This window comes from Streptomyces sp. NPDC047117 (assembly GCF_040643545.1).
Taxonomy (GTDB): domain Bacteria; phylum Actinomycetota; class Actinomycetes; order Streptomycetales; family Streptomycetaceae; genus Streptomyces.
The window spans coordinates 115343-173013 of sequence record NZ_JBEYUN010000018.1 but is presented as its reverse complement, the minus strand read 5'-3'; the positions used below and the strand labels follow the sequence as shown (position 1 = coordinate 173013).

Annotated in this window: 51 protein-coding genes and 1 pseudogene (2 of these 52 running past the window's edge); 28 read left to right on the top strand and 24 right to left on the bottom strand. The window is 71.4% G+C overall.

The window, feature by feature from the left end; all coding sequences use genetic code 11:
- Nucleotides 1-320: the 3' portion of an MFS transporter gene (locus ABZ840_RS29785; protein WP_361564457.1), read on the top strand. The gene continues 1048 nt to the left of window position 1, outside the view; the window shows 320 of its 1368 coding nt (coding positions 1049-1368); the start codon falls outside the window, past its left edge; the stop codon is at nt 318-320.
- A 65-nt stretch (nt 321-385) separates the two neighbouring features.
- On the opposite strand, the gene ABZ840_RS29780 is transcribed toward ABZ840_RS29785, so the two are convergent.
- Nucleotides 386-523, bottom strand: a complete 138-nt coding sequence (locus ABZ840_RS29780; RefSeq protein ID WP_361564455.1) for a hypothetical protein — start codon at nt 521-523, stop codon at nt 386-388.
- Between the two features lie 257 nt (nt 524-780).
- On the opposite strand from ABZ840_RS29780, the gene ABZ840_RS29775 reads away from it, so the two are divergent.
- Both ABZ840_RS29775 and ABZ840_RS29770 read left to right on the top strand, forming a co-directional pair.
- On the top strand, nt 781-1260 hold the full coding sequence (locus tag ABZ840_RS29775) for an Lrp/AsnC family transcriptional regulator (RefSeq protein ID WP_361564452.1): 480 nt from the start codon (nt 781-783) through the stop codon (nt 1258-1260).
- Between the two features lie 24 nt (nt 1261-1284).
- Nucleotides 1285-1983: an HAD family phosphatase gene (locus ABZ840_RS29770; protein ID WP_361564449.1), complete on the top strand. Its 699-nt coding sequence runs from the start codon at nt 1285-1287 to the stop codon at nt 1981-1983.
- Here ABZ840_RS29770 and ABZ840_RS29765 read toward each other — a convergent pair.
- Both ABZ840_RS29765 and ABZ840_RS29760 read right to left on the bottom strand, forming a co-directional pair.
- Complete coding sequence (locus ABZ840_RS29765; RefSeq protein WP_361564447.1) at nt 1931-3619, bottom strand: AMP-binding protein; 1689 nt, start codon at nt 3617-3619, stop codon at nt 1931-1933. The genes ABZ840_RS29770 and ABZ840_RS29765 overlap by 53 nt on opposite strands.
- A gap of 2 nt (nt 3620-3621) precedes the next feature.
- Nucleotides 3622-4437 (bottom strand): helix-turn-helix domain-containing protein, encoded by an 816-nt coding sequence (locus ABZ840_RS29760; RefSeq protein WP_361564444.1) that lies wholly within the window; start codon nt 4435-4437, stop codon nt 3622-3624.
- Nucleotides 4438-4513: 76 nt separating this feature from the next.
- Between ABZ840_RS29760 and ABZ840_RS29755 the strand changes: the two genes are divergently transcribed.
- Nucleotides 4514-7717: a carboxyl transferase domain-containing protein gene (locus tag ABZ840_RS29755; protein ID WP_361564442.1), complete on the top strand. Its 3204-nt coding sequence runs from the start codon at nt 4514-4516 to the stop codon at nt 7715-7717.
- Nucleotides 7718-7801: 84 nt separating this feature from the next.
- Here the strand turns inward: ABZ840_RS29755 and ABZ840_RS29750 are convergent, their stop codons facing one another.
- The 4 genes from ABZ840_RS29750 to ABZ840_RS29735 all read right to left on the bottom strand — a co-directional run bounded on the left by ABZ840_RS29750 (nt 7802) and on the right by ABZ840_RS29735 (nt 12746).
- Nucleotides 7802-8950, bottom strand: a complete 1149-nt coding sequence (locus ABZ840_RS29750) for an XdhC/CoxI family protein (protein WP_361564441.1) — start codon at nt 8948-8950, stop codon at nt 7802-7804.
- Nucleotides 8951-9058: 108 nt separating this feature from the next.
- Nucleotides 9059-11194, bottom strand: coding sequence for a xanthine dehydrogenase family protein molybdopterin-binding subunit (locus ABZ840_RS29745; RefSeq protein WP_361564439.1), 2136 nt, complete (start codon nt 11192-11194; stop codon nt 9059-9061).
- On the bottom strand, nt 11191-12183 hold the full coding sequence (locus ABZ840_RS29740; protein ID WP_361564437.1) for a xanthine dehydrogenase family protein subunit M: 993 nt from the start codon (nt 12181-12183) through the stop codon (nt 11191-11193). The genes ABZ840_RS29745 and ABZ840_RS29740 overlap by 4 nt, the downstream gene beginning before the upstream one ends.
- Entirely contained in the window at nt 12180-12746 is a 567-nt protein-coding gene (locus ABZ840_RS29735; protein WP_361564435.1) for a 2Fe-2S iron-sulfur cluster-binding protein, read from the bottom strand. Before ABZ840_RS29735 ends, ABZ840_RS29740 begins: the two co-directional genes overlap by 4 nt.
- Before the next feature lie 521 nt (nt 12747-13267).
- On the opposite strand from ABZ840_RS29735, the gene ABZ840_RS29730 reads away from it, so the two are divergent.
- Complete coding sequence (locus ABZ840_RS29730; RefSeq protein ID WP_361564510.1) at nt 13268-13831, top strand: TetR/AcrR family transcriptional regulator; 564 nt, start codon at nt 13268-13270, stop codon at nt 13829-13831.
- Between the two features lie 80 nt (nt 13832-13911).
- Here the strand turns inward: ABZ840_RS29730 and ABZ840_RS29725 are convergent, their stop codons facing one another.
- Both ABZ840_RS29725 and ABZ840_RS29720 read right to left on the bottom strand, forming a co-directional pair.
- Nucleotides 13912-14349: a hypothetical protein gene (locus ABZ840_RS29725; RefSeq protein ID WP_361564432.1), complete on the bottom strand. Its 438-nt coding sequence runs from the start codon at nt 14347-14349 to the stop codon at nt 13912-13914.
- A 118-nt stretch (nt 14350-14467) separates the two neighbouring features.
- Nucleotides 14468-15250, bottom strand: coding sequence for a LysR family substrate-binding domain-containing protein (locus ABZ840_RS29720; protein ID WP_361564507.1), 783 nt, complete (start codon nt 15248-15250; stop codon nt 14468-14470).
- A gap of 145 nt (nt 15251-15395) precedes the next feature.
- Between ABZ840_RS29720 and ABZ840_RS29715 the strand changes: the two genes are divergently transcribed.
- The 3 genes from ABZ840_RS29715 to ABZ840_RS29705 all read left to right on the top strand — a co-directional run bounded on the left by ABZ840_RS29715 (nt 15396) and on the right by ABZ840_RS29705 (nt 17584).
- The gene (locus ABZ840_RS29715) at nt 15396-15791 is read left to right on the top strand and encodes a DUF5997 family protein (protein WP_361564429.1); all 396 of its coding nucleotides are present in this window, start codon (nt 15396-15398) and stop codon (nt 15789-15791) included.
- A gap of 286 nt (nt 15792-16077) precedes the next feature.
- Complete coding sequence (locus ABZ840_RS29710) at nt 16078-16392, top strand: hypothetical protein (RefSeq protein ID WP_361564426.1); 315 nt, start codon at nt 16078-16080, stop codon at nt 16390-16392.
- A gap of 271 nt (nt 16393-16663) precedes the next feature.
- Entirely contained in the window at nt 16664-17584 is a 921-nt protein-coding gene (locus ABZ840_RS29705; protein ID WP_361564423.1) for an ornithine cyclodeaminase family protein, read from the top strand.
- A gap of 77 nt (nt 17585-17661) precedes the next feature.
- Here the strand turns inward: ABZ840_RS29705 and ABZ840_RS29700 are convergent, their stop codons facing one another.
- The 3 genes from ABZ840_RS29700 to ABZ840_RS29690 all read right to left on the bottom strand — a co-directional run bounded on the left by ABZ840_RS29700 (nt 17662) and on the right by ABZ840_RS29690 (nt 22836).
- Nucleotides 17662-20049 carry an excinuclease ABC subunit UvrA gene (locus ABZ840_RS29700; RefSeq protein WP_361564420.1) on the bottom strand — a complete coding sequence of 796 codons (2388 nt, stop codon included), beginning with the start codon at nt 20047-20049 and terminating at the stop codon, nt 17662-17664.
- Between the two features lie 192 nt (nt 20050-20241).
- Entirely contained in the window at nt 20242-21672 is a 1431-nt protein-coding gene (locus ABZ840_RS29695) for an MFS transporter (RefSeq protein ID WP_361564418.1), read from the bottom strand.
- Between the two features lie 261 nt (nt 21673-21933).
- Nucleotides 21934-22836 (bottom strand): LysR family transcriptional regulator, encoded by a 903-nt coding sequence (locus ABZ840_RS29690; RefSeq protein ID WP_361564415.1) that lies wholly within the window; start codon nt 22834-22836, stop codon nt 21934-21936.
- Between the two features lie 302 nt (nt 22837-23138).
- Here ABZ840_RS29690 and ABZ840_RS29685 point away from each other — a divergent pair, with 302 nt between their 5' ends.
- Complete coding sequence (locus ABZ840_RS29685) at nt 23139-25502, top strand: arylsulfatase (protein WP_361564412.1); 2364 nt, start codon at nt 23139-23141, stop codon at nt 25500-25502.
- Entirely contained in the window at nt 25499-26389 is an 891-nt protein-coding gene (locus ABZ840_RS29680; protein WP_361564409.1) for a formylglycine-generating enzyme family protein, read from the top strand. The genes ABZ840_RS29685 and ABZ840_RS29680 overlap by 4 nt, the downstream gene beginning before the upstream one ends.
- A 23-nt stretch (nt 26390-26412) precedes the next feature.
- Here the strand turns inward: ABZ840_RS29680 and ABZ840_RS29675 are convergent, their stop codons facing one another.
- Nucleotides 26413-26898: a VTT domain-containing protein gene (locus ABZ840_RS29675; RefSeq protein ID WP_361564406.1), complete on the bottom strand. Its 486-nt coding sequence runs from the start codon at nt 26896-26898 to the stop codon at nt 26413-26415.
- 306 nt (nt 26899-27204) lie between these two features.
- Here ABZ840_RS29675 and ABZ840_RS29670 point away from each other — a divergent pair, with 306 nt between their 5' ends.
- The 4 genes from ABZ840_RS29670 to ABZ840_RS29655 are packed head-to-tail and all read left to right on the top strand — an operon-like array spanning nt 27205 to nt 31548.
- Nucleotides 27205-28500 carry a sugar ABC transporter substrate-binding protein gene (locus ABZ840_RS29670; protein ID WP_361564403.1) on the top strand — a complete coding sequence of 432 codons (1296 nt, stop codon included), beginning with the start codon at nt 27205-27207 and terminating at the stop codon, nt 28498-28500.
- The gene (locus ABZ840_RS29665; protein WP_361564400.1) at nt 28500-29489 is read left to right on the top strand and encodes a sugar ABC transporter permease; all 990 of its coding nucleotides are present in this window, start codon (nt 28500-28502) and stop codon (nt 29487-29489) included. The genes ABZ840_RS29670 and ABZ840_RS29665 overlap by 1 nt, the downstream gene beginning before the upstream one ends.
- Complete coding sequence (locus ABZ840_RS29660; RefSeq protein ID WP_361564397.1) at nt 29482-30315, top strand: carbohydrate ABC transporter permease; 834 nt, start codon at nt 29482-29484, stop codon at nt 30313-30315. The genes ABZ840_RS29665 and ABZ840_RS29660 overlap by 8 nt, the downstream gene beginning before the upstream one ends.
- 6 nt (nt 30316-30321) lie before the next feature.
- On the top strand, nt 30322-31548 hold the full coding sequence (locus tag ABZ840_RS29655; RefSeq protein ID WP_361564394.1) for a Gfo/Idh/MocA family oxidoreductase: 1227 nt from the start codon (nt 30322-30324) through the stop codon (nt 31546-31548).
- A gap of 15 nt (nt 31549-31563) precedes the next feature.
- On the opposite strand, the pseudogene rutA reads toward ABZ840_RS29655, so the two are convergent.
- The 3 genes and pseudogenes from rutA to ABZ840_RS29640 all read right to left on the bottom strand — a co-directional run bounded on the left by rutA (nt 31564) and on the right by ABZ840_RS29640 (nt 35242).
- Nucleotides 31564-32657: pseudogene (rutA, locus tag ABZ840_RS29650) on the bottom strand (pyrimidine utilization protein A).
- 129 nt (nt 32658-32786) lie between these two features.
- Nucleotides 32787-33812: a YncE family protein gene (locus tag ABZ840_RS29645; RefSeq protein ID WP_361564391.1), complete on the bottom strand. Its 1026-nt coding sequence runs from the start codon at nt 33810-33812 to the stop codon at nt 32787-32789.
- A 116-nt stretch (nt 33813-33928) separates the two neighbouring features.
- The gene (locus ABZ840_RS29640; RefSeq protein WP_361564388.1) at nt 33929-35242 is read right to left on the bottom strand and encodes a PAS domain-containing protein; all 1314 of its coding nucleotides are present in this window, start codon (nt 35240-35242) and stop codon (nt 33929-33931) included.
- 320 nt (nt 35243-35562) lie between these two features.
- Between ABZ840_RS29640 and ABZ840_RS29635 the strand changes: the two genes are divergently transcribed.
- Genes ABZ840_RS29635 through ABZ840_RS29625 form a run of 3 tightly spaced genes read left to right on the top strand, consistent with a single transcriptional unit; the run spans nt 35563 to nt 40372 of the window.
- A complete protein-coding gene (locus ABZ840_RS29635) occupies nt 35563-37020 on the top strand; it encodes an ATP-grasp domain-containing protein (protein ID WP_361564385.1) in 1458 nt (485 codons plus the stop codon).
- Entirely contained in the window at nt 37017-39029 is a 2013-nt protein-coding gene (locus ABZ840_RS29630) for a PEP/pyruvate-binding domain-containing protein (RefSeq protein ID WP_361564382.1), read from the top strand. Before ABZ840_RS29635 ends, ABZ840_RS29630 begins: the two co-directional genes overlap by 4 nt.
- Nucleotides 39026-40372, top strand: a complete 1347-nt coding sequence (locus ABZ840_RS29625; protein ID WP_361564378.1) for an MFS transporter — start codon at nt 39026-39028, stop codon at nt 40370-40372. The genes ABZ840_RS29630 and ABZ840_RS29625 overlap by 4 nt, the downstream gene beginning before the upstream one ends.
- Here ABZ840_RS29625 and ABZ840_RS29620 read toward each other — a convergent pair.
- Nucleotides 40324-40860, bottom strand: a complete 537-nt coding sequence (locus tag ABZ840_RS29620) for a hypothetical protein (RefSeq protein ID WP_361564375.1) — start codon at nt 40858-40860, stop codon at nt 40324-40326. The two genes, ABZ840_RS29625 and ABZ840_RS29620, sit on opposite strands and share 49 nt — an antisense overlap.
- A 175-nt stretch (nt 40861-41035) precedes the next feature.
- Nucleotides 41036-41809, bottom strand: a complete 774-nt coding sequence (locus tag ABZ840_RS29615) for an IclR family transcriptional regulator (protein ID WP_361564372.1) — start codon at nt 41807-41809, stop codon at nt 41036-41038.
- A gap of 80 nt (nt 41810-41889) precedes the next feature.
- Between ABZ840_RS29615 and asnB the strand changes: the two genes are divergently transcribed.
- From asnB to ABZ840_RS29565, 10 genes are all read left to right on the top strand, one after another.
- On the top strand, nt 41890-43437 hold the full coding sequence (gene asnB / locus ABZ840_RS29610; RefSeq protein WP_361564369.1) for an asparagine synthase (glutamine-hydrolyzing): 1548 nt from the start codon (nt 41890-41892) through the stop codon (nt 43435-43437).
- A 180-nt stretch (nt 43438-43617) separates the two neighbouring features.
- Complete coding sequence (locus ABZ840_RS29605; protein ID WP_361564366.1) at nt 43618-45000, top strand: MFS transporter; 1383 nt, start codon at nt 43618-43620, stop codon at nt 44998-45000.
- Between the two features lie 5 nt (nt 45001-45005).
- On the top strand, nt 45006-45986 hold the full coding sequence (locus ABZ840_RS29600) for a sugar kinase (protein ID WP_361564363.1): 981 nt from the start codon (nt 45006-45008) through the stop codon (nt 45984-45986).
- Nucleotides 45983-46726 carry an IclR family transcriptional regulator gene (locus tag ABZ840_RS29595; RefSeq protein WP_361564360.1) on the top strand — a complete coding sequence of 248 codons (744 nt, stop codon included), beginning with the start codon at nt 45983-45985 and terminating at the stop codon, nt 46724-46726. The genes ABZ840_RS29600 and ABZ840_RS29595 overlap by 4 nt, the downstream gene beginning before the upstream one ends.
- Nucleotides 46723-47457, top strand: a complete 735-nt coding sequence (locus ABZ840_RS29590) for a bifunctional 4-hydroxy-2-oxoglutarate aldolase/2-dehydro-3-deoxy-phosphogluconate aldolase (protein WP_361564357.1) — start codon at nt 46723-46725, stop codon at nt 47455-47457. Before ABZ840_RS29595 ends, ABZ840_RS29590 begins: the two co-directional genes overlap by 4 nt.
- Nucleotides 47454-48605, top strand: coding sequence for a galactonate dehydratase (gene dgoD, locus ABZ840_RS29585; protein WP_361564354.1), 1152 nt, complete (start codon nt 47454-47456; stop codon nt 48603-48605). Before ABZ840_RS29590 ends, dgoD begins: the two co-directional genes overlap by 4 nt.
- A gap of 172 nt (nt 48606-48777) precedes the next feature.
- Nucleotides 48778-50001 (top strand): D-mannonate dehydratase ManD, encoded by a 1224-nt coding sequence (gene manD, locus ABZ840_RS29580; protein ID WP_361564351.1) that lies wholly within the window; start codon nt 48778-48780, stop codon nt 49999-50001.
- Nucleotides 50002-50030: 29 nt separating this feature from the next.
- On the top strand, nt 50031-51542 hold the full coding sequence (locus ABZ840_RS29575) for a mannitol dehydrogenase family protein (RefSeq protein ID WP_361564348.1): 1512 nt from the start codon (nt 50031-50033) through the stop codon (nt 51540-51542).
- 105 nt (nt 51543-51647) lie between these two features.
- Complete coding sequence (locus tag ABZ840_RS29570) at nt 51648-52586, top strand: squalene/phytoene synthase family protein (RefSeq protein WP_361564345.1); 939 nt, start codon at nt 51648-51650, stop codon at nt 52584-52586.
- 208 nt (nt 52587-52794) lie between these two features.
- Nucleotides 52795-53793, top strand: coding sequence for a serine hydrolase (locus ABZ840_RS29565; RefSeq protein ID WP_361564342.1), 999 nt, complete (start codon nt 52795-52797; stop codon nt 53791-53793).
- 45 nt (nt 53794-53838) lie between these two features.
- On the opposite strand, the gene ABZ840_RS29560 is transcribed toward ABZ840_RS29565, so the two are convergent.
- The 5 genes from ABZ840_RS29560 to ABZ840_RS29540 are packed head-to-tail and all read right to left on the bottom strand — an operon-like array spanning nt 53839 to nt 55750.
- The gene (locus ABZ840_RS29560) at nt 53839-54150 is read right to left on the bottom strand and encodes a gas vesicle protein K (RefSeq protein ID WP_361564505.1); all 312 of its coding nucleotides are present in this window, start codon (nt 54148-54150) and stop codon (nt 53839-53841) included.
- Between the two features lie 41 nt (nt 54151-54191).
- Entirely contained in the window at nt 54192-54422 is a 231-nt protein-coding gene (locus tag ABZ840_RS29555; protein ID WP_361564339.1) for a gas vesicle protein, read from the bottom strand.
- Between the two features lies 1 nt (nt 54423).
- Nucleotides 54424-55245, bottom strand: a complete 822-nt coding sequence (locus ABZ840_RS29550) for a GvpL/GvpF family gas vesicle protein (protein WP_361564336.1) — start codon at nt 55243-55245, stop codon at nt 54424-54426.
- Entirely contained in the window at nt 55242-55574 is a 333-nt protein-coding gene (locus ABZ840_RS29545) for a gas vesicle protein (protein WP_361564502.1), read from the bottom strand. The genes ABZ840_RS29550 and ABZ840_RS29545 overlap by 4 nt, the downstream gene beginning before the upstream one ends.
- A gap of 8 nt (nt 55575-55582) precedes the next feature.
- Complete coding sequence (locus tag ABZ840_RS29540; protein ID WP_361564333.1) at nt 55583-55750, bottom strand: hypothetical protein; 168 nt, start codon at nt 55748-55750, stop codon at nt 55583-55585.
- Nucleotides 55751-55864: 114 nt separating this feature from the next.
- Here ABZ840_RS29540 and ABZ840_RS29535 point away from each other — a divergent pair, with 114 nt between their 5' ends.
- Nucleotides 55865-56635: a phosphatase PAP2 family protein gene (locus ABZ840_RS29535; protein ID WP_361564330.1), complete on the top strand. Its 771-nt coding sequence runs from the start codon at nt 55865-55867 to the stop codon at nt 56633-56635.
- An 81-nt stretch (nt 56636-56716) separates the two neighbouring features.
- On the opposite strand, the gene ABZ840_RS29530 is transcribed toward ABZ840_RS29535, so the two are convergent.
- Nucleotides 56717-57671 carry the 3' portion of a glutamate-1-semialdehyde 2,1-aminomutase gene (locus ABZ840_RS29530; RefSeq protein WP_361564327.1) on the bottom strand. The gene runs 371 nt beyond the window's last position, so 955 of the gene's 1326 nt are visible here — the last part of the coding sequence; its start codon lies off the right edge, out of view; the stop codon is at nt 56717-56719.

The following is a 57671-nucleotide window of genomic DNA, read 5'->3' as shown; positions in this document are numbered from 1 at the left end:
GGGCCTTCGCGGTGGCGCTCCTGGTCACCCTCGGCCTCGTGCACGCCTCGTTCTACGGGGCCCAGGGCACGCTGTTCGCGGCCCTGTTCGCCACTCCGGTGCGGTACACGGGCATGTCCTTCGTCTACCAGATGTCCGGCATCTTCGCGTCCGGCATCACCCCCCTGATCATGACGGCGCTGCTGGCCCTGGGCTCGGGCACCCCCTGGCTCGCCTGCGGCTATCTGGCGCTGACGGGGCTGGTGAGCATGTGGGCGACCAGCCGGCTGCGGGAGCCGGAGCTGCACATCCCGACGGGGCGGGCGCTCGCCGCCGGTTAGCCGCCGGCGGTACCGGGACGGCCGGCACGCACAGGTCGGGGACGCGACCTGCGCTGCCGGTCGTCTCAGGCTGCCGCCATTGCCGCGTCCATGCGGTACTTCCGTACGTAGGCGGTGCAGAGTTCCATGACGACCTTGGTGATGATCACCTCGGCGATGGCGAGGCCGGCCTTCGCCAGCACCGCGCAGAGCAACTCTCCCACCGAGATCACACTCCTGTTCGATTCTGTCCGCGCGGCTCCCCGGACGGGGCCGCGTCGGCCACTCCCTCTTCCTTGCCCTGTCGAGGTGACGGAAGGGTGACTTTCGGCGAACACACAGTGACGCTCGGGTGAACTGATGTTCGGACGATCAGCGGTCCCGCGGCCCCCGCCGTCGCATGCCGGCGCGGCACACCGCACACTGGAGGCCGGCGGCCGACCGGCCCGCACCCGCACCGCCCGTAAGGAGCCCGTCCCCCATGGCCGTGGACGCACTCGACGCCCGGATCCTCCGGCTGCTGCTCGAACAGCCGCGGACGAGCGTGCGCGAGTACGCACGCATCCTCGGCGTCGCCCGCGGCACGGTGCAGGCGCGCCTGGACCGGCTGGAGCGGGACGAGGTGATCACCGCGTACGGACCGCGGCTCTCCCCCGCGGCGCTCGGCCACCCCGTCACCGCCTTCGCGCACATCGAGGTCACCCAGGGCCACCTGGAAGAGGTCGCGGCGCTGCTGGCCGAGGTGCCGCAGATCATCGAGGCGTTCTCGACGACGGGCGGCGGCGACCTGCTGGCCAAGGTGGTGGCGCGCGACGCGGCCCACCTGGAGGACGTGATCCAGCGACTGATCAACATGCCGGGAGTGGTACGGACCCGCACGGAGGTGGCACTCCGCGAGCGCGTGCCGCACCGGCTGCTGCCGCTCGTGGAGGACGTGGGCGGGGCTGCGGCGGCGCGCTGACCGCGCGCTTGGCATGCTGGGGGCATGAGCACCGACCCCTCCCGCACCCCCGTCGTCTTCGACCTCGACGGCACCCTCGTCGACAGTGAACCCAACTACTACGAAGCCGGACGGCGGCTGCTGGCCCGGTACGGGGTCACCGACTTCACCTGGGAACACCACACCCGGTTCATCGGCATCGGGACGCGCGAGACGCTGGAGATCCTCAAGAAGGAGTACGGGATCGAGGCGCCGGTGTCGGAGCTGCTGGCCGGGAAGAACGAGATCTACCTGGAGCTGGCCGGGGCGAACACCGAGGTCTTCCCGGAGATGCGCGCTTTCGTGGAACAGCTGCACGCGGCCGGACACCCGCTCGCGGTGGCGTCCGGATCGTCGCGGGCCGCGATCGACGCCGTGCTGAAGGGCACGGACCTGGACACTTGGCTCTCCACGCGGGTGTCGGCCGAGGAGGTGGAGCGCGGCAAGCCCGCGCCCGACGTCTTCCTGGAGGCGGCCCGGCGGCTGGCGGTGGCGCCGGAGAGCTGCGTGGTGCTGGAGGACGCCCCGCCCGGCGCCGAGGCCGCGCGCCGCGCCGGCATGGGCTGCATCGCGATCCCCTACGTGGCGGAGACCGCGGAAGACCCGGCGTTCGAGGGCGCCGGGCTCCTCTTCAGCGGCGGTCAGCGGGAGTTCACGGCGCAGGCCGCGTACGCCTGGCTCGCGCGGCGAGCTCCGTCTTCCTGATCTTGCCGGTGGCGGTGAGCGGCAGATCGTCCGTCAGCTCGATGGCGGGCAGCTTGTAAGCGGCCATCGACGCGCCCGCCCACTCCCCCAGCACCTCGGCGGTCAACGTGCTGCCGGGAACGGTACGCACGTACGCGTACGGGCGCTGGCCGCGCCGCTCGTCCGGTACCGCCACGACGGCCACGGCCAGCACGTCCGGATGGCGCCCGAGCAGGGTCTCCACCTCCGTCGGAAAGACACTCATCCCGTTGACCTTGATCATGTCCTTGTCGCGCCCGAGGTAGACCAGACAGCCCTCCTCGTCAATGCTGCCGATGTCACCGGTGTGCAGCCAGCCTCCCCCAGTCTCAACTTCGTTCGACCGGGGGGACCCCCACCGCAGCGCCGCCGCGGTGGCCTCGGGCGCGCGCCAGTAGCGGGTCAGCACGGACGGGCCGCGGACCACGATCTCCCCGCGCTCGCCGAGCGGCAGCGGCTCGCCGGTCGCGAAGTCCACGACCATGATGTCCGTGCCGGGCACCGGCAGCCCGCAGAAGGTGGGCTCGCCGAGCAGGTCGCGGTCGCCGTCCTGGAAGCCGAGGGTGGAGGTGTCGCTGGTGTGCGTCTCGGTCATGCCGTACGAGGCCTCGCGCAGCACGCTGTGGCCGCCCACAGCGCGGCGCCAGCGGTCGCGCACCTCCGGGGTGAGCTTGCGGATGAAGGAGACGGTGAGCGGTGCGGTGAAGGCGGAGAGGTCGCGCGAGGCGAGGTCCGGGCGGTCGAGGAGTTCGAGGTAGTTCTCGACTGTGCCGGCCATCGTGGCGACCCGGTACCGTTCCAGCCCGTCCAGGACGGCGGCCGGGTCCCAGCGCGCGAGCAGCACACTCGTACCGCCGGAGACCAGCGGCGCGAGGATGCCCAGGTTCTCCCCCGCGATCCAGAAGATCGGCAGGTAGCAGAGGGAGACGATGCCCTCGGGGGCCGGTTCGAGAGCGCGCCCCGAATCGATGGCGGTGGCCGTGTAGACCATGTGCCGCTGGGTGTGTTCGCAGCCCTTGGGCATGCCGGTGGTGCCGCCGGTGTAGTTGAGGGCGGCGAGCGCGTCCGGATCGTCGGCGATGCTGCCGTGCGGGGCGTGCGCGAGGGCGTCGTGCCAGTCGTCGGTGTCGGCGAGCAGCACCTCGCGCACCGGAGTGTCGGCACGTATCTCCTCGACGGCCGCGGCCAGTTCGGTACGGGAGACGACCAGACAGGCGCCGGAGTCGGCCAGTTCGTGGCGGAGTTCGGCGGCCTTGAACATGGGGTTGACCGGTACGTGGACAGCGCCCAGGCGGAGCACGGCGAGCATCGCGATCAGGAACTGCGGGCAGTTGGGGAGATGCACGCCGACGCGGTCGCCGTTCCCCACCCCGCGCGCGGCCAGCCACCCCGCCAGCCGGTCGGCGGCCTCGTCCAGCTCCCGGTAGGTCGTCTCCCGGCCCTCGAAGACGAGGGCCGTGCGGTCGGGGGCAACGGTCGCCCAGTGGTGCACATGGCCGGGTACGGTCCGCTCGCCGGTCCGCGGCCGGATGCCACCGGCCTGTCGGCCGCTGCGGGCCCGGTCCTGCCGGGTACGGAGATCGGTCAGGTAGTGCTCGATACGCGTCGCGCGGCTCACTGCTACTCCTCCGGTATCGCCTGGTGTCCCTCGTCGTGCGGCGGTGCGCTGCGCTGCCGCGGCGCCGGTCCCCGGACGCCCAGCAGATGCAGGTACATGGCGGTGACCTCACGTACGGCGGACTCGTACGCGGCCGGGTCCTCGGCGACCAGCCGGGCGAACTGCACGCTCATCCCGCCCACCGCGCGGGCCACCGCCGACGGGCCGGTCACGGGCGTCAGCTCACCCGCCTCGGTCAGACGGCGGATGTAGCGGGCGGTGCGACGCGTGGGCCGCTCGCTGATCTCCCGCCACAACTCGTCCAGTTCCGCGTCGCCCTGCGCCTGCTGCTCGATCAGCCGCAGCAGCGGGAGGTGCCCTGCGTACGCCTCGATGAAGGCGGCGGTGGAGTCGTACGCGACCGCGCGCACGTCGTCCGGATCGGTGTCCGGCACCTCCTGGGCGGCGAGGAAGGCATCCCGCACCCGCACGGCGAGCACCCGGAAGATCTCTTCCTTGGACGCGAAGTAGACATAGAAACCGGCCCGGGACAGTTCGGCCTCGGCGGCGATGTCGGCGATGGTGGCGGGGCCGTAACCGCGGCGCGCGAAGACCGCCTCCGCGGCGTCCAGCAGCCGGTGCCGCACGGGCGTATCACTCCGGTCGCGGGCCGTACGGGTCGCCCAGGGCTGGTGCCCACGCGCGGACTGCCGACCGGACTCCCCCGGCCGGTCGGCTTCCCTCGACCGTCCGGACTCCTTCGGCCGGTCGGACTCCCTCGGCCGGTCGCGCTCCGAAGCCTGCCGGGGTGCGGATGCGGACTGCTCTCTGCCTGCCACGCCTCGACCATATTGACGTTGACGCCAATGTCAATGAGCATGACAGCCGCCGTCTCAGCGTGGAGGTGCTCGCTCAATGGGGTCAGCCGTGCTCATCGCCAATCGCGGGGAGATCGCCGTCCGGGTGGCGCGCGCCGCCGCGGCCGGACTGCGCAGCGTCGCGGTGTACGCCGAGGACGACGCGGCATCCCCGCACGTCCGCCTGGCCGACGAGGCGCACCCGCTACCCGGCTCCGGCCCCGCCGCGTACCTCGACGCAACGGCCCTGCTCGCAGTAGCGCAGGCAGCCAACTGTGCATACGTACACCCCGGTTACGGCTTCCTCAGCGAGGACGCCGACTTCGCCCGATCCTGCGCCGAGGCGGGCACGGTCTTCGTCGGCCCCTCGCCCGACGTGCTCGGCCTCTTCGGCGACAAGGCGCGCGCCCGGGACCTCGCACGCTCCCTCGACGTACCGGTACTGCCGGGCACCAGCGGCCCGACCACCCTCGACGAAGCCCGCGCGTTCCTGACCGACGGCCCGGGCGCGGGCGGCCCGGTGATGGTCAAGGCACTGGGCGGGGGCGGCGGCCGGGGCATGCGCATAGTGCGGGACGCCACCGAACTGGCCGAGGCCTGGGAACGCTGCCGCTCGGAGGCCGAACAGGGCTTCGGCCGCGGCGACCTGTACGTCGAGCGCCTGCTCACGGGCGCCCGCCACATCGAAGTACAGGTCATCGGCGACACCACAGGCGCGGTCACCCACGTCTGGGAACGGGACTGCTCGGCGCAGCGCCGCCACCAGAAGCTCATCGAAATAGCCCCCGCGCCCGCGCTGCCGGCATCCATCCGCGACCAACTCCTGCAGTGCGCAACCCGCATGGCCCGCGAGGTGGGCTATGCGGGCGTAGGCACCTTCGAATTCCTCGTCCGGGACGACGAGTTCCACTTCATGGAGGCCAACCCCCGCCTCCAGGTCGAGCACACCGTCACCGAAGAAGTGACGGGCATCGACCTGGTCGACGCGCAGCTGCGGCTGGCGGCCGGCGCCACGCTGGCGGATCTGGGCCTGGCCGACGGCCCGCCCCCGCCCCTCGGCTTCGCCGTACAGGCACGAGTGAACGCCGAGGTCACGACGCGGGACGGAACGGTACGCGGCTCCGCAGGCACCCTCACCCGCTTCGAGGTCCCCACCGGCCCCGGCGTCCGCGTCGACACGGGGGCCTGCGGCGGCCTGACCGTCGGCGCGCGCTACGACCCACTGCTGGCGAAGGTCATCACCCGCGTCCCCACACCGGACTTCACCGCGGCCTGCGAACGAACCCGCCAGGCCCTGGCCGAATTCACCGTGGAGGGCGTACGCACCGGAATCCCCCTGCTCAGGGCGGTGCTGGCCCACCCGGAGTTCGCGGCGGGCAGCACACACACCTCTTGGGTGACCGACCACCTGCCCCACCTGGTCACCGAGGACGACGCCCCGCCGGCCGCGGAGGGCAACGACGACGGAGCGGTCACCGCGCCCATGGCGGGCACCGTCGTCACTCTCGACGCGGCACCGGGCGACACCGTACGGGCAGGACAACAACTGCTCGTCCTCGAAGCGATGAAGATGGAACACGTACTGACAGCGCCGACCGCCGGCACGGTACGCACCGTACGAGTCGCGGTCGGCGACACGGCCTCCGAAGGACAGCCGCTGCTGATCCTGGAACCGTCCGCGTTCGGCACCGCCGACGAGACCACGACCACCAAGGCCGACCCGGACGCCATACGCGCCGACCTGGCCGAGACCCTGGCACGCCACGCAGTCGGCCTGGACGCCCAGCGCCCCGAAGCAGTCGCCAAACGACACGCACTCGGCCGCCGCACCGCACGCGAGAACATCGCCGACCTCTGCGACAAGGGCAGCTTCACGGAGTTCGGCGCACTGGCGATAGCGGCACAACGCCGACGCCGCTCCCTCGACGACCTGATCGCCTCGACCCCGGCCGACGGCATGGTCACCGGCACCGGAACGGTCGACGGCGCGCCGTGCGTGGCGATGTCGTACGACTACACCGTGCTGGCCGGCACGCAGGGCCACAACAACCACCGCAAGACCGACCGCCTGCTGAGCGTGGCCGAACAACGCCGCCTGCCCGTAGTCCTGTTCGCGGAGGGCGGCGGCGGCCGCCCCGGCGACACCGACACCTCCTCCATCGCAGGCCTGGACATCATGACCTTCCACCAGATGGGTCGGCTCAGCGGCTTGGTCCCCCTCATCGGCATCGCCTCCGGCCGCTGCTTCGCGGGCAACGCGGCGCTGCTGGGCTGCTGCGACGTGGTGATCGCGACCCCCGAGGCGTCGATCGGCATGGGCGGCCCGGCGATGATCGAGGGCGGCGGCCTCGGCTCGTACGCCCCCGAGGAGGTCGGCCCCCTCTCCGTTCAGGTGCCCAACGGCGTCGTGGACATCCCCGTCGCGGACGAGGCCGAAGCGGTCCGCACCGCCAAGCGCTACCTCTCCTACTTCCGCGGCCCCACGGACGACTGGCAGGCCCCGGACCCCCGCCTCCTGCGCCACACCATCCCCGAGAACCGCCGCCGCGCGTACCCCGTCCGCCAGGTCATCGACGCCCTGGCCGACACCGACTCGGTCCTCGAACTACGCCCCGGCTTCGGCACGGGCATGGTGACGGCACTCGTCAGGGTGGCGGGCCGCCCTCTCGGCCTCGTCGCCAACAACCCCCAACACCTCGGCGGCGCCATCGACCGCGACGCCGCGGACAAGGCCGCCCGCTTCCTCCAGCTCTGCGACGCCTTCGGCCTGCCGGTCCTCGCCCTCTGCGACACCCCCGGCTTCATGGTCGGCCCCGACGCCGAACGCGACGCGACCGTACGCCACTTCGCCCGTCTCTTCGTCACCGGCGCCAACCTCCGCGTCCCCGTCGTCTCCCTCATCCTCCGCAAGGCGTACGGCCTCGGCGCGATGGCCATGATGGGCGGCTCCACCCGCGCCCCCCTCGCCACCGCCGCCTGGCCGACCGGCGAACTCGGCGGCATGGGCCTGGAAGGCGCAGTCCGCCTCGGCTACCGCAAGGAACTGGAAGCCATCCCCGACCCGGCCGACCGCCAACGCGCCTTCGAATCCCGCGTGGCGGAACTCTACGACCACGGCAAAGCAGTGAACGCGGCCGCCGCCCTGGAACTCGACGCAGTCATCGACCCGGCAACCTCCCGCGACTGGATCACCTCGGCGTTGGCGGGATACCGCGCCGAAGACCTGCCGGAGCGGGGACGGGGGTTTGTGGATACGTGGTGAGGTGACGGCAGGGCCACGGGGGGGGCGGGGCTGCCCTCGGGCGAGCCATCAAGCCACCCCCGATACCGTTCGGGGCGAAGCGGGTCACGCCACCGCCGCCCCCGTCCCGCCCTCCCCCGACGGCGACCGGTGGATCGGCATTCCCGCGCCTGTAAGGGGCACCCCCGTCCCCCCGTGGCGCGTGGCGATTATTTCGGCGGCTATGGAGAGGGCGGTTTCCTCGGGGGTGCGGGCGCCGAGGTCGAGGCCTATGGGGGAATGGAGGCGGGCCAGTTGGGGGGCGGTGACGCCGGCTTCGCGGAGGCGGTGGTTGCGGTCCTCGTGGGTGCGGCGGGAGCCCATGGCGCCGATGAAGGCGGCGGGCATGGTGAGGGCCTCCGCGAGGAGGGGGACGTCGAACTTGGCGTCGTGGGTGAGGACGCAGAGGACCGTACGGTCGTCGGTTCCGGTGCGGCGGAGGTAGCGGTGCGGCCAGTCGATGACGATGTCGTCGGCCTCCGGGAAGCGGGCGCGGGTGGCGAAGACGGGGCGGGCGTCGCAGACGGTCACGTGGTAGCCGAGGAACTTGCCCGCGCGGACGAGGGCCGCGGCGAAGTCGATGGCGCCGAAGACGATCATGCGGGCCGGGGGCACGCTGGACTCGGCGAAGAGGGTCAGGTCGGACTCGCAGTGGGTGCCGCCAGCGGATGCGGTGAAGGCGGCTGTTCGGCCGGTGGCGAGCATGGCTCGGGTCTCCGCCGCCGCTACTTGGTCCAGTTGCGAAGGGCCGCCGAGGCTGCCTTCGTACGAGCCGTCGGGGTGGACCAGGAGTGCAGTGCCGAGGAGGTGGGGTGGGCCCTCGGCCACTCGGACCACGGCGGCTGTCTCGCCGCGGGCTGCGGCCGACAGGGCGGCTGCGAGGGCCGACCTGGACGGGGCGTTCGTGCGTACCGGGGTGACCAGTACTTCGATGACTCCCCCGCAGGTCAGGCCGACGGCGAAGGCGTCCTCGTCGCTGTAGCCGAAGCGTTCGCGCACCGTCGTGCCGTCCTGCAGGGCCTGGGTGCACAGGTCGTACACGGCGCCCTCCACGCAGCCACCGGAGACCGATCCGATGACCGTGCCCTCGCTGTCGACGGCGAGGGCGGCACCGGGGCTGCGCGGTGCGCTGCCGCCGACGGCCACGACGGTGGCGACGGCGAAGTCCCGGCCCTGCTCGACCCACCGGTGCAGTTCGTCGGCGATGTCCAGCATGTCGGTGTCCTCTCTCCTGCTGCTGACTGTGTGGGGTGTGCGGGGGGGGACGGGGACGGGCGATGGGGGGCGGGCCGGGCTCGGTCCCGCCCCCCACGGCAGCGCGGGTCAGACCGCCACGCCCGCCGCCTCTGCCCCCGTGCCCGCCACGATCACCCGGTCCGGGCGGATCGGGAGGTGCCGGTGGCGTACGCCGGTCGCGTGCCAGACCGCGTTGGCGATGGCCGCCGCGGCGCCCACGATGCCGATCTCGCCGACGCCCTTGATGCCGACCGGGTCGTCCGGGTCCGCGTCCTCGACCCAGTCCGCCTCGATGACCGGTACGTCGGCGTTGGCGGCGAAGTGGTAGCCCGCGAGGTCGGGGCTGACGTGGCCGCCCGTGGCCGCGTCGCGCACCGCTTCCTCGTGCAGCGCCATGGACAGGCCCCAGATCATGCCGCCGACCAACTGGCTGCGGGCGGTCAGCGGGTTGATGATGCGGCCGGCGGCGAAGATGCCGAGCATCCGCCGTACGCGCACCTCGCCGGTGGTGACGTCCACCGCGACCTCGGCGAACTGCGCGCCGAAGGAGTGCCGCTCCTTCTTCGCCAGCGCACCGACGGCCTCGGTGGTGTCGGACCGTACCGTGATGCCCTCCGGCGGGACGGTGCCACCGAGGGACAGCCGTTCGCGCAGCTCACCGGCGGCGGCGATGACGGCCCAGCCCCAGGTGCGGGTGCCCATGGAGCCGCCGGCGATGCCCGCCGGGCCGAAGTCGCTGTCCGCGATCCGTACCCGGACCCGGTCCGGCTTCGTCTCCAGCGCGTCCGCGGCGATCTGGGTGATCGCGGTCCGCGCACCGGTGCCGATGTCCGCCGCGTTGATGCGTACGGTGAAGGTGCCGTCCGCCTCGGCCGTCACGGACGCCGTGGACGGCAGGGCGTTGGACGGGAACGCGGCCGCCGCCATGCCCGTACCGAGCAGCCAGCGACCGTCACGCCGCACGCCGGGGCGCGGGTCGCGGTCCGCCCAGCCGAACCTGCGGGCGCCCACCTCGAAGCAGGACAGCACGTTGCGGCTGCTGAACGGCAGACCGGAGAGGGGCCCGGCGTCCGGCTCGTTGCGTACCCGCAGTGCGATCGGGTCGATGCCCGCCCGCTCCGCGAGTTCGTCGAGCGCGCACTCCATCGCGAACGAGCCCGGCGCCTCGCCCGGCGCGCGCATGAACGTCGGCGTCGGCACGTCGAGCCGTACGACACGGTTGACGGTGTGGTGCGCGTCCGCGTCGTACATCACCCGCCCCACCGTGGCGCTCGGCTCGACGAACTCGTGCACGGTCGAGGTGAGGTTCTGGGATTCGTGCGCGAAGGCCCGCAGCCGTCCGTCGGTGTCCGCGCCGAGCCGGACCCGCTGTGCCGTGGGGCTGCGGTAGCCGGTGAGCGAGAACATCTGACGACGGGTCAGTACGACGCGTACGGGCCGGTGAATGGCGGTGGTGGCCATCACGGCGCACACCTGGTGGACCCGGACGCCCTTGGACCCGAAGCCGCCGCCGACGTGCTCGGAACGCACTCGTACGGAGGCCGGGTCGAGGGAGAAGAGGTTGGCGAGCTCGCCCGCCACCCACATGGTGCTCTGGTTGGAGTCGACGACCTCGAGCCGCCCGTCCTCCCACCGGGCCATCGCCGCGTGCGGCTCCAGCATGGTGTGGTGCTCTTCCGGCGTGGTGTACTCCGCGTCCACGACGAACTCGGACGCGGCCAGCTCGGCCTCGACGTCGCCCTTCTCCTCGGCGGAGCCGTCCGGCGTGTACGTACCGGGCCGCCCGGCGGCGAACACCACGTCGTGCGGTTCCTCGTCGTACCGGACCACCAGCGCCTCGGCAGCCTCCCTGGCCTGCTCGGACGTCTCGGCGATGACCAGTGCGACCGGCCATCCCATGTGCGGCACCCGGTCGTTCTGGAAGACCGCGATGGTGGGGTCGGGCTTGCCGAGCAGGCCCACGTAGTCGGTGTCGACGCGGGGTGCGTTGCCGTGGTGCAGGACCTTGAGCACGCCCGGCATGGCCAGTACGGGGTCCGTCTCGACGGCGGTGATGCGGCCGCGGGCGACGGTGGACAGGACCAGCCAGCCGTGCGCCATCTCGGCGAAGGGGATCTCGCCCGCGTAGCGGGCCGCTCCGGTGACCTTGGCCAGGCCCTCCACGCGGGTGTGCGCGGTGCCGACGGCCCCCGTCGCCGCGGGTGTTCCGGTCGCAGTGGTCATCGAGTGGCCTCCTCGGTGAGCTCGGTCAGGACGGACACGACGAGGTTGCGCATGAGCGTCACCTTGTACGCGTTGTCGGCCAGCGGCTCGGCGGCCGCCAGCTCGGCGTCCGCCGCGGCGCCGAACGCCTCGGCGGTCGCGGGGCCGCCGCAGAGCGCCGCCTCGGCCTCGCGCGCCCGCCAGGGGCGGGACGCCACCGCGCCGAAGGCGAGCCGCACTTCGTGCACGCGGCCCTCCCGCACGTCGAGCGCGGCGGCGAGGGAGCCGATCGCGAAGGCGTACGAGGCCCGCTCCCGCACCTTGCGGTACCGCGATTGGGCGGCGACCGGGGCCGGCGGGATCGTGACGCCGGTGATCAGCGCGCCGGACGGCAGTGCGGTCTCCAGGTGCGGTGTGTCCCCCACCGGGAGGTAGAACTCCGCGAGCGGCAACTCCCCCGGCCCGTCGGCGGTTTCGTACGAGACGACCGCGTCGAAGGCGCTGAGCGCCACCCCCATGTCGGAGGGGTGGGTGGCCACGCAGTGCTCGCTGGCGCCGAGGATCGCGTGGTTGTGGTGCTCGCCCGCGATGGCGGGGCAGCCACTGCCCGGGTTCCGCTTGTTGCAGGGCTTGGTCACGTCGGCGAAGTAACCGCAGCGGGTGCGCTGGAGGAGGTTCCCGCCGACGGTCGCCATGTTGCGCAGCTGACCGGAGGCCCCGGCGAGCACGGCCTGCGCGAGCGCCGGGTACCGACGCCGCACCTCGGGGTGGGCGGCGAGGTCGCTGTTGGTGACGGTGGCACCGATACGGAGCCCGCCGTCTTCCGTCAACTCGATCTCGTTCAGGGGCAGTTCACGTACGTCGACCAGCCCGGCCGGCCGCTCCACGCCGGTCTTCATCAGGTCGACGAGGTTGGTGCCGCCGCCGAGGTAACGCGCCTCGGGCTCGGCGCCGAGCAGCGCGACCGCGCCGGAGACGTCGAAGGCCCGCTGGTAACCGAACTCCCTCATACCGCAGCCTCCGTACCGGTCCGAGCGCCCTCGGCCTCGGCCTCGGCCGCCCGCGCGACCGCCTGGACAATGGACACGTACGCACCGCAGCGGCACAGGTTGCCGCTCATCCGCTCCCGGATCTCGTCGGCCGTGAGGGGCGGCGGTCCCGCTTCGGGCCGCACGTCGTCGGTCGCGGCGCTGGGCCAGCCCGCCGCGTGCTCCTTGATCACACCGAGCGCGGAACAGATCTGGCCCGGGGTGCAGTAGCCGCACTGGTAACCGTCGAGGTCGAGGAACGCCTGCTGCACCGGGTGCAGTTCGTCCCCGTCGGCCACGCCCTCGATGGTGGTGATCTCACGCCCCTCGGCGGCCACCGCGAGCTGCAGGCAGGAGACGGCTCGGCGGCCGTCGAGGAGGACCGTACAGGCGCCGCACTGGCCCTGGTCACAGCCCTTCTTGGTGCCTGTCAGGTCGAGCCGCTCACGCAGTGCGTCGAGCAGGGTGGTGCGGTGATCGACGGGCAGCGTGTGCTTCTCTCCGTTGATGTTCAAGGTGATGGCGCTGGACGTCGATGAGGGCATGGGCAGCCTTCTTTCGCATGTGGATACGTACGTACTGGCCCGGGAAGACGATGTCGAGGCGGCGATGTCGAGGGGACGATGTCGAGGTGGCTCGGGCGCGGTGGCTCGGGCTTCGCGGTGTGAGGTGGGGGTGATGGTGGGCGGTCCTCGGACGGTCCGGAATGGGGGTGGCAGTACAGGGAGCCGCATCAGGTGGTCCGCGGCCGGGGCCCACGCGACGGACGCGGGCCGGGGAGCGCCAGCCGCCGATCGCCCCCGCCGACCGCGTCTGCCGCTATGGTGAACCTAAGCGGACAACTGTCCGTAAGCGTTGAACTTAGCGGACAGCTGTCCGCTTAGCAAGGCCGTTCCGGGGTAATTCCCTACAACCGACGGCGATTCGGGAAGGAGGACGAGTGCAGCGGAGGAAGGACGCGCAGGACGCGCCGCCGGCCTGCGCGGATGCGACGGCGCTGCCGGAAGCGGACGCGGCGGCGGAGGCCTGCGGGGCCGCGGAGCCCGGGGCCCGGAAGGACGCGCCGCTGCGCTCCGACGCCCAGCGGAACCGCGAGCGCATCCTGGAAGTGGCCCTCGCGGAGCTGACGCACTCGGCGGACGCCCCGCTCAGCGCGATCGCCAAGAAGGCGGGCGTCGGCCAGGGCACCTTCTACCGCAACTTCCCCAACCGCGAGGCCCTCGTCCTGGAGGTCTACCGCTACGAGGTGCAGCAGGTCGCCGACACCGCGGCCCAGCTGCTCGCCACCCGCGCGCCCGACCGGGCCCTGCGCGAGTGGATGGACCGCCTCGCCCAGTACGCGATGGCCAAGGCCGGCCTCGCCGACGCGATGCGCAAGGCCACCTGCTCGCGCGGCAGCCTGGCGGGACTCGGCCACGCCCCGCTGACCTCGGCCATCACCCTCCTCCTGACGGCGAACGAGGAAGCCGGCACCATCCGCCCCGGCATCACCCCCGACGACTTCCTTCTCGCCATCGCCGGCCTCTGGCAGATCGACCCGCACAGCGACTGGCACACCCGCTCCGCCCGCCTCCTGGACCTCATCATGTCCGGCCTCCGCGCGGGGGCACCGGGGACGGGCGGCGAGTAGCGCCGGGCGACCGAGCCGGGGCGCGGGCCCGCGCCGACCAACCGGGCGACCGACCGGCCGCCCGCCGGTCGGAACGGCTGTTACGCAGGCCTGAGTTCGTCCTGGTCCTTTGTTGTGGTCACCTGTTCGCCGTTCACGGCGTATCGCACCACGCCGGACCAGCGGCGGTCGGGGCCCTGGCGCCACTGGGTCAGGAGGCCCGGGACCCAGGCGCCGTTCACCCGTACCAGGCAGCGCTTGGCGGTCGGCGTGGGGCGGTAGTCGGGGAAGCATAAGATGCAGGCCCCCTTGCCCTTCTCCAGGGCCACGGCGAGGGCGATGTTCTCGGGTGTGTGGTTCTCCAGGCCGAAGCGGCGGGCCTTGCGCTGGCCTTCCAGCAGCCCTTCGCATGCGGTGGAGCGGTGGAAGACCGATCCTCCGCCGGTGATGAAGACCCGGGCGCTGAGCCCCCGGGGCACCGGTGCGCAGTCCGTGCACTGCCCGACCACGAGTTCATGGACGCAACGTTCATCTGCCATGTACCCATGCTTCCGAGGCATGGGACTACTCACAATGCTCAAGATGTTACAGGGGAGACACGGAAAGGGCGAATGAGCCGAGGGCGCTTGAGCCTGGGGTGTGTTGGGCCCCGCTCCGCTATGACCGGCGGCGGGGCTTGCTTCCCTTGGCGCCCTGCCTGCTGCCCGGCTTTCCGCCGTGCTTGCCGGACTTGGGGGCGCCGCCCTTGGTGTTGCCGCCCTTGGTGTTGCCTGCGGCGCGGCGGGGGCCGCCCTTGCCGGCCGGCTTGGCCGCCGTGGACTTCTGCCGGGCGCCGCCCTTGTCGGCGCGCTTGCTCTGCTCCTCCGCGGCACGGCGGCCCCGCGTGCTGTTCACCGTGCGGCCGCGGACGATGCCGATGAAGTCGTCCACCATGTCGGTCGTCGCGTCCTCCCGCCAGGAGAGCGCGACCTGCGACTCCGGGACGCCCGTGACCGGCCGGTACGTGAGGTCCTTGCGGTGGTGCAGGCGGGCGATCGACTGCGGGACGACGAGCAGGCCGATCCCGGCCGCCACCAGGACGATGGCGTCGGCCGTGGTGGCGGGGCGCTCGAATGCGGGGCGCCCCGGCGGCTGCTCCCAGTCGAGCATGTCGTCGAGCGGGTGCAGCAGGATCTCGTCGGCGAGGTCCTCGGCGGACACCTCGTCGAACGCCGCCGCGAGGTGGTCCTTCGGGATCACGACCACGGTCTGCTCGGTGTACAGGGGGATCGCGCTGAGGTCCGTACGGTCGACCGGGAGCCGCAGGAAACCGGCGTCGGCGCCACCGCCGCGCAGCATGCCGGGCGCCTCGGCGGCGGACACCTGGAGGAGCTCCAGCGGTACGTCGGGCAGCCGCTCGTTCCACGTCTTCGCCCACTTGCCCGGCGTGACGCCCGGCACGTACGCGAGCCGGAACGAGGGGGACGCCGCGGGCGGCGCCGAAGGGGCCGAGGCGGGTACCGAGGGAAGATCTTCCGAGCCTGTCACTACGCCAGGCTACCGGTCGTGGTCAGAGGTGGCGCACACGCTCGATACCCTTGTCACCATGACGTCGCACCACCAGAGCACCCAGACCATGAAGCCCGCCACCGCGGCGAAGAAGCTGGGTGTGTACCTCGAGGCCACCCCCGCCGAATTCCAGGAGGGTGTCGTCTCGCGCACCGAGCTGAACGCACTCCAGGCCGAGCCGCCCGAGTGGCTGCGCGAGCTGCGGCGCAACGGCCCGCACCCCCGCCCCGTGGTCGCGTCGAAGCTGGGCGTCTCCATCTCGGGTCTGGCCCGTGGCGGCGTCACCGAGGCCCTCACCACGGAGCAGATCGACGCGCTGAAGGCGGAGAACCCGGAGTGGCTGCAGAAGGAGCGCGCCACCCAGGCCGAGGTCCGCAAGGAAGCCATCCGGATCAAGGAAAAGAACGCCCAGCGCAACGAGCAGGACAGCTGAGCCACCCCCGCCCCACCGCCGGGGCGGGAAGCACCTGAGCGGGCGGACCGGTACATCTGTCCGCCCGCCGGGTCGCGCGGACGTCCGCGTCCGCGCCGTACCGCCGCATCCTCCGGCCTACTGCACGGCGGCCCCTCGCGCCGATCGGAAGATGTCGCCCTCCGCCTCTTGACCGGCCGCCCCGCCGCCCGCCCCGTCGACCCGTCCGGGCGACGCGCACCAGATGCGGGGCCCTGTCCGTACGCGTTCCGTACGCATCGCCGGCCCACCCGAGGAATCCGGCCAGGTGAGCGCTTTGTCGCCAACCGTCGGCACGGGAGCCGACGCGCCGCCCGTCACGAGCTACACCTTCAAGCGAAGGACGCTCTTTCCTGACGGGAGGGCCTGCTGGATGCTGACGGTCAGTGTGGCGCTTGTGCTCGCCATCATCCTCGTCCTGCTGTTGTTCCGCCGTGTCCAGGCCAGAAGCCGGATCGATCAGACGGTGGTCATTCTGCTCGCGCTGGTGCTGGGCGTGCTGATCGCCCCGACGGGGCTGGGACAGGCCATCATGAACGGCATGGCCCAGATCTCGCAGGGAATCTCCCGCATCGGCCAGTGACCACGGGCCGCCCCACCCCGTACGAATGCCGCACGGACGCCGTACCCATCCGCGCGGACGCCGTACGGCTGGGTGGGGGCGGCCCTCGTGGCGTCCGCTCGCGCGAGGTGGCCGAGGTCGTCGAGGTGGTTTCGCCGCCGGGCCGGGGTAACTCCCCCGCGACCAGGTCATGCCTTACGCTCGCCACCTGCTCGCTCTCCGCCCGGCGGGGAGGACCGGCTTCCCCGCCGCCGGCCCGGTGGAGAGACCTCACGACGATGCGGAGCCCCCCATGCAGACCATCACCGTCGGCCCCTCCCGGATCCGCGAGGCCGTCACCATGCGCGAGGCCATCGACGCGGTGCGCGCCGGCTTCCTCGACCTGGCAGCGGGAGAGTTCGAGATGCCCACCCGCACCGCGTTGCGGGACGGGCAGTTCCTGGTGATGTCGGCGCATCACCGTGCCACCGCCTCGGCCATGATCAAGACACTGAGCCTCAACTTCGACCGCACCCCCGCCATCACCGGCACGGTGGTGTGGACGGAGACCGGCCGCGTCGACAGCCTGGTCGCCGATGCCGGAGCGGTGACCACCCTGCGCACCGGCGCCGCCGTGGGGGTCGCCACCGACCTCCTCGCCCCCGCCGACGCCGGCCGCCTGACCCTCATCGGGGCGGGCGCTCAGGCCCCCGACCAGGTCCGCGCCGTACACACCGTACGGCCGCTGCGCGAACTCACCGTGGTGGCCACCGATCCGCGCCGCGCGGAGAAGCTCGCCGAGTCGATGGCCCCGGAGCTGCCCGGTACGCACATCCGTACCTCGGCCGACGTGGCGGCCGCGGTGGGCGAGGCCGAGATCGTCTGCTGCGCCACCAACACGACCGACCCGCTCTTCGCCGCGTCGGCCCTGCCGGCCCGGGTCCACGTCAACGCCATCGGCTCGTTCCGCCCCACCATGCGCGAGCTGCCCGACGAGCTGCTCGCGCACAGCACCGTGGTCATCGACGAACTCGACGCCATCCTCGAAGAGTCCGGGGAGATCCGCCACGCGATCGAGGCAGGCAGCCTCACCCGGGACGGCCTCACCGAACTCGGCACGGCGCTGTCCGCGCCCGAAGCCCCGCGGGGCGAGCGGACCGTCTTCAAGTCCGTCGGCGTCGCCATGCAGGACTGGGCCATCGCCCGCCTGCTGGCCGACAAGTTCCTGGCCTGATCGCCTGACCACCTCACTGCCTGCCCCCACACACCGCCCGCCGCGCTCCGGCCGCCGGCCGGAGCGCGGCGGTCCGGTCAGGCGCCGACGTAGGACGCGAGGTGCCGGCCGGTGAGGGTGGCGCGGTCGGCGACCAGGTCGGCGGGGGTGCCCTCGAAGACGATCCGGCCGCCGTCGTGGCCGGCACCGGGGCCGAGGTCGATGATCCAGTCGGCGTGCGCCATGACCGCCTGGTGGTGCTCGACGACGATCACCGACTTGCCGGCGTCGACGAGCCCGTCGAGCAGGCCGAGCAGCTGCTCGACGTCGGCGAGGTGGAGGCCGGCGGTCGGCTCGTCGAGGACGTACACACCGCCCTTCTCCCCCATGTGCGTGGCCAGCTTCAGGCGCTGGCGCTCACCGCCGGACAGCGTGGTGAGCGGCTGGCCGAGAGTGAGATAGCCGAGCCCGACGTCGGCGAGCCGCTGGAGGACCTTGTGCGCGGCCGGGTTGCGCGCCTCGCCCTCGGCGAAGAACTCCAGGGCCCCCGCCACGGACATCGCGAGCACCTCGGAGATGTCGCGGCCGCCGAGGCGGTACTCCAGTACCGAGGCGTCGAACCGCTTGCCCTCGCAGTCCTCGCAGGTGCTGGCGACCCCGGCCATCATCCCGAGGTCGGTGTAGAGGACGCCGGCGCCGTTGCAGGTGGGGCAGGCGCCCTCGGAGTTGGCGCTGAACAGCGCCGGCTTGACGCCGTTGACCTTGGCGAACGCCTTGCGGATCGGGTCGAGCAGCCCGGTGTACGTCGCCGGATTGCTGCGTCGCGAACCGCGGATCGGGCTCTGGTCGACGGAGACGACCCCGAGGTCGGCGGGGACCGACCCGTGCACGAGCGAGCTCTTGCCGGAGCCGGCGACACCCGTGATCACGGTGAGGACGCCGAGCGGGATGTCCACGTCGACGTCCTGAAGGTTGTTCACCGCGGCGCCGCGGATCTCCAGGACGCCGGTGGGCTCGCGCACCGCGTCCTTGAGCGAGGAGCGGTCGTCGAGGTGGCGTCCCGTGACGGTGTCGCTGCCGCGCAGCCCGTCGACGGTGCCCTCGAAGCAGACGGTGCCGCCTCCGGTGCCGGCGCCGGGGCCGAGGTCGACGACATGGTCCGCGATCTCGATGACCTCCGGCTTGTGCTCGACGACGAGCACCGTGTTGCCCTTGTCCCGCAGCCTGCGCAGCAGGTCGTTCATCCGCTGGATGTCGTGCGGGTGCAGGCCGGCGGTCGGCTCGTCGAAGACGTACGTGACGTCGGTGAGCGAGGAGCCGAGGTGGCGGATCATCTTGACGCGCTGCGCCTCACCGCCGGAGAGCGTGCCCGCGGGCCGGTCGAGCGAGAGATAGCCGAGGCCGATCTCGACGAAAGAGTCGAGGGTCTGCTGCAACGCGGTGAGCAGCGGCGCCACCGGCCGCTCTTCGATGCCGCGCACCCACTCGGCCAGGTCTCTGATCTCCATGTGGCAGGCGTCGGCGATGGAGAGCTTCTTGATCTTCGAGGAGCGGGCGTGCGCGGCGAGCCGGGTGCCGTCGCAGTCGGGGCAGGTGGCAAAAGTGACCGCGCGCTCCACGAAGGCCCGGATGTGCGGCTGCATCGCCTCCTTGTCCTTGGAGAGCATCGACTTCTGGATCCGGGGGATCAGCCCCTCGTAGGTCATGTTGATGCCCGCGATCTTCATCCGGGTCGGCTCGCGGTGCAGGAGGTCGTGCAGCTGCCGCTTGGTGAAGGTACGGATCGGCTTGTCCGGGTCGAAGAAGCCCGACTCCGCGTAGAGCCGCGAGTTCCAGCCGCCGCCGGTGAAGCCGGGGATGGTGAACGCGCCCTCGTTGATCGACTTGCTGTCGTCGTACAGCTGGGCCAGATCGAGGTCGGAGACCGAGCCCCGGCCCTCGCAGCGCGGACACATGCCGCCGACCTTGTTGAAGGTGACCTTCTCCGCCTTCTTGGCGCCGCGCTCCACCTTGATCGCACCGGACGCCGAGACCGACGGCACGTTGAACGCGAACGCGCCGGGCGGGCCGACGTACGGCTTGCCGAGGCGGCTGAAGAGGATGCGCAGCATCGCGTTGGCGTCGGTGGCGGTACCGACCGTGGAGCGGGGGTCGGCGCCCATCCGCTGCTGGTCCACGATGATCGCGGTCGTCAGCCCGTCGAGCACGTCGACCTCGGGCCGTGCCAGCGTCGGCATGAAGCCCTGTACGAAAGCGCTGTACGTCTCGTTGATCAGCCGCTGCGACTCCGCGGCGACCGTGCCGAACACCAGCGAGCTCTTGCCCGACCCGGAGACGCCGGTGAACACCGTCAGCCGGCGCTTGGGGATCTCGACGCTGACGTCCTTGAGGTTGTTCACCCGTGCGCCGTGCACGCGGATCACGTCGTGGCTGTCGGCGGCGTGCGGCGCAGGCGGCTGCGTGTCCGTTCTCGGAGCCTTGCTCATCATTTCTCCATCTGTGGGGCGGGGCCGCCCGCGCGGCCTCCGTCGGCGTCGCCCGGCTCGGTCCGGCCGGCGTCGAGCAGGTCGCCCGATTCTCCTTCGCCGGCGTCACCGCCGTCCCCGGAACCACCCAACACCACCACGAAAATCCCTGAAAACTGATGAAAACACCGGACACCGCCGCCCGGCCGCCGGTCACCGCACGGGGTCGGCCGACGAATGGTCCTTGCCGGGGCCGGTGCCGGTATCGGTGCCGGGACCGGCGGAGTCGGAGGCGGTGGCGGTGCCGGAGGCGGCCCCGTCGAGGCTGGCGTCCTCCAAGGTGCGTCCGCGTGTCTCCTCGGCCCACGCGAGACACGCCACGAGCCCGATCACGGTGATGGCCGCGCCCGCGCACATCGTGCCCGACACCCCGAAGTGCTCCAGCGAGGTCGGCACCAGATAGGTCCCGACGGCGGCCCCGATCTTGCTGAGCGCCACCACCAGGCCGACCGCCGTGGCCCGGATGGACGTGGGGAACAGCTCGTTGGGATAGAGCCACTCCAGGATGCCCGGCGCCCCCGCGAAGAAGGCGTACGCCGAGAAGCACCCGAGCACCACGGCGACCGGCGCGTCCTGCCACAGCCCCAGCACCAGCAGCGGCACCGCCATCAGCGCGAACGACCAGATGATCATCGGGCGGCGGCCCACCGTCTCCAGCAGGCGCATCGCCGGCACACAGCCCGCCAGGAACAGCAGGCTCACCAGCGCCGAGCCGACCGTGCCCACCGTCACCTCGTCGAAGCCGAAAGCACCGAGCAGCTTCGGGCCGAAGATGTAGATGGCCCACATCGGGATCACCTGGCAGGTGTAGAACAGCGAGACGAACACCAGGCGCCGCAGGTAGATCCCGCGGAAGAGGGCGCGGACGCTGCCGTGCCGGATGCCGGTGGTACGGGCCGCCAGCAGCTGCTCCCGGCCGACGTCCTTGCCCAGTACGGACCGGATCAGCTCGCGCGCCTCGTCGATGCGGCCCCGCTCGATCAGCCACCGCGGCGACTCCGGCGTACCGTGCCGCAGGGCGAGGACGATGACGCTGAGCACCGCCGAGCTGGCGAGCATCCAGCGCCAGCCGCCCTCCGGGAAGGCGACCGCGATGAGGTAGCCGACCAGGTACGCGGCCAGCGCGCCGAGGTACCAGGCCATGATCACCCAGCCGAGCGCGCGTCCGCGCTGCCGTCGGGGAGACCACTCGGTGAGCAGCGCCGTCGCGATGGGGTAGTCCGCGCCGATGGCGAACCCGATCACGAAGCGGAGGGCGATGATCTGCCACGGTTCGGTGGTGACGACGGACGCCACCGACGCGACGAGCAGCACGGCCAGGTCGATCGTGTACATCGCCCGCCGGCCGACGACGTCGGTCAGCGGGCCGATCAGCAGCCCGCCGAAGAACATCCCGACGATGGCGGCGACGCCGATCAGTGCGGCGGTGGAACCGCTCAGCGCCAGGTCTCGGGTCATGTCGGTGAGCGCGACGCCGACGATGCTGAGCAGGTAGCCGTCGAGCAGCGGGCCGCCGCAGCAGGCGATGAGCAGTTTCCGGTGGAAGGCACCGGGCGGCGCCTCTTCGATCGCATCGATCTTCACGGTGTCTCCCGGGTCATGGCGTCGCTTCGACGCGGCCGGTGGCGCCGGGCCGAGTGCGTCCATGCACCACGCCGTGTGATCAGCCGGCTGTCATGGCCGGTAAAGGTCGCATCCGGGCATGGGCCCGTCAACGAGGTGCGGGCGAACCCCCGAGACCCAATGTGAATGTGCGCGGTAGACGTGCTCTATCCCGCCAGTTGGGCCCCTGCGGGCCCCTCGCGCCGACGCCGTGCCTCCGCTCCCTTACCGCCGGCCCGCTTCCTATTCCGCCAGTTCCACGAACGCGCGGGCGGCGGGCGACAGGGGGCCGGAGCGCCAGACCAGCCGGCCGCGCCGCAGCAGCCGCGGGCGGGTGGACAGCATGCGGGCTCCGTGCAGTGTGGCCTCCGCTGCCATCGAGGTGGGCAGCAGGCACGCGCCGGTGCCGGCGAGGACCAGCGGCACGATCATCGCGCGGTGCGTGGTCTCCACCACGATGCGGGGCGCGACGCCGACCCGGGCACACACCTCGTCGAGTGTGTCCCGGGTGGCGGTGCCGGGCGGTGTCACGATCAGTTCCCGCTCCGCCAGCTCCCGCAGGCCGATCGTGGTCGCGTGCGGGTGGGGGTCGTTCGGCGGCAGGACCACATGCATCTCCTGCTCCGGCAGCTCGATCCCGGACAGGTCCGACTCGTTCACCGCGCCGTCGACCGTACCGCTCCTCGTCGGCCTCGCCGACGCGTCCACCAGCCCCAGTTCGCACTGCCCGGTGCGCACCGACTGCACGATCTCCGAGCCGTGCTCCCCGTCGCTCACCCGCACCCCGACCTTGGGGTACATCGCGTGGAAGCGGCCCAACAGCCCGGCCAGCGGATCGACCGCCAGGGTCGTCTGCGAAACGATGTCCAGCCGCCCGCCGTTGAGGCCGAGGATCTCGCGGACCGACGACTTCGCCGTGGCGAAGTCCCGCAGCACCTGGCGCGCCGACCCCACCATGGCTTCGCCCGCCGAGGTGAGGGTGACCCCCTGCGGCAGACGGTGGAAGAGGCTGCCGCCCAGCTCGCGTTCGAGCGTCCGTATGGAGTGCGACAGCGAGGGCTGGGCGACGTGCAGCGCGTGCGCGGCAGCGGTGAATCCACCGTGGTCGACGACGGCGATGAAGTACTCCAGCTGACGTCGTTCCATCGTGCCTCCATCGTGGCGGACCGCTGATGCTCACTGAGCTGCTTGCCCCGGGCATGTTGCTACCCCGGAGCCTCCCGTCATGCAGCGGGTACGACGGTGAAGTGTGCGTGGGTCGTACCGGCCGGGGCACCGCCTCCGTACGTGAACGGCACCGGCCTGCGGCCATAGAAGCTGTCTACCGGCCACATGGATATTTGGTCTGCGCGCGCTATGGGACACCCGTTGACCAGGTACGCGACGCAGCCCGAGGCTGACTGCAGCCATCCGGACCGGCGGAGCGGTCGCCCATGGAGGAGGAGCACATGCCCGAGTTCGACGCCGGACGACATGTCCTGCCCCGCCCGGACGCGCGCCGTCCGGTGACCACCGTGCTGGACGTCCACGACCAGGAGACCCCCTTCACGCCCGTCGGTCCGGTACCGCCCCCGGAGGACGCACCGAACGTGGTGATCGTGCTGGTCGACGACCTCGGGTTCGGCACCTCCAGCTCGTTCGGCGGGCCGTGCGAGATGCCGGCCGCCGAACGGCTCGCCGAGAACGGCCTGCGCTACACCCGCTTCCACGTCACGGCGTTGTGTTCGCCGACCCGGCAGGCCCTGCTGACCGGCCGCAACCATCACTCGGTCGGGATGGGCGGCACCACCGAGATGGCCACCGCGGCGCCCGGGTACCACGGGTTCCGGCCCCGGAGCGCGGCGACGCTGGCCCAGATACTCCAGGGCAACGGCTACAGCACGGCGGCCTTCGGCAAGTGGCACCAGACGCCGCCGCGGGAGATCAGCGCGGTCGGGCCGTTCGACCGCTGGCCGACCGGCGAGGGCTTCGACACCTTCTACGGGTTCATGGGCGCCGAGATGAACCACTGGTATCCGCTGCTGTACCAGGGCACCACGCCGGTCGAGCCGGACCGCCGGCCCGAGGACGGCTACCACCTCTCCGAGGACCTCGTCGACCACGCCATCGACTGGGTACGTACGCAGCGCACCCTCACCCCGGACCGGCCGTTCTTCACCTACCTTGCGCTCGGTGCCGCGCACGCTCCGCTGCACGTCGGCCGCGAGTGGCAGGAGAAGTACCGCGGCCGGTTCGACCACGGCTGGGACCGGCAACGGGACATCACCCTGCGGCGGCAGAAGGAGCTGGGCGTCGTGCCCGAGGACACGGAACTCGCGCCCTGGGCCGACGGCGTCCCCCACTGGGACGAACTCACCGACAACCAGCGCCGCGTCACCGCCCGTTTCATGGAGACCTTCGCCGGGTTCACCGAGCACGCCGACACGCAGGTCGGCCGGTTCGTCACCGCCCTCGACGAGCTCGGCGAGCTGGACAACACCCTGTTCCTCTACATCCTCGGCGACAACGGCGCCTCCGGCGAGGGCGGCATCGAGGGGACCCTCGTCGAGCACCGGCTCGGGCACGGTGTGGTCGACGACCCGGACGAGATGGCCGAGCACCTCGACGAGATCGGCGGCCCCCGCAGCTATCCCATCGCCCCGGCCGGCTGGGCGCTGGCGCTGAACACGCCGTACCAGTGGACCAAGCAGGTCGCCTCGCACTTCGGCGGCACCCGCGACGGCATGATCCTGCACTGGCCGCGGGGCGTCCCCGAGCGGGGCGGCCTCCGCCATCAGTTCAGCCACGTCATCGACGTACTGCCGACGATCCTGGACAGCGTGGGCATTCCCGCCCCGTTCAGTGTCGACGGGGTGCCGCAACAGCCCATCGAGGGGACGAGCATGTGGGAGACGCTCGCCGATCCGCACGCGCCCGAACGCCACCGCACGCAGTACTTCGAGATGTGCGGCAACCGGGGCATCTACCACGAGGGCTGGATGGCGGTCACCCGGCACGGCGTCCCGTGGGAGATGGTGCCCACGCAGGGCCGCCGGTTCGCGGACGACACCTGGGAGCTGTACGACCTCACCCACGACTGGAGCCAGGCGCACGACCTCGCCGCCGAGCACCCCGGCAAACTCCGTGAGCTGCAGGACCTGTTCCTGATCGAGGCGGCGAAGTACCAGGTCTTCCCGCTGGACGACCGGGTCACCGAGCGCGAGAACCCCGCCGTGGCCGGCCGCCTCGACCTGCTCGGCGACCGGACGTCGGTGACGTACCGCGGCGGGATGCGGCGGTTCACCGAGGAGACCACCCCCAACGTCAAGAACCGGTCGCACAGCATCACAGCGGACATCGACGTGCCGGACGCGGGGGCCGCTCAGGGCGTACTCATCGCGCAGGGCGGCCGCTTCGGCGGCTGGTCGCTGTACGTCACGGACGGCCGGCCCGCCTACGTCTACAACTACTTCGGGATGCACCTCTACACGGTGCGCAGCAGTGATCCGCTGTCCCCGGGGCGGCACGAAGTCCGGGTCGACTTCGACTACGACGGCGGCGGACTCGGCAAGGGCGGCACGGCGGTCCTCACGGTGGACGGCCGGAAGCAGGCATCGGGCAGGGTCGAGCAGACCATCCCGTACTACTTCTCCTTCGACGAGACGCTGAACGTCGGCGTGGACCTGAGCACTCCGGTGACCGACGACTACCCGGTGATCGACAACGAGTTCACCGGCACGGTCCACACGGTCCGCATCGACCTGGCGGCCGCCGCCGCTCCCTCGGACGCGTTCGACGGCGGACTGCACCGGCGTGTCATGGGGGCCCAGTGAGCTGCTGCACACCGTCCGGCGGCCGGGCACAGTCCCGGCCGCCGGCCCCGCGGCCCGTCTCCCGCACGGCGTCGGCCGAGGGCATGGTGACCGTGCCCGCCGGCGACTTCCTGATGGGCAGCGAAGACGCTTACGCCTACCCGGCCGACGGCGAGGGCCCGGTACGGAACGTGTCCGTCGACGCCTTCCGGATCGACGCCTGCGCGGTGTCGAACGCGGACTTCCGGCGGTTCACCGAAGACACCGGCCACCGTACCTCGGCCGAGCGGACCGGCTGGTCGTTCGTCTTCGCCGGGCTGCTCCCGGACGACTTCCCGCCGACCCGGGGCGTGGTGCACGCGCCGTGGTGGCGCCAGGTCGAGGGCGCGGACTGGTGTCACCCGGAGGGCCCGCACTCGGGTGTCGACGACCGCGCGGACCACCCCGTCCTCCACGTCGACTGGCACGACGCCCGCGCCTACGCCGTCTGGGCGGGCAAGCGCCTTCCCACCGAGGCGGAGTGGGAACGCGCTGCCCGGGGCGGCCTGCACGGCAAGGTCTTCCCGTGGGGCGACGCACTCGCACCGGGCGGGCAGCACCGGATGAATGTGTGGCAGGGCGACTTCCCCCACCACAACACCGCGGCCGACGGCTGGTACGGCACCTGCCCGGTGACCGCCTTCGAACCCAACGGCTTCGGCCTGTACAACACCACGGGCAACGTCTGGGAATGGTGCGCCGACCGCTTCTCGCCCGCGCCGCACCGGCCCGAGCGCGTCACGAAGGGCGGCTCCTACCTCTGCCACGCGTCCTACTGCCGCCGCTACCGGGTCGCCGCCCGGCAGGCCCTCACCCCGGACTCCACCACTGGAAACGTGGGCTTCCGCTGCGCGAGCGACATGCCCTGACCCCGTGAGGCCCGGCAGGTCTTTCAGGATTCCTCGGCCGCGGCCTCGTGCGGAACCGGGGCGGCGTTTCTCCGCCGCCGGTGGACCACCACGCCGCACACCGCGAGGAGCAGGACGGCGACCGCGGTCACACCGAGTGCCGTCCGCTCGGCGAAGAGCCGTGCCAGCACTTCGAGCGCACCGAGCCCCACGGTCGCGTAGAGCAGCGCCCAGGCCGCTCCCCCGAGGAACAGTGCGGGGAGGTAGCGCGGCAGGGGCATGCGCATACTGCCGGCGAGGAAGTTGGCGGCGGTCTGGAAGCCGACGGTCAGGAACGAGACGGCCACCACCGGCGCGCCCCACCGCTGGATCGCCCGCTCGACGCGCTGGAACTTGCCCGAGGAGATCCGCCCGGCGAACCTGCTGCGCCTGGCGCCGGCGCCGGCCAGCCATCCGACGGCGAACGTTCCGCCGGCCCGCAGCAGCACGATGACGTAGAGACCGGCGGCCGTGAGCGCGACCTTATCCACGGCGCCTCGTCTCCATGTCTCACCCTCTCCGGTCCCGCCGGGCGCGGCCTCCCACCAGAACCACCCGGCACAGCCAGGTTAACCGAACGCCCGTACCCCGGACACACTGCACCGAGCGGTGGAAAGCGACACCCAGGCGCCCCCTGATGCGTAAAGATGATTGAAAGAGCCTTGACCGCGTCAACTTTGAGCAAATAGCGTCCGGATCACTCGGCAGGAGGACGGCGTTCCGACGGACGGCCTCCGCCGTCTTCACGGTCTCTCCCCCGCGGCGGGGCCACGGCACCGCCCCCAGGAAGGCTCCGCGTGCGTAGACGTTCCCTCCTCTCGGCGGCCGCCGCCTCGACGCTTGCGGCGGTCCCGCTCGCGGCGGGCTGCGGCCCCACCTCGTCGCCCTCGGCCTCCGGCGGCGGCTCCCGGCGCGGCCATCTCACCTACGGCGTCTGGGACGTCTACCAGGTACCCGCCATGCAGCGGGTGGCGCGGGAGTTCGAGCGCACCCGGCCGGGGGTGACCGTCGACGTTCAGCTCACCCCCAACGGGACCTACTGGACCAAACTCCGTACCGCGTGCACCGGCGGCGCCGCTCCGGACGTCTTCTGGATGAACGGCCCCAACTTCGGTATGTACGCGGACGCCGGGCAGCTCCTCCCGCTGGAGACCGACGGCGCCGACCCGGTGCTGCGGCCCGCCGACTTCCCGCCCGACCTCATGTCCCTCTACCGCTGGAAGGGCACCCAGTACGGCGCTCCGAAGGACTTCGACACGGTCGCGCTGTGGTTCAACAAGGAGCTCTTCGACCGGGCCAAGGTCGGCTACCCGGATGCCACCTGGACCTGGCAGGACCTGATATCCACCGCGCAGCGGCTCACCGACCGCAAGCGCGGGATCTACGGCGTCGGGGCCCCGGTCCGCGAGCAGGAGAACTACTACAACTCGATACCGCAGGCCGGCGGCTTCGTCATCTCCCGGGACAAGACGCACTCCGGATACTCCGACGAGCGCACACTCGAAGGGCTGCAGCTGTGGATCGACCTGATCCACCGCTACCGCGCCTCGCCGACCCTGCAGCAGATGGCCGACACCGATCCGACCCAGATGTTCCAGTCCGGGACGCTGGCCATGACGTACGAGGCGTCGTACAACGCGGCGACGTTCTACGCAGACCGCGAGCTGCGGGCCAAGGTGGACGTCGCGCCGATGCCCAAGGGCCGGCGGCGCGCCACCGTTCTGCACGGCCTGGCCAATGTCGTCTACGCCCGCACGCCGCAGCCCGAGCTGGCCCGGGAGTTCGTCCGGTTCCTCAGTGGGAAGCGCGCCTCGCTGCTCCAGGGCAAGTACGGCACCGCCATCCCGGCGCGCAACGGCACCGCCGAACCGTGGGCCGCCGGCATGCCGGACTTCGACCTCCAGGTGCACCTGGACGCGCTCGACTACGCGGTGCCCTACCCCAGCTCCGCCAACAGCTCCGCCTGGCAGCACAAGGACCAGATGTGGCTCGCCAAGGCATGGAGCGGCGACCTGAGCCTCAAGGACGCCACCGGCTCCCTGACCACAGCGATGAATCAGCTTCTCGCGCAGGAGAGAAAGGGCCGCTCCTGATGAGCCTCGACGTACGTACGGGACCCGCCGTACCAGGACAGCGCACCCGGCCGGACGCCGTGAGCCTGCGGGACATGCGCCGCCGCGAGCGCCGTTTCCAGCACCGGGACAAGTGGTGGGGCTACGCGCTGATCGCCCCGGCCGGGCTGGGCCTCGCCGTCTTCTACCTGTGGCCCGTCGTACAGACGGTGTTCTACAGCTTCACCCAGTGGGGCGCCTTCGGCGGGACGACCTGGATCGGCCTGTCCAACTACCGCGCCCTCGTGGACGACCCCGAGTTCTGGCAGTCGCTCGCCAACACCGGCATCTACACCGGACTCGTACTCCTGGGGATCCCGCTGTCGATGGTGCTGGCGGTGCTGCTCAACCTCAAGGGCCTGCGCGGCACCGGCGTCTACCGCACGTTCTACTTCCTGCCGGTGGTCACGATGCCCGCCGCGGTCGCGGTGGTCTGGCGCTGGCTCTACAACGGCGACGTCGGCATCCTCAACCACGCACTGTCCACGCTCGGCATCGACGGAACGTACTGGGTGTCCGACCCGGACACCATCCGTTTCGCGGTGGCCGTAGTCGGCGTGTGGATGACCGTCGGCTACAACATGATCCTGCTGCTGGCCGGCCTCCAGAGCATCCCCGGCGACTACTACGAGGCCGCCGCGCTCGACGGCGCGGGACGCATCCGGCAGTTCTTCTCGGTCACCCTGCCACTGCTGAGCCCCACGCTGTTCTTCACCACCGTGCTGTCGGTCATCCAGTCCCTGCAGGTCTTCGACCTGGTGTATCTGATCATCGGCGCCAATACGCAGAACTCACTGCAGAACCCGGCCTACGGCGAGGGCCAGACCGTGGTGATGCTCTTCTTCCAGAAGGCCTTCTTCGACAACCAGCGCGGCTACGGAGCGGCCATCGTCTGCGTGCTGTTCGTCCTGATCATGGCGCTGACCGCCGTCCAGTTCCGGCTGCAGAAGAGGTGGGTCCACTATGCGTAAGGCACCTGCGCGCACGGGGCGGCTCTGGCCCGCCCATGTCCTGCTGACGCTGGGCGCGGTCATCACCGTCTTCCCCCTGGTGTGGGAGGTGCTGACCTCCTTCAAGACCTTCGGCGAGTCCGTACGAGTACCGCCGACGATCCTGCCCGCGCAGTGGGACTGGTCGAACTACTCGAAGGTCTTCGAGGCGATTCCGTTCGGGCAGCAGTTCGTGAACACGGTGGTGATGGCGCTGCTGCGCACCGCGGCCCAGCTGCTGCTGTGCGCGATGGCGGCGTACGCCTTCGCCCGCATCCGCTTCCCGGGCCGCGGGGTCATCTTCCTCGGGTTCCTCGCCGTACTGATGGTGCCCGGCCAGCTCTTCCTGCTGCCGCAGTACCAGATCATGCAGAGCCTGGGCTGGCTGGACTCCATGCAGGCGCTGGTGGTCCCCGGGATGTTCTCCGCCTTCGGCACCTTCCTGCTGCGGCAGTTCTTCATGGGGCTGCCCGAGGAGCTGGAGGAGGCGGCGCGGCTGGACGGCGCCAACCCCTTCACCGTCTTCTGGCGCATCGCCCTGCCGCTGGCCCGCCCGGGACTCCTCGCGCTCGGCATCCTCACCTTCCTGTGGTCCTGGAACGACCTGATGTGGCCGCTGATCGTCAACACCGACCCGGCGAAGATGCCGCTGTCCGCCGGGCTGGCCTCCCTCCAGGGCGCCCACCTGACCGAGTACCCGGTACTGATGGCCGGGTCCCTCCTCGCCACGCTCCCGGTGATCGTGGTGTTCGTCGCGATGCAACGCCAGTTCATCCAGGGCATCGCGTTCTCCGGAATGAAGGGCTGAGCACACATGACCGACACCTCCGTCGCCCCGGCCGACCACCGTCCGCACACCCGCGACCTGCGACTGGGCGTCATCGGGCTCGGCCTGCGCGCCACCCTCGCCAAGGAGGCCCACCACCCGGGCGAGGGCTCGGTGGTGGTGGCCGCCGCCGACACCGCACCCGGCATGTTCGACCGGGCCCGTGAGTGGTTCGGCGACGACGTCCACGTCTACCCCGACCACCATCGGATGCTGGCCGCCGAGGACCTCGACGCGGTCTTCGTCATCACCCCCGACCACACCCACGAGGCCCTCGCGGTGGACCTGCTGGAGGCCGGGGTCGCCGTCTTCGTGGAGAAGCCGCTCGCCATCACCACCGAGGGCTGCGACCGCGTACTGGAGGCCGCGCGCACCGGCGGCACCCGGCTGTACGTGGGCCACAACATGCGGCACATGCCGGTGGTGCGGGTCATGCGCGACCTCATCCAGCGCGGCGAGATCGGCGAGGTCAAGGCCGTGTGGTGCCGGCACTTCGTCGGTCACGGCGGCGACTTCTACTTCAAGGACTGGCACGCCGACCGGCGCAACACCACCGGCCTGCTGCTCCAGAAGGGCGCCCACGACCTGGACGTCATCCACTGGCTGGCCGGCGCGTACACCGAGCGCGTCACCGCGCTCGGCGGCCTCACCGTCTACGGCGACATCACCGACCGATCGGGGCAGGCCCCCGGTGCCGTCATGCCCGACTGGTACGACCCGGAGAACAACTGGCCCCCGCTCTCCCTCACCGGCCTCAACCCCGTCGTCGACGTCGAGGACCTCTCGATGATGGTCATGCGGCTGGAGGGCGGCATCCACGCCAGCTACCAGCAGTGCCACTACACGCCCGACTACTGGCGCAACTACACGGTCATCGGCACCGAGGGCCGGCTGGAGAACTTCGGCGACCACGGGGAGACCGCCGAGGTCCGCGTGTGGAAGCACCGCAGCGGCTACCGCGCCGACGCCGACCTCGTCGTCCCGATGCCCTCGCCCGGCGAAGGCGGGCACGGCGGCTCCGACCCGCTGCTGGTCGCCGAGTTCCTGCGCTTCGTCCGCTCCGGAGGCCCGACCGACACCAGCCCGGTAGCCGCCCGCGAGGCGGTCGCCGCCGGCGTTGCCGCGACGGAGTCGCTGCGCGCCGACGGCCGCCCCGTCACGGTGCCGCGTGTCGCCCCCGACCTGGCCGACTGGTTCGCGGGCGGCCAGGGCTGACGGGGCCACGCGGCACTACCGGGAAGGTGTCTCCACCGCACGCCCCGACCGGGACCTCATCAGCGGCTGGATGCGCGTCCCGAAATTCTCGATCCCTTCGAGGAAGTCGTCGAAGACCAGCATGATCCCCTTGGTGCCGGACACCTCGGCGACCTCGTCCAGCATCCCCGCGACGGTCTCGTACGAGCCGACGAGCGTGCCCATGTTGAAGTTCACGGCGCCCTCGGGCAGCGAGATGGTCCGGGCGGTGGCCGACTCGTCGTCCGTCGCGTCCGCTGCCGTCTCCCCCGCCATGTACGCCAGCGCCGCGAGGTCGGCGTTGTCGTGGTAGTCCTGCCACTTCGCGTGGGCCGCCTCGTCGGTCTCGGCCGCTATGACCATGAACAGCGACAGCGCGCCGACGTCGCGGCCGGTCGCCCGTACCTGGTCCATGAGCGCGGCAGTGGTGTCCGAGAGCGCGAGCGGGGTGTTGACTCCGCTGCCCAGGAGGAAGTTGTAGTCGGCGTGCTCGGCGGCGAACCGCATGCCGGTGGCGCTCTGGCCGGCTGCGACGATGTCCAGGTGGCCATTGGCCGGCCGCGGGGACAGCACGCAGCCGTCCATCTCGTAGAACTCGCCCTTGAAGTCGCTGACGCCCTCGCTCCACAGCTCCTTCATCACGGTGACGTATTCGACGGCCCGGTCGTAGCGGTTGCCGAAATGCTCATCCCCGGGCCACAGGCCCATCTGCGCGTACTCCCCGGGCGCCCAGCCGGTGACGATGTTGACGCCGAACCGCCCGGGGGCGATGGAATCGACGGTGGCCGCCATCCGCGCAACGATCGCCGGCGGGAGCGCGAGGATCGGCGTCGAGGCGTACAGCTTGATCCGCTCGGTCACGGCCGCCAGGCCGGCCATCAGCGTGAACGACTCAAGACAGTGATCCCAGAACTCCGTGTCACCGCCGAAGCCCCCTTGAGCTTGATCATCGACAGGGCGAAGTCGAGCCCGTGCTCCTCGGCCTTCTGCACCACCGCCTTGTTCAGCTCGAAGGTCGGCATGTACTGCGGTGAACTCTTCGATATGAGCCAGCCGTTGTTGCCGATGGGGATGAAGACGCCGATATCCATAACGCTCCTAGACACTTCTTGACGGGTCGGGGGTGGTCGCACAGAGACCCCCTGCCATGATCGAAGCGTTGACGGTACGAACGCCACGTACACAGGAGTTGTGTCACTCACCCTCCCGGGGCGCGCGCTTCAGGACCGTCCCGGCAGCAGCACCGAAGCGTCCGGTTCCAGCTGCGTGGCGAAGCCGCCGACGACGGCGAACCGGTCCAGGTCGACGACGGCGATCCGGTTGGTGTCCAACAGGGAAACGTGGGCGAGGGGCCTGTCGGGGTGAAATGACACCGCGGACGGGGTGCCGTCGAGGCGGAGGGAGCGGAGCGGCCGCAGGTCGGTGCTCCACGTGGTGAGGGTCTTGGCGACAATGTCCGTCACCAGCAGCCGTTCGTCATCGAGCGGATAGACCCGCAACGGGTCTCCGCCCGTCTTCCGGCTCCGCCGTACCTTCATGGTGCGGGCGTCCAGGGCCACCAGCGAGGAGCTCTTGCGGGCCCCGACGAACAGGGTCTTCTCGTCCCGGCTCAGACAGCTGCTCTCGGGCAGTTGGCCGGGGGTGGCCAGAACGGGCGGGACCGAGGCGTCGTGCGGGCGCACGAGGCTCACCGTGTGCGACAGCAGCCCGGTGACATAGGCGCGTTCGCCGTCCCGGCTGAGGCTGAACAAGTGCGTCTTCACGCCGTGCGTGGGCACCGCCCTGGTCGGCGCCTGATCGGTGGCGGGGGCGTCGAAGCCGAGCAGTACCGCCTTCTCCTCGCTCAGGGCGTACAGCCGGTCGTGCGCGTCGATGCCCATGCCGTGAATGCGGTTGAACGGCCGGGTGTCGATCGTGCGGGCCAGGGACCGCTCGGCCAGGTCGATGACGAAGACCGCGGCGCCGCCCTCGCCGACGGTGGAGGACATGCGCACGCCGTAATGCCCGACGTAGGCGTACCGTCTGCGCGAGTCGACGACCATTTCGTGCGGGTAGTCGGGCAGCCGTACCGTCCCCTGACGCTTCCCCGACGCGGTGTCGTAGAAGCTGACCGCGTGGCCGGCCTTCTCCACCACCATCAGTACGTCGGCCTCCGCCGCCCGGGAAGCACCCGCGGCAGGTGTGGCCAGCCCGCTCGCCACCACCCCGGCACCCACTGCCTTGATCACCGTACGACGTGTCGCCACAGTCCCCACTCCGATCGTCCGACAGCCCGCGATTGTCCGCGGCGAGGGGCCTCCCTCACGCGCAGGCACGAGCCTGCACGGCACGACGGCATGGCGTCCAGATCCCCGATCGCGCCTCAGGAGGCGCTGAGGGGGTGCGGTGTCGTGGCCGGATGCGGGGGCCAGGCGCGGGGGGCGAGGATGCCGAGGACGTAGGCGCGGGCCACGAGTGCGGGCCTGGTCGCGGCGTCCAGGAGGTCCCGGAGCCGGCTGAGGTGGTAGTCGACCGCCTGCCGGGAGAGCTTCAGCGAAGTGGCGATCTCGGCGTTGGTACTGCCGTTGGCGAGGAGGGACAGTATGCGGATCTGCGCGGCGGTGAGCGGGGGTTGGGCCTCGTGGGCGATGCTCTGATGGGTGACGACGGCCCACACGTGCGCGACGCGGCCGGCGGACCCGCACACCGTGGTCAGGTGGAGCTGCGCGCGGCGCTGGCGCCCCTCGGCATCGAGGAGTACGGCGGAGGTTTCCACCCGTCTGACGCGGCGGGTGATCAGCGCCTCCCAGGCGAGGCGCAGTGGGCGGAGGTCGGAGGTGGCGGCGAGCAGGGTGTGCGCGCGGCGGCCGACCAGGTCGGACAGGCGGGTCCGGAACAGCTCGGCGGTGGCCGTACCCGCCTGTTCGATACGGCCGTTGACCGAGAGCAGCGCGCAGGGCAGACCGCTGTGGTCACGCAGCGCCCGCAGGTTCTCCTCGGCCTCCCGGCGCTGGTTCATCGCGCGGGCGTGTTCGGTGATGTCGACGTAGATCCCGGCCACACACGTCCGGCCGTTCTCCTGGACGGGGAACCGGTGGCCGGCCGCCTGCCCCGTGCTGCCGTCCGCGCGGTGGTAGCGCAAGTGGTGGCGCACCGGCTTGCCGCGGCTGAGGATCTCCTGGTCCAGGGCCCGGAACTGTGCGGCGTCGGAGGGGGTGTCGAGGTCCTCGATGCGGCTGCCGACGACCCGCTCCGGCGTGGTGCCGTAGAGGTGCGCGTAGGAATGGTTGGCCCACAGGTAGCAGCCGTCGTTGTCGCGGATGAAGGCCGCGGCCGGGGCGAAGTCGGCGAATTCCGCGAAGGCGGCGTACGGGCGATCGTCGGCGGGCTGCGTACCGGCCTCCACCGCGATCCCGCGCGTACAGGCCCCGTCCCGGTTCTCCCCCGGGGGCCATCGCACGTCGAATGTCCGGCCGTCGAACTGCACCAGGCCCTGGCCGTCTTCGAGGGAGTGTCCCGGAGCGGACATCTCCTGGCGCGTGCGGTCGAGGAAGCGCTGCGTGGTGGGCAGGTCGGTGAAGGCGCCGCCGCCCCTCTCCACGACGCGCCACTGCTCGTCGGCCTCCCACCAGGACACGGGGAGGTGCTCCAGCAGTGCTCTGAGACCGGAATCGTCCACGACGGCCTTTCCGTCCATGTTCCCACCGGTCGGCGGGAGGTGACATCGCGATGCCTATCCCGTGCGGAACCCGCCCATGCTCGGTTCTCGGCCGACTGCGAGGCGTGAGCGCACCCCGCGCGGCTCGCCCTGTGTGACCCAGAACTCGTGCCTTCACCGGAAAATGTCGGCGACTTTGGCATTTGCCTGACCGGCCCCTGCCTTCTGTGGCATTTCCGGGCTCCGCCGTTTGGTTCCCTTGAGTGCGCCGCCGGTCACCCGTCGTGTTCTACGCGGGTTGCGCGGCCGAGCCGTCGCTCGACACCTCGGACAGGACAAACGATGGGAGACGAACTTCAGTGAGCACAGTGCTGTTGGTGCACGCCAAGGGTGGTCCGCCGCTCGGCCATGTCCTGTCCCGGGCAGCCGCGAGGGCGGAAGTGCACCTGCTGGCGCTCAGCGCGCTTCCGACGGCGGTCGCCGAGTCCGCGGGAAGCCTGTGCGCCTCGGTCGTGACGCCCACCGAAGCGGAGCGGTCCGACCTGGTCGCGCTGATCGTCTCGCGAGCCGGAACCGTCGGTGCGGACGCCGTCCTCACCTTCTCCGAGTACGCGGTCGTGGCCGTCGCCGAGGCATGTGAGGCGCTCGGCCTCCCCGGGGCGGGAGGCGCCGCCGCGCTCGCCCGCGACAAGCGGATGATGCGGCACACCTGGCACCGGCGCGGCCTGCCGCAGCCCGCGTTCCGCCCGGTCACCACGGAGGCGGAACTCCACGAGGCCGTCGCCGCTCTGTCCGCCCCCATGCTGCTGAAGGCGGCCTGGAGCGCGGGCTCCACGGCCCATCAGATCATCGACTCCCCGCAGGAGGCCGAGGCCGCCTGGCGGCGCTCGCGCGAGACGATGGCCAGATCCGCCCGGCTGGGCTTCGCCGAGCTCCATGTGGCCGAGGCGGAGGCGCACTTCGTGGTCGAGGAGATCGTGACCGGCGACGCCGCCCAGTGGTTCGACGAGCCCGGCTGGGGCGACTACGTCAGCGTCGAGGGCGTGGTGACCGGCGGTGTCTTCCGACCGGTCTGTGTCAGCGGCCGGATGCCGACGGTGCAGCCGTTCACCGAGCGGGCCGGCATCACCCCCGCACTGCTTCCCGCGGACCTCCAGGACCGCGTCGTGGCCCTCGCCCGGGAGGCCGTCGACGCCCTCGGCCTGCGCGACTGCGGCACGCACACCGAGATCAAGCTCGGCGCCGGCGGGCGTATGTGGCTGATCGAGACGGCCGCCCGGTTCGGCGGCGCGATGACCGTCCCGCAGATCGAGGAGGTCTTCCGGCTCGACCTCGTCGGCATGCTCGTGGACCACCTTCTGGGCCGCCCGGTCGCCTGGCCCGAGCGGGCCCTCGGCCCCGGGCAGGCGCACGGCGCCGCGGGTTCCCTCGTCGTCCTGGCGGTGGACGGCCACGGCGAGGCCTGGCGGGACCGCAGGGTGTGGGATTTCCCCGTGGTGCAGGAGGCCGTCGCGCTGAGCGAGGGCAGCGCCCTCTCGGTGGTACCGGAGAGTTCGCTGCCCGACGGCAGCACCGTACCGGTCTACGACCCCGTCGGCGGAGCCAACACCATGGCGGCGCTGTGTCTGCTCTCGGCCGCCGACGCGCGCACGGTGCTCCGCGACTTCACGACCCTGGTGGGCGCCCTGCCCGTTGTGCTGCCGCCCACCGTGTCCACCACAGCGCAGTCCGTGTCCGTGCCCGCACCGTCGCAGCCCGCGCCCGCCGCCCGCCTGCGAGCCCGGTCGGCAATGCAGTCCGAGGGAGCCCCCGCATGACCACCACCGCGCTCCCTCTCGGCGCTCCGGAACCCGCGACGGACCGCACGGTCGTCGGCGAGAACCTCTCGCTGCCGCTGTTCCGCACCCTGTCCGGGGTCCTGGCCGGCCACCCGTACCTCAAGGTCGTCGTCGACCGCGCCGAGGACACCTGGCACCTGCTCGACACGGCCGCCCACCCCTTCCACGTCAACTACATCGCCACCCGCGTACTCGGCATGGACCTCGCCGAACTCGACGCCGTACTGGACGAGTTCAATGCCTCCGTCTACATGGACCCCGAGCGCCGCTTCCTGCTCGGGGTGCTGTCCCTGCACACCGACGAGGACACGGAGGGCCGCGAGCGCACCTTCCTCGTGCTGGAGACGACCGAGGCCGACACCATGCACGGGGAGCTGCTGGAGTTCTTCCACGGCTTCGTGCGGGAACGCGTCGACGGCAGGCTGCCGCTGCTGCTCAAGCCCGCCAATCACGGCCAGGAGGAGGAGCTGGCCGCGGTCAGCGAGCAGCGGGTGCCGCGCATCCTCAGCCACGAACTCTTCGGCACCAGGACCAGGACCCCGCTCAACCTCGGGGAAGCCACCGGCCGGCTGCGCTGCTTCCGCACCGTGGAGGAGTACAGGGCGGCGGCCGGCGGGCTCGGCTGGTCGGACATCGTCGCCATGCCCTGCCTGCCGGACGACGTGCAGCGGGTGGCCGGATTCCTCAACACCGCGCCCATCACCCCGCTGTCCCACACCAACGTCCTCGCCTCCGGCTGGGGCATCCCCAACGCGATCGTCCGCGACCTGGAACAGCTCGTCGAGAAGGACGGGCTGGACGGCGCCTGGGTCCGGTACCGGGTGCGCGAGGACGAGATCACCCTGGAGCGGCTGGAGCAGGCCCCCGAACTGCGGGCACCGGCCTGGCACCAACAGCGCATCCAGCTGGACCCGCCGCTCCTGGAAGACGCGCCCGTACTCTCCCTGCACCGGCTGCGCAGCGCCGACCGGGACCGCTACGGCACCAAGGCGGCCAACCTCGGAGAGCTGCACCACGTACTCGACAGCCGTACGGCCGATCTCACCGCGTATTACGGTCGCCCCCGCCCGCCCCGGGAGGACCTGTACGGACATCTCGCGGCCCGGCTCGGGCTGCGCTCGCCCTCCGCGGCCGAACTCCGGTCGGCGGCGGCCGCGTTCGTGGCCGGCACGGTCGAGGCGCCCGAGGGCGTCGCCCTGCCGTTCTCCCTTCTGCACCGCTTCCTCACCTCCTCACCTGCGCTCCAGCAGGGCATCGGCAAGCTGAAGATGGCGCTCGAACTCGACGCCACCGATGTGCTCGACCCGCTCTGCCTGCAGATCCAGCAACTCATCCGGAACACTGCGTTACCCGAGTCCGTCGCCGGGGAGATCACCCGGGCCCTCCCCGGCCCGCTCGCCGGGGGCGGCCGCCTCGTGGTGCGCTCCTCCTCCAACGCCGAGGACCTCCCGGGCTTCTCCGCGGCCGGTGTCTACGACTCCGTCACCACGGTCCGCGGCACCGGTGAACTCCTCGACGCCGTACGGCAGGTATGGGCCTCCCTGCTCTCGCCGCGCAGCGTGCGGCTGCGCCACCAGGTGGGCATCTCCCTGGACGACACGTACATGGGCGTGATCATCCAGGTGTACCTCCCCGCCGCGCTCGGCGGCGTCCTGGTGACCTGCAACCCGACCCGGCGCGAGGACTTCCGCAACGTCTACCTCAACTGCTCTCCGGGCTCGCCCGAACAGGTCGTCGAGGGAGAGGTCCTGCCGCAGCAGTACCTCTACAACACCGTGGAGGGCGGCGGGCGCACCGTCGCCCTCGGCTCCTGGGCCGAGGGGCTGTCCGCCGCCACGCGCGCCCGGCTCGCGGACCTGTCCCTGACCGGGCGGCTGCTGCAGTCCCACTTCAGCGCGCCCGAGGTGGACGACCCGCTGGACATCGAGTGGCTGCTGACCGACCGGGGCGACTTCCGCCTGGTCCAGATCCGCCCCTACGCGCTGTGAGCCCCCGCCTCCCGCGCTCCGCCGCGCGGCCCGCTGTCAGACCCCTGACCGGCACCGCCCGCCGCATCATCCGGCTGAACTACGGCTTCCAGCTGCTGTTCAACCTGCTGTGGTGGATGCCGGTGTTCTACGCCTACCAGCGGGACGCCGGGCTCTCCGACGGGCAGATCTTCGGTATCCAGAGCATCTACTACGTGGCCTTCTGCCTCTTCGAGATCCCCACCGGGCTGATCGCCGACCGCATCGGCACCCGCAACTGCCTGCGGGCCGGCGCCGTCGTGATGACGGCGGCGAACCTCGCCCCGGTGTTCAGCGCCTCGTACACCGGGTTCCTCGTCCACTTCCTCGCCATCGCCGCCGGGCGCTCCCTCACCTCGGGCGCTGCCAGCGCCTACCTGTACGACGGGCTGCGCGCCGAGCGGTGCGAGGAGCACTACCTCAAGGCGGAGGGCACCGCGCGGGCGCTGGGGCTCGCGGCCAAGGTCGTGTGCTGGCCGCTGGTCGGGCCCTTGATGGCCCTCGCCCACTCGGCGCCGTATCTGCTCAGCGCGGCGGGCGCGGCGGGCTCCCTCGCCTGTGTCGTCGCGTTGCCGCGGCCGGCGGGGGCGGGCGGCGCCACGGGCCGGACGGCCGGCCGGGCGGACGGAGGGCGCAGGGGCGGCGCGTTCCTGCGGGACGCGGGCGCCGCGCTGCGCTGCGTCGCCTCCTCGCCGTGGCTGACCCTGGTGATGGTGCAGGGCGTGGCCGTGTTCACGCTTTCCCGGATCTGCCAGGTCAACCTCTTCCAGCCGATCCTGCTGGACCACGGCATCGCGGAGGCGTCGCACGGCGGTGTGATGGCGGCGATGACGGTGTCGGAGGCGGTGGCCTCGGCCCGCCCCCAGTGGCTGAGCCGCCGGCTGTCTCCCGTTGCCTGGGTGTCGGTCCTCAGCCTCGCGCTCGCGGGCACCCTGGCGGCCATGACGCTCGGCGGGCCGTGGGCCGTCGTCGCGCTGCTCTGTCTGTTCGCCGCCGCGACCGGCTTCGCGTACCCCGTCCAGCGCAAGCTGGTCAACGACGCCGTGCCGGCCCACGCCCCGCGGGCGACGCTGCTGTCGGTCGAGTCGATCGTGGACCGCGCGGTGTGCGCGCTGGCGGCCGTCGCCGTGGGCGCCTACCTCTCCGCCGGACGCCTGGACGCACTGCTCTGGCACAGCGCCCTGGCGACCGCGGTGCTGATCGGTGCCTTTCAGCTGGTCCTGCCGGTCCTGCGCGGCAGGGCGGCGCGGCGCGGTCCCGACAGCGCGGCGGAGCGTCAGCGGGGGCGGTGCGCCAGCATCTCGATCACACGGGCCGGGAGGTAGGCGGGGCGGAAGGGCTGCCCGGTCCGGTAGGCCACGTAACCGAGCGAGGCCGCGACGTCGGTCTCCTCGGCGGTCTCGGCCTGGTAGACGAGACGGCAGCCGTTCGCCTCCGCCCTGGCACGCTCCCAGAGGACGGGCGCCGGCTTGCGTTCCGCCTCGGTGCGCGGCGTGAGGATCCGGTCGCCGAAGTCCTTCCAGGCGAAGGGGGCGGAGCCCTTCCAGGACCCGTCGACCTCCTTCTTCAGGGCGGCGGCACGCTCGGCGTCCGTCTCGCCCCACGAGGACGGCACGTTGGTGATCAGCCCGACGCTGATGTGCCGCTCCCGCAGCTCGCGCAAGTACGCGGCGGCGCCCGGCAGGTAGCCCGTGCTGCCGTCTTCGGTCGTGTGCACCAAGGTCTCGCCGAGGTCGAAGTAGACGATGGCGCAGCCACGCGCGGCTTCCGTCCGCGCCCCGCCGGGAACGTCGTGCGACAGATTCGAGGGCACGGCCGCGCTTGCCGCGGTACCCAGCGTGGTCGACACCGCCACGGCGCCCAAGAGCGCGAGGCCGGAACGGAGGAGGCCGCGAAAGGGTGATAAGGGGGATCTGTTCATGGCGTTCGGCGCCTTTCTCTTCGACGCTCCCGCCATACCCCTGAACAGGCCACCCCACTCGCCACCCTCAGGCCCCGCTCGGCTCGGCCCCGTTGAGGCGCGACGAAAGCCGGTGTGCGGCGGCAGCGACCGCGTCGACCGTCCGCGGCACCGCCTCCGGCGGGAGCCGGAAGACGGGTGCGGAGACGTTCACGGCGGCGATGACGTCGCCCCGGTGGTCGTGTACGGGAGCCGCGACCGCGATCAGGCCCGGCTCCATCTCCTCCACCGCCACGGCATGGCCGCGCGACCGTTCCGTCCGCAGCCGTTCGAGCACGGACGGCACATCGCGCGGGGCGGCGTCCGTACCCGGCAGCGGCTCGCCGCCCTCCGTCGCCAGCAACGCCGCCACCTCCTGGTCCGGCAGGTTGAACATCAGGGCGCGCCCTGCGGACGTGCAGTTCAGCGGCGAGCTGCGGCCGATCCACTCGTGTGCCTGCAATCCGCGGGAGGTGCGTTCGGTGAGTACCGTGACAACGCTGTGTCCGGACAGCACCGTCAGATACGCCGGCTCGCCGACCTGGTGCACCAGCTCGCGGAGTACCGGCGGTGCCTCGCGCTGCAGGCGGTCCTCGCCCGCTGAGGCGGCCAGGGCGAGCAGCTGCCAGCCGACGTGGTACCGCAGGCTCCTGGGATCCCGTTCGATGAAGCCCTCCTCGGCGAGGAGCTTCAGCGTCCTGGAGATCTGTGACTTCTCCTTGCCCAGCGCCTGGGCCACTTCCTGCACGCCCATCGGCCCCTGCCCCAGGATCCGGAGCACATCCAGCGCGCGCCGCACGCTGCTCAGGCTGTCGCTTCCCATACCGCCACCCTGTCGTGGGCGTGCGTATACAGCAACTCGCATTGCCGCATCCGCATGCACCCCCTCTACGGTCGTGGGTCATGTGCGGAATCGCAGCTCTACACAGCCGTGACGGAGACATCGACACCGTGTGCGCCGGCGCCTCGGCCCACCGGATGCTGGACCGGCTGGCCCACCGCGGCCCCGACGACAGCGGAACCCGTACGGTCGGCGGTCACACCTGGCTCGGCCACCGCAGGCTGTCCATCGTCGACCTCGACGGCGGACACCAGCCCCTCGGCGGCAGCCAGGGCGAAGATGACTGGTCACTCGTGTGCAACGGCGAGATCTACAACCATGCGGCCCTGCGTGAGCAGCTCCCCGCGCACGCCTTCGACTCCCGCTCCGACTCCTCGGCCGCCCTCGCGGTGCTGCGTACCGAAGGCCCCGCGGGACTGCACCGGCTGCGCGGCATGTGGGCACTGTGCGCGGCCACGCCCGGCGGCCGCTTCGTCGCCGCCCGCGACGCCGTCGGCATCAAGCCGCTGTACTGGGCGCACACCGATGGAGCCGTCCACTTCGCCTCCGAGCTGCGTGCTTTCGCGCCCGCGGCGCAGCGGTACGTCACCACGTTCCCGCCCGGCTGCTGGTGGTCCCCGGAGGACGGGCTGCACCGGTTCGCGGAGGCCGTGCCCGCCCGCACACGGGACGACGACTGGGCCGGCCTACCGCAACAGGTCGTCGAGAAGGCCACGTTCGAGTCCGTCACAACGTCCGTGCGGCGACACCTCATGGCCGACGTCGAGGTCGGCGTGTTCCTCTCCGGCGGTCTCGACTCCAGCCTGGTGGCTGCCGTCGCCGCCGAGGCCTACGCACGGCAGGGCCGACGCCTGAAGACATTCGCCGTCGGCACGGCGGACTCTCCCGACCTGCTCGCTGCCCGGGACGCCGCCGCGTATCTCGGTACGGAGCACCACGAGGCGCTGCTCGACGCCGAATCGGCGGAGAGGGTACTGGACGACGTGGTGCGGTGCGTGGAGTCCTTCGACGCCAGCCTGATCCGCAGCGCGGTACCCAACTGGTTCCTCGCCGAACTGGCCTCCCGGCACGTCAAGGCGGTGCTGACCGGCGAGGGCGCGGACGAGCTGTTCGCCGGCTACGGCTACTACCACGATCGGCACTCCTCCCCCGACGCCCTGGACGCCGAACTCCGACGCACCGTGCACACACTGCACGGCCTGAACCTCCAGCGCTGCGACCGCGTCACCATGGCGCACGGCCTCGAAGCGCGTGTCCCCTTCCTCGACGCCGGCGTCATCGCGCACGCCATGTCGCTTCCCGCGTCGGTCAAGGCACTGGAGGACGACGGCATGGAGAAGGGCCACCTGCGCCGGGCCTTCGCCGGCCGGCTGCCCGAGCGCCTGCTGTGGCGCCGCAAGGAACAGTTCGGCACCGGCAGCGGCGCGCAGAGCGTCCTCGTCCCCTGGTGGGCCACCCGGATCACCGACGCCGAGCTCGCAGCCGCAGTGGCCGAGGAGGGCGCCCCTGACCTGCGCAGCAAGGAGGAGCTGGGCTACTACCGCATCTTCCGCGAGGCGTTCCCGGACATCCGCCCGGAGGCCGTGATCACGCGATTCGCCACGGCCTGAGTCCGGTCCGGGCCCGAGCCCGGCGGGAGGCTTACGGAGGCCGCTGTGCACTATGTGCACAGCCTGTGCACAGATTGCTTCGCCTGTGGTTAACGTGAGCGAAACACCTCGGGCGGCACTGCGCCTCGCGGCGTCGTGGCGCCGTGGGAGCCGGCGTGTGCCCTGTGCAAAGGAGCACGCATGGCAGAGCTTCGACCGACCGCGGCACCGGCCGACGATCCACAGCAGCACTCCCGGAAGCGCAACGCCCTGGCCGCGGTGGTGGGGTCGGTGCTGGAGTGGTACGACTTCTTCCTCTTCAGCACGTCAGCGGCGCTGGTCTTCAACAAGATCTTCTTCTCCGGCGAGTCGGAGTTCGTGGCGACGCTGGCGTCGTTCGCCACGTTCGCGGTGGGGTTCGCGGCCCGCCCGCTCGGCGGGCTCGTCCTTGCGCACCTGGGCGACCGGTGGGGCCGTAAGCCGGTCCTCCAGATCACCCTGGTGCTGATGGGGGTGGGCACGATCGCCATCGGGCTGATGCCGACGTACGAGCAGATCGGCATATGGGCGCCGATCCTGCTGGTGTTCTGCCGCATCCTCCAGGGGCTCGGCGTCGGTGCGGAGCTCGGTGGCGCGTATGTGTGGACCACCGAGAGCGCCAAGCCCAGCCAGCGCGGATTCTTCGCGGCGCTGCCCGGCGGTGGCGAGTTCCTGGGCGTGGTGTGCGCGTCCGGTGCGATGGCGGTCGTGTCGTCGATGGACGAGGAGTCGTTCCTGAGCTGGGGCTGGCGCCTCCCCTACCTCGCCTCGGTCATCGTGGTGATCGGCGGCTTCCTCCTCCGGCACGTGGCAGACGAGAGCGAGTCGTTCAAGGAAGCGGTCGCGGAGGGCAAGAAGGAGAAGCTGCCGCTGACCGCCGCCGTCCGCAGTCACGGCCGGACGATTCTGCTGATGATCGGTGCGGGCTCCGCCACGGCCGTCGCGTCGTACTCCATCCAGGGATACCTCCCGGCGTACACCACGCAGCAGTTGGGCATGCCGGCGAATGCGGCGGTCATCGCGATCACCATCGCCGCGTCCGTGTCCGTCATCGGCGTACCGGTCTGCGGTTGGCTCTCCGACCGGTTCGGGCGGCGCCCTCTGATCATCACCGGTGCACTCGCGACAGCCCTGTTCGCCGCGCCGTTCTGGCTGCTCGTCGGGACGAAGTCGCTGCCGGTGATCACGATGGCGGTCTGCCTCGCGTTCGCCGTACTGCTCAATTCACTGGTCTTCGGTCCCTCGGGCTCCTTCTTCTCCGAACTGCTGCCGACCGAGGTGCGGTTCAGCGGCCTGGTGCTCGCCCGCGAGAGCACGGCCGTGCTGTTCTCCGGCACCGCGCCGTTCATCGCCACCCTTCTGGTCCATGCCGGAGGGGGCAGCCCCTGGCTGCTTGCCGGTTACATGGCACTCTCGGGAGTCATCACCGCCGTTTCGGTGCTGCTGCTGCCGGAGACCGCACCCCGCGCGCTGCGCCGCAAGGCCATCAAGTCCGGGGACAGTGACGGCAGCACTCCGATCGACGTCCAATACGCAGAGGTGTAGCAGAAGTGTCAGATCAGAAAGTCCCGCGGCCCGGGGAGCACGAAGTCCTGTGCCTCGGGGAGGCCATGGTCCTGGTGGCACCCCAGCAGGGACAGCGGCTCGCCGCGGCCCGCGACGCGACCCTCGGCGTCGCGGGTGCCGAGTCGAACGTGGCGCAGTACCTCGCCGATCTGGGCCACTCCGTGGCCTGGGCGAGCCGGGTCGGCAGCGACCCGCTCGGCGACCGGGTGCTTGCCGCGGTCGCTCAGCCCGGTGTGGACGTGCGTCACGTCGAGCGGGACCCGTCGGCCCCCACCGCCGTCTACTTCAAGGACCCCTCCCCCGAGGGCGGCACCCGGGTGCACTACTACCGGGCCGGGTCCGCGGCGTCCCGGCTCACCCCGGCCTACCTGGACACGCTCCCCATCGGCTCGGCACGTCTGGTGCACCTCTCGGGAGTCACCGCCGCACTGTCGGCGAGCTGCGCGGCGACCGCAACGGACCTGTTCGACCGGGCGCGCGAAGCGGGGGTGCTCCGCTCGTTCGACGTCAACTACCGCCCGGCGCTGTGGCGTACGGAGGACGCAGCCGCGCCGCTGCTCGCCCTCGCCCGCAATGCCGATGTCGTGTTCGTCGGGCTCGACGAGGCGGCGGAGGTCTGGGGCACCACCACCGCCGAGGACGTACGCGACCTGATCGGGCCGTCGGTGAGCGTGGTGGTGAAGAACGCCGAGGTCGGCGCGGTGCTGTTCGAATCGGGTGCCGGCGAGGACCCGGGGACGTTCGTCCCGGCCGACCAGGTCGAGGTCGTGGAGCCGGTCGGCGCGGGTGACGCGTTCGCGGCGGGCTACCTGTCCGCCTGGCTGCGGGGCGCCGAACGCGCCGAGCGGCTGCGCCTGGGCCACCGGGTCGCCGCCTTCGCCCTCGGCTCGGTGGACGACCACGTCGACGCGACCTCGCTGCGCGATGTGCCGCCCACGGCCCGCCCGGAAGGGGCGGCGCGGTGAGCCAGGCCGTCGAGCGGGCCATCCAGATCATGGAGATGCTGAGCGAGGGCCCGCAGCATCCGACCGCGATCGCCGAACGGTTCGGCGTGCACCGGACCACCGCGCTGCGCCTGCTCCAGGACCTCTGCCAGGGCGGCCTCGCGCGCAAGCGCGAAGACGGCACCTTCGCCGTGGGGTACCGGCTCGCCGGGCTGGCGCAGGCGGCGCTGGAGCAGTTCGACCTGCGCGCGATCGCGCACCCGTTCCTCGTCGAGCTCGGCCGCAAGCTCCGGGCGACCGTACACATCGCCACCGTCGAGGACGGGCGCGTCATCTACGTCGACAAGATCGAGCCGCAGGGCGGCGTACGGCTGTACTCGCAGATCGGAAAGCCGGTCGTGCTGCACAGCTCCGGCGTCGGCAAGGCGATTCTCGCGTTCATGCCGGAGCAGGAGCGCGCCGAGCTGCTGGACGGCTATGTCTACGAGCGGTTCACCGACACCACGGTGACCACGGCCGACGCGTTCGCGGCCCGACTGCGCGACATCAGGGCGCGGGGCTGGGCCGAGGACGACGGGGAGTACGAATCGTTCGTCAACTGCGTGGCCGTCCCCGTCCGGGACGGCACCGGGACCGTGAGTACGGCCGTCTCGGTGACGGCGCTCAAGGCACAGGCCGATCTCACCGCCCTTCAGGGGCACCTGCCGGCCATCCGGCACACCGCACAGACCATTTCGCGAGCACTCGGGTGGACCCAATGACCACATCCGCGAACACCACGTCCGGCACGACCCCCGCGGGCAACACGCCCGGCGCGGACCTCTCCGGTCAGCTTTTCCACGAGGCGTTCGAGGCACTGCCCCTCATGGCGATCCTCCGCGGCTTTGACGTCGAACGCACGGTCGCGGTGAGCCGCCGCGCCTGGGACATCGGCATCAGGCTCGTCGAAGTGCCCGTACAGAACGACACGGCGGTGGCCGCGCTCCGCGCCGCGGTCGAGGCGGGCCGGGAGCGCGGCGCCGTGGTGGGCGCCGGCACCGTGACCACGGTCGAGCGCGTCGCGCAGGCGGCGCGGGCGGGGGCGCGCTTCACCGTGGCGCCCGGCTTCTCGCGCGAGGTCGCCGAAGCATCGCTCGCCGCGGGCCTCCCCCATCTGCCGGGCGTCGCGACCGCGTCCGAGATCCAGCAGGCCGAGGCGCTCGGTCTCACCTGGCTGAAGGCGTTCCCGGCGACCGACCTCGGCTCGTCCTGGATCACCTCGATGCGGGGCCCGTTCCCGGAGGCGCGCTTCGTCGCGACCGGCGGCATCAACCTGGCGAACGCCGAGGAATTCCTCGGCGCCGGGGCCGCCGCGGTGTCGCTCGGATCGGTGCTGGCCGACCCGGAACAGTACGCACGGCTCCCCGAGCTCGTCGAGTCGATCAGGACCACCCGCACCGGAAACGGACTCCGTACCGGAAAGGCCGGAGAGACCGGAAAGGAAGACCGATGAAGATCGTTGCACTGGAGACCTTCTCCGTGGCACCCCGCTGGCTGTTCCTCGCCATCCGCACCGACGAGGGCATCACCGGCTGGGGCGAGCCCGTCGTCGAGGGCCGTTCGGCCACGGTCGCCGCGGCCGTCGAGGAGCTCTCCGACTACCTCGTCGGCCAGGATCCGTTCCGTATCGAGGACCACTGGCAGGTGATGACGAAGGGCGGCTTCTACCGGGGCGGGCCCATCCTCTCCAGCGCGGTGGCCGGCATCGACCAGGCGCTGTGGGACATCAAGGGCAAGGCCCTCGGCGTGCCCGTGTACGAACTGCTCGGCGGCGCGGTACGCGACCGGATGCGCACCTACTCGTGGATCGCCGGGGACGAGCCGGCGGGGGTCTCCGAGCATGCGCTGGAGCGTATGCAGCAGGGCTTCGACGCGGTCAAGATGAACGGGACCGGGAAGGCCCGCGCGCTGGAGTCCAAGGCCGAACTCGACGCGCTGGTGGGCCGCGTCGCCGCCGTACGCGAGGCCATCGGCGACGAGGCCGACATCGCCATCGACTTCCACGGGCGCGTCTCGCCCGCGGTGGCCCGCGAGGCCCTGCGGCTGCTGGAGCCGCTGCACCCGCTGTTCGTCGAAGAGCCGATCGTGCCGGAGCTCACCGCGGACTTCGGGCGGATCTGCTCGTCCACGACCGTACCGATCGCCACCGGTGAGCGGCTCTACTCGCGGTGGGACTTCCGCGATCTGCTCGGCTCGGGGATCGCGGTCGCGCAGCCGGACCTGTCCCACGCGGGCGGCATCTCCGAGGTCCGCAGGATCGCCGCGATGGCGGAGGCGCACGGTGTGGCGCTCGCCCCGCACTGCCCGCTCGGCCCGATCGCCTTCGCCGCCTCGCTGCAGATCGACTTCGCCACCCCCAACGCGCTGATCCAGGAGACCAGCCTGGGCATCCACTACAACACCAAGGGCGGCTCCGACCTCCTGGACTACCTGGTCGACAAGAGCGTCTTCGACTTCGCCGACAGCCACATCAGCCTGCCGACCGCGCCGGGGCTCGGCATCGAGGTCGACGAGGCAGCCGTGCGCAAGGCCGCCGAGGTGGGCCAGCGCTGGCGCAACCCGGTGTGGCGGAACGCCGACGGCTCGCTGACCGAGTGGTAGCCCGAGCGGCAGAGGTCCGGGCGCCGTCGGCAAACATTTGACAATCTTGCGCAAGGTTGTCGAAGCTGGCCGGAAGCCGGGGTACGTTCATCGTCCGAGCGGCCGACACCGCCGCCGGCATCCGGCGGCCGGCCGCGGGTGAGGAACTCGCCAACACCGTGGAGCGCCCCTGATGAGCAAGCCCGACAGCATCGCAGCCGTCGACGTCCTGGTCTCCAGCCCGACCCGCAACTACGTGACCCTCAAAATCACCACCGAGCAGGGCCTGGCCGGCTGGGGCGACGCCACCCTCAACGGCCGTGAGCTGGCCGTCGCCGCGTACCTCCGCGACCATCTGGCCCCGCTGCTCATCGGCCGCGACCCCGCCCGCATCGAGGACACCTGGCAGTACCTCTACCGCGGCGCCTACTGGCGCCGCGGTCCGGTCACCATGACCTCCATCGGCGCGGTGGACCTCGCTCTGTGGGACATCAAGGGCAAGGCCGCGGGGCTGCCGGTCTACCAGCTGCTCGGCGGTGCCGTACGCGACCGGATCCTGTCCTACACCCACGCCAAGGGCTGGGACGTGCCCCAGCTCCTGGACTCCCTCGACGCCCGGCTCGCCCAGGGATTCAAGGCCGTACGGGCCCAGACCGGCGTCCCCGGCCTGGACATCGTCTACGGCGTCACCAGGGAGGACGCGGCGTACGAGCCCGCCGGGCGTGGCATCGCCCCGGTCGAGGAGACCTGGGACACCGACGCGTACCTGCGGCACGCCCCCAGGGCACTGGAGGCGGCCCGCTCCCACATCGGCCCCGAGGTCGCACTCCTGCACGACGCCCACCACCGCCTCACTCCCAACGAGGCGGCGCGGCTGGGCCGCTCCGTCGAGGACCTGAACCTGTTCTGGCTGGAGGACGTCACCCCCGCCGAGAACCAGGAGGTACTGCGCACCCTTCGCGGCAGGACCACCGTCCCCCTCGCGATCGGCGAGGTCTTCAACACGATCTGGGAATGCCAGAGCCTGATCACCGAGCAGCTCATCGACTACGTGCGCTGCTGCGTCACGCACGCGGGCGGCATCAGCCACCTGCGCCGCATCGCCGCTCTCGCCGACGTCTGGCAGATCAAGCTCGGCCCGCACGGCCCCTCGGACGTCTCCCCCGTCGCCCTGGCCGCCTCGCTCCATGTCGGCCTGGCCACACCCAACTTCGCCATCCAGGAGTACATGGGCTACGACCCACTGGTGCACGAGGTGTTCCGCCACTCCTGGTCGTACGAGGACGGGCACCTGCATCCGGGAGACGCACCCGGCCTCGGCGTCGAGGTCGACGAGGAGCTCGCCGCCCGCCACCCCTACGAGCCCGCGTACCTGCCCGTGGCCCGGCGCCGCGACGGCTCGATGACCGACTGGTGACCCCTCCCGGAGCAAGGACGTACCCGCACATGAGCACCGCCCCCGCCACCGCGCCCCGCCTGAGCACCGCCACGTCGCCGGCCGGCGCGCTGCTGCACCACCGGACGCTCGGCCCGGCCGACACCGGCATCGTCCACCTCGGCCTCGGCAACTTCCACCGTGCCCACCAGGCCGTCTACACCGCGGCCGCGCTCGCCCACGAGGGCGGCTCGTGGGGCGTCCTCGGCGTGGCGGGGCGCTCCGCCGACGTCGCCGACGCACTGCGCGCCCAGGACCTGCGCTACACCGTCGCCGAGGTGTCCCCGGCCGGGCTGCGCTGCGTCATCCCCGCCGTGCACACCGGGGCGCTGGTCGCCGCGCGGGAACCGGAGTCGGTACAGCGCGCCCTGGCCGCCCCCGGCACGCGCGTGATCTCCCTGACCGTCACCGAGCACGGCTACACGTACTCGCCCCGCACCGGCGGCCTCGACCTGGACCACCCCGGCGTCCGGGCGGACCTGCGCGGCAACCGCACCGCACCGCGCACCACCCTGGGCCGCATCGTGCGCGCCCTCCAGGAGCGGGCCGACGGCCACGGCTCCCCCGTCACCGTCCTCAGCTGCGACAACCTCGTCGGCAACGGCGACCACACCCGCCGCCTCATCGAGGAGTTCGTCGCCCAGCTGCCGGAGAGCGAGGGCGCGCCGCTCCGCGCCTGGATCGCGGCCGGGAACGTCACCTTCCCCAACACCATGGTCGACCGCATCGTGCCGGCGACGACGGACGCGGAACGCACCGCCGTGGCCGAGGCGCTCGGCGTGCGCGACGACGTGCCCGTCCCCGCCGAACCGTTCACCATGTGGGTCCTTGAGGACCGCTTCGCCGCGTCGCGCCCCGCCTGGGAGGCGGGCGGAGCGCTGTTCACCGAGGACGTGGAGCCGTACGAACTCCTCAAGGTCCGGCTGCTCAACGGCACGCACTCGCTCATCGCCCACCTCGGCGCCCTGGCCGGGTGCGACACCATTCCGCAGTCCACGGCGCACCCCTTCGTCACGGAGGCGGCCCGCGCGGTCCTGCTCGGCGAGTACCTCCCCAGCCTCACCGTCCCCGACGACGTCGACCTGGACGCGTACGTGGACCAACTCTTCACCCGCTGGGCGAACTCCGCGCTCGGGCACCGCACCCGCCAGGTCGGCTCGGACGGCTCCGTCAAGCTGCGGCAGCGGGTCCCCAACCCCGCCCTGCTCCACCTGCGCGCCGGACGCATGCCGCACCATCTCGCCCTCACCGTCGCCGCCTACCTGTGCTGCCTGGCCCCGTCGGCCGGGTTCGACCCCGGTGAGCACGCGGCCGCCATGGTGGACCCGGCCCGCGAACGCCTCGCAGCCCTGCGCGCCCGCACCGCCGACGGCCCGTCCTTCGCCGCCGCGGTACTGGACGACGGCCTCCTCGGCAACGCACTCCCCGAACACCCCGCCTTCGCCACCCGCGTCGGCGAATTCATCGACCTGCTCCACACCCACGGCCCCCGAGCGGCCGCGGCAGAAGCCGCCCGGTCATGAGGCGCCGCTCGGCGGCCCGACACCGAAGCGGGGCACGCGTGGTGCAGGTGTGTCGACACCCATAGGCTCTCCGGCGAGCACCGCACCACGAGAACGAGGAAAACATTGACCAGGTGGTCCACCGCACTCGCCGAGGCGGGCATCAACGATCCATCGCTGCGGCAGGATTACGAAGCCCAACGCCGGCTGGTTCGGCGCTTCAAGCCCCAGGAGTTCCTGGCCGTTCGGCTGCTCCTGCCCGCGCGTCTCCAACCGTCCGTCGTCGCCGCCGTCGCGTTCATGCACGAGACCGACAGGCGCATCGACGTGGGTGAGGTGACCACCCGGCGGGACGCACTCGACGCCTGGAGCCGGCAGGTCGCAGAGGCGGTGGAGCACGGCACATCCGATCAGCCCACCCTGAGCGCTCTGGCCGACACGGCCGAGCGGCACCCGCACCTCTCGACGTACGTCCGGAAATTCCTGGACGGCGCGCACGTAGAAGCCGGTTGGACGGGGTTCGAGACCGAGAGCGACTTCCAGGCGTACGTGGACGCCTACTCGCATCCAGCGCTCATGCTCACCGCGTCGCTGGTGGCGCCGACGGCACAGGCAGAGCAAGCCGATGCGTTCGAAAGCGGCTGCCGCACCCTGATCGAAGCGATGCAACGCGCCGACTTCCTGGCGGACCTCTCCGAGGATGTCCCGCAGGGCAGAATCGGCATCTCCCGCGAGGAGTTGGCGCACTTCGGGATCGCACTCGATGACCTCCTGAGCCCCTCTCCGACGTCCACACCCGCACTGGAGCAGCTCGTCCGGGCTCAGGCTCGCACCATCAGCGCCGGCCTGAACTCCTGCCGGGAACTCCCCGAGTTGGTGGCGCCGGAAAACCAGCCCTTTCTGCGCGCCTTCATCCGCGTGCAGGAGCTGCAACTGGAGGACGTGCAGAGCAAGGGCGCCAGGCTCTTGCAGGAGGAAGCGGGCGCATCAAAGCGGGCTGCCCTAGGGGTACTTCTGCGGCACTGCCTCGCCGCCAGGAAGCAGCGGCGTCGGCGTCATCAGTGACGCCACTCAGCGGGTTCGGCCGAGCACCGTGCGCGAGTTGCTCCACAGGCCCCACCAGCCGCCTGCACAGGATCTCCACGGAGCGGTGTTCCGTTACCCGACCATGACATAGCGATCTTGACAGTTGCCACCATTACGCAAGTAGGTTCAGCATGAAACGAATTTTTTACTGAAAACCGGCGTCCCTGCGCCGGGAGAAGGGACGTCCATGGGTTCCCACGCCCGCCCCAACCGAATCCACCGGACCGGGGTCAGGATCGCGACGGTGGCACTCTTCGGGGCGGCTCTGCCGCTCACCGCCGGCGGCCTCGCCCAGGCGGCCACTCCGGGCGCCACGCATTCCGCCGATGAGAACGGTCAGCAGAGCGGTGCGGCCACCGTTGCCGAGCAGCAGAACCTGGGCACGCAGGACCAGACGGCGCCCAAGATCAACACTGATCACGCCTTCCTGCTGGATGCCCGCGACGGCAGCCAGGAGCGGGAGCTGTGGGCCGGGGCCAAGGCGGACGAGAGCGTGCCGATGGCCAGCACCACCAAGATCATGACGGCCTTGGTGGTACTGAAGCACCCGGAGTGGCTGAACCGGCAGATCACGGTGAAGCAGGAGTACCGCGACTACGTCCAGGCCAACGGCAGCAGCACCGCCGACCTCCAGACCGGCGACAAGCTGACCGTCAAGCAGATGCTGTACGCCATGATGCTCCCCTCCGGCGGCGACGCCGCGATGGCTCTGGCCGACACCTACGGCTCCGGGGACACCGTGGACGCGCGGATCGCCGACTTCGTGAACCAGATGAACGTCGAGGCGCAGGCGCTCGGCCTGACCGGCACGCACTTCGACACGTTCGACGGCATCTCGCACGGCAACAACCACAGCACCGCCCGCGACCTGGCCAAGCTCGGCCAGCGCGCGATGCTGCAGCCCACGTTCGCCGAGGTCGTGCAGAACAAGCAGTTCAAGACCGAGGCCCCGGCAGCCAACGGCCACACCCGGTACTACACCTGGACCAACACCAACGAGCTGCTGACCAGCTACGACGGTGCCCTGGGCATCAAGACCGGCAGTGGCCCGGAGGACGGCTACTGTGTCGTCTTCGCCGCCAAGAAGGACAACCGCACCCTGGTGGGCGCGATCCTCGGAGCCGACACGGACAAGGGCCGCTTCGACGACGCCACCAAGATGCTCGACTGGGGCTTCGCCCACTGAGTCGCCTGCACCACATGACAGACCGATGGGACCGGTGAGCGGTCTTCAGTCGCGGGGCAGGAGGGACCCCAGTGGGCCGAGGTCGAGGTTGAGATCTTCGAGGCGCAGGCCGTGCTGGTCGCACAGTTCAGTCATCCGCTCGTCGAGCAGCATGAGCGTCTCTCCGATCCGGTCCACCTGTGCGTCGCCGAGGTCCCCCTGCTCCACCCGGCGGATCGCCTGCCGTTCCATCAACTGCCGCAGTAGTTCCACCACGGTGAGTACCAACGCGACCAGATCGCGGCCGACTTGGTCGCGGTCGATGTCGAACCTGTTGTCGGACCTGTTGCCGGACCGATGGGTCGTCCATGCGTCGATCCGCTCGTGGAACCGCGTATCGCTCCGTACGGCACGCTCCGTCACAGGGGGCCTCCGTCCGGCCACGGCGCGGGCACCCGCTCGCTGACCGAAGACAGCAGTGCGCGGAGGGAGAGACGTACCAGGGGTACGTCCGCGATGGCGATGACCACATCGCCGCTCACGACGACGCCCGTGGCCAGTACGCGGTCCAGCAGGTCGACGAGCGGGACGCCGAGGGGCCCGGAGAGGGGCCCGGGCGTCTCCCAGGGGACCGGTTCATGAGAGGCCACGTCAGACCTCCCCGACGAAGGAGTACGGCGCCCACGGCCCGGACAGCTCGATCTGTGCTCCGGTTCGACCACGCAGCCCCTCCACCGCATCCGCCAGTTCTCTTTCACGCCGGCCGGCCACCAGATACGCGGCGTTGAGGATCTGCACGCGATTCCGCTCGCCGGTCACCTCCTGGCCGTGTGTACGGAGGCGTTGTGACGCGCTTGCCCAGTTGCGGAGTTCGGCGTCGATGTCTTCGGCCGTCTGCAGCGTGCGGTCGTGATGCCGCTCCCGCGCCTGGTGCATGCCGCGCTTGCGCTCCAGGTAGGCACGGCCGGCCCCGGCAGCCCGGCCACTGCCGCTCCGGGGTGGTTCGGGCGCGCCGCCGGTGGGCTCTGGAGCGGTGGCGGGCAGATAGACCTTCACGCCCCACTCGGCGTGTCCCTCGATACGGTCCAGGGCTGCGGTGAAGCGCTCCGTGTCCTTGCCCAGGGCCGCCCGCGCTCGCTCGTCGCCCTGGTAGAGGGTGGCAAGCGCGAGCGGGGCCGTCGGCCCGGCAGCCGTCACGGCGGTCACCACCTCGTGATGGGCGCGAGCGCATCGCTCAAGTTCTTGCCGGTCCGACAGCCGCTGGTGCCATGCTTCTTCCGTGAACTCGTCGGCAGGCACGTCCTGGACGATCGCGGTGAGCGGCCCGAACGTCAGGGCACGTACCGGGAAGCCGTCGACGAGGCCGGAGAGCCCCGAGAGCCCGGTGAGCGCGGTGGGGTCGAGGCGTCGGCATACGGCGAACACGTAGGTGGCGGTCGCGTCCATCAGGGCGCCAGAGGTCTCCGGCGTCATGAGACGGCCTCGGTGTCGTCGCCCGCCTCCAGGGCTTCCACTCGCTCGCGCAACCGGCGGTTCTCGTCCCGCAGTTCATTGCGCGCAGCCGTGGAGCTGAGCGCCGGGTCGGTTTCCCACCAGTTGATGCCGGCCTTCTTGGCCGTATCCACCGACGCCACGAACAGGCGCAGTCTGATCGTGAGGAGTTCGATGTCGAGGAGATCGATCTTGATGTCCCCGGCGATGACGATGCCCTTGTCGAGGACGCGTTCGAGGATGTCGGCGAGGTTGGTGTTAAGGGGACCGGAGGCGGGCGAGGTGCCCTGCCTGAAGTCGACGTCGGTCACGTGTGCACTCATTCCTCTTCTTCGTCGTCGCGTTCGTCGTCGGTCTCTTCCCAGTCGCCGTCGTCGACGTCGCCCTCCTCCTCGTACTCCGCGTCGTCGTCATCCTCGCCTTCGACCTCGTCGTCCGGGCCGTCTCCGCCATCCGAGTCGGCTCGGGTGCAGAGGAGGCCCTGCACCCGAAAATCCCGGGCACACCTGCCCGGCCGGCACCGCCGCCGGCCGAATGATCGAGCCGGTCGGGTGGATGATGGATCCGGCTTCGGGGACGCTACGGAACAAGGGGGCGCGCGTTGAATCGTCTGACAGGAGCGGACCGGGAGGCCGGGCGGCCCGCTGTCGTGGCGCCCGCGGTGCTGCCCCCGTCGCTGCGCGCGTGGCTCGGGACGATCGCGGCCCTCGCTGCGGTGGTGGTCGTGGTGCTCGGGGTCCGGTACGCCGGGCAGGGCGAGCCCGGCAGGGTGGACGGGTGGATCGTCGAGCCGACGGCGGACAGTGTGCGGCCGCCGTGGCGGTACGCCGCTCTGGCCACGGACTTTCTGGGGGAGCCCGCCGGAGCGGCGGCGCTGGTCGTGGCCGCCGTGACGGGCTGCCTGCTGCTTCGCCGTCCCCGCGCGGCGGTGTGCGTCGTTGCCGGGACAGGCGTCACCGTGGGGGCGACGACGCTGATCAAGCCCCTGGTGGGCCGCACCATCCACGGCGCGGACAACCTGTCCTACCCGAGCGGGCACACCGCCTTCTTCACCGCGCTCGCCCTTGCCGTGGCGCTGCTCGCGGCCGGCCGGCTCGGCCTCGGCAGGACGGCCGGTACGTCACTGGTGCTCGCCGCGGCGCTGGTGGCCGGCGCCGCGATGGGGTGGGCACAGGTCGCGTTGGGCGCGCACTACCCGACCGATGTCCTCGGCGGCTGGTGCACCGCGCTGACGGTGATTCCGGCCACCGGGTGGCTGGTCGACCGGATCGCCGACCGGATCGGCGGACGAACGGCCGACCGACTGGCCGACCGGCAGGACGACGGGCTGGACGGTCGGAGGGCCGGCGCCGGTCGGCGGGAGCGTCGCTGACGCCACGCCGCTCCACGCCGCATCACGTCACGGGGCGCCCTGTCACGGCACACCGCTCCCCGCCCTGCCCGCTCCGCCCCGTCACACCAAGCGGCGGAACACCGGCTTCACCGGTCGCCCGGCCAGCCAGGGGGTGGGGTCCCCGGCGTCCAGCGCCTTTCGGTACACCGCGCAGGCCTGGGACACCACGTCGACGGTGTGGTCGATGTCGGCTTCGTCGAGCGCGCCGCTCACCACGAACGACGGGGCGAGGACGCCGCCCGCCAGGAGTCGGCGCAGGAACAGGGTGCGGTACTGCTGCGACGGCTGCCCGGTCTCGTCGAGGGTGGCGAAGACCAGGTTGCTGGCCCGGCCCCGGACGACGACGTGGTCGCCGACGCCCATGCTCGCCGCGGCGTCGCGGACGCCGGCGGCCAGCCGCTCCCCGAGGGCGTGCAGCCGCGCGGTGACGCCCTCCTCGGCGTACGTGGTCTGCACGGCCATCGCTGCGGCCAGGGAGTGCGTCTCCGCGCCGTGCGTGGTGGAGAGGAGGAACACGCGGTCGGCGGAGTGACGCAGCCCGCCCCGCTCCATCAGTTCGCGGCGCCCGGCCAGTGCGGCGACGGCGAATCCGTTGCCCAGCGCCTTGCCGAACGTGGAGAGGTCGGGGACGACGCCGTACAGCCCCTGAGCACCCGCCTCGGACCAGCGGAAGCCAGTGATCATCTCGTCGAAGATCAGCACGCAGCCGTGCCGGTCGGCCAGCTCGCGCAGGCCCGCGAGGTACCCGGGCGGGGGCTCGGTGTGGGTGGCGGGTTCGAGGATCAGGCAGGCGATCTCACCGGCGTACCGGGTGAGCAGTTCTTCCGTTGCGGTCAGGTCCCCGTACGGGAACGCCACCGTGAGGTCGGTGGTCGGCGCAGGAATGCCGGCGGACATCGGTGTGGTGCCGATGAACCAGTCGTCGGTCGAGAAGAAGGGATGGTCGCCGCAGAGTGCCACCCGCGGGCGGCCGGTGACGGCGCGGGCGAGGCGTACCGCGGCGGTGGTGGCGTCG

Coding starts and splice junctions, on each gene's coding strand:
- ABZ840_RS29775 (WP_361564452.1), top strand. CDS start 781: ATGGCCGTGGACGCACTCGACGCCCGGATCCTCCGGCTGCTGCTCGAA.
- ABZ840_RS29770 (WP_361564449.1), top strand. CDS start 1,285: ATGAGCACCGACCCCTCCCGCACCCCCGTCGTCTTCGACCTCGACGGC.
- ABZ840_RS29755 (WP_361564442.1), top strand. CDS start 4,514: ATGGGGTCAGCCGTGCTCATCGCCAATCGCGGGGAGATCGCCGTCCGG.
- ABZ840_RS29750 (WP_361564441.1), bottom strand. CDS start 8,950: ATGCTGGACATCGCCGACGAACTGCACCGGTGGGTCGAGCAGGGCCGG.
- ABZ840_RS29745 (WP_361564439.1), bottom strand. CDS start 11,194: ATGACCACTGCGACCGGAACACCCGCGGCGACGGGGGCCGTCGGCACC.
- ABZ840_RS29740 (WP_361564437.1), bottom strand. CDS start 12,183: ATGAGGGAGTTCGGTTACCAGCGGGCCTTCGACGTCTCCGGCGCGGTC.
- ABZ840_RS29735 (WP_361564435.1), bottom strand. CDS start 12,746: ATGCCCTCATCGACGTCCAGCGCCATCACCTTGAACATCAACGGAGAG.
- ABZ840_RS29725 (WP_361564432.1), bottom strand. CDS start 14,349: ATGGCAGATGAACGTTGCGTCCATGAACTCGTGGTCGGGCAGTGCACG.
- ABZ840_RS29715 (WP_361564429.1), top strand. CDS start 15,396: ATGACGTCGCACCACCAGAGCACCCAGACCATGAAGCCCGCCACCGCG.
- ABZ840_RS29705 (WP_361564423.1), top strand. CDS start 16,664: ATGCAGACCATCACCGTCGGCCCCTCCCGGATCCGCGAGGCCGTCACC.
- ABZ840_RS29700 (WP_361564420.1), bottom strand. CDS start 20,049: ATGAGCAAGGCTCCGAGAACGGACACGCAGCCGCCTGCGCCGCACGCC.
- ABZ840_RS29690 (WP_361564415.1), bottom strand. CDS start 22,836: ATGGAACGACGTCAGCTGGAGTACTTCATCGCCGTCGTCGACCACGGT.
- ABZ840_RS29685 (WP_361564412.1), top strand. CDS start 23,139: ATGCCCGAGTTCGACGCCGGACGACATGTCCTGCCCCGCCCGGACGCG.
- ABZ840_RS29665 (WP_361564400.1), top strand. CDS start 28,500: ATGAGCCTCGACGTACGTACGGGACCCGCCGTACCAGGACAGCGCACC.
- ABZ840_RS29660 (WP_361564397.1), top strand. CDS start 29,482: ATGCGTAAGGCACCTGCGCGCACGGGGCGGCTCTGGCCCGCCCATGTC.
- ABZ840_RS29655 (WP_361564394.1), top strand. CDS start 30,322: ATGACCGACACCTCCGTCGCCCCGGCCGACCACCGTCCGCACACCCGC.
- ABZ840_RS29640 (WP_361564388.1), bottom strand. CDS start 35,242: ATGGACGGAAAGGCCGTCGTGGACGATTCCGGTCTCAGAGCACTGCTG.
- ABZ840_RS29630 (WP_361564382.1), top strand. CDS start 37,017: ATGACCACCACCGCGCTCCCTCTCGGCGCTCCGGAACCCGCGACGGAC.
- ABZ840_RS29615 (WP_361564372.1), bottom strand. CDS start 41,809: ATGGGAAGCGACAGCCTGAGCAGCGTGCGGCGCGCGCTGGATGTGCTC.
- asnB (WP_361564369.1), top strand. CDS start 41,890: ATGTGCGGAATCGCAGCTCTACACAGCCGTGACGGAGACATCGACACC.
- ABZ840_RS29605 (WP_361564366.1), top strand. CDS start 43,618: ATGGCAGAGCTTCGACCGACCGCGGCACCGGCCGACGATCCACAGCAG.
- ABZ840_RS29590 (WP_361564357.1), top strand. CDS start 46,723: ATGACCACATCCGCGAACACCACGTCCGGCACGACCCCCGCGGGCAAC.
- dgoD (WP_361564354.1), top strand. CDS start 47,454: ATGAAGATCGTTGCACTGGAGACCTTCTCCGTGGCACCCCGCTGGCTG.
- manD (WP_361564351.1), top strand. CDS start 48,778: ATGAGCAAGCCCGACAGCATCGCAGCCGTCGACGTCCTGGTCTCCAGC.
- ABZ840_RS29575 (WP_361564348.1), top strand. CDS start 50,031: ATGAGCACCGCCCCCGCCACCGCGCCCCGCCTGAGCACCGCCACGTCG.
- ABZ840_RS29565 (WP_361564342.1), top strand. CDS start 52,795: ATGGGTTCCCACGCCCGCCCCAACCGAATCCACCGGACCGGGGTCAGG.
- ABZ840_RS29550 (WP_361564336.1), bottom strand. CDS start 55,245: ATGACGCCGGAGACCTCTGGCGCCCTGATGGACGCGACCGCCACCTAC.